The organism is Nocardia sp. NPDC004604, from assembly GCF_040609795.1.
In the GTDB taxonomy this organism is placed as follows: domain Bacteria; phylum Actinomycetota; class Actinomycetes; order Mycobacteriales; family Mycobacteriaceae; genus Nocardia.
The window spans coordinates 1-56613 of sequence record NZ_JBEXLC010000047.1 but is presented as its reverse complement, the minus strand read 5'-3'; the positions used below and the strand labels follow the sequence as shown (position 1 = coordinate 56613).

Genomic DNA, 56613 nt, shown 5'->3' with positions numbered 1-56613 from the left:
CTCGAAGAAGGTTCGCGCCGAGCAGGCCCGTCGCCCGAAGAAGAACCCGCTGATCGCGGCGGGCGTCGAGACGGTCGACTACAAGGACGTCAACCTGCTGCGCACCTTCATCTCCGACCGCGGCAAGATCCGCAGCCGCCGGGTCACCGGGCTCACCCCGCAGCAGCAGCGCCAGGTCGCCGTCGCGGTGAAGAACGCCCGCGAAATGGCACTGTTGCCGTTCACCAGCCGGTAGACAGCGACCGACGCACCAGGGCCCCCGAAGCGATGCCTCGGGGGCCTTCGTCGTTCGGTGCCGCCTACGGGATGGTCAATACCTGGCCGGGGTTGATCAGATCCGGGTTGTCGATGCCGCTGGCATCGGCGATCTCCTGGTAGCGGTTGCCGTCGCCGTAGAAGCGCTCGGCGATGGCCCACAGGGTGTCGCCCGGCTCGACCGTGTAGGTCTGCGCCGCGGGCGGCGGGGGCGGAACCTCTTCGGCGGGCGGGGCGACCTCCTCGGCGACCGCCTCGACGACCGGCTCCTCCGGAGCGGGCAGCGGGTTGTCGGTCTGGGTGCCCGACGCCCACAGCGCGCTGCCGTCCCTGCCGTAGAGCACCACATTGCGGTCGGCCTGCACCGTCAGCCGGTCCGGCTCGCTGCCATTGGTCTCGGTGGACCAAGCGGCGCCCTCGCCCTTGTAGAGCACGAAGTTGCCATCCTCCTGCAGGACGGCCCGCTCCACCCCCTGATCGTGAGTCAGGGTGGACCACACGACATTTCCGTCCGGTTCCGACAGCACGAGGTTGCCATCGGCCTGCAGGGTGAGGGTGTACGCACCACCGACCAGCGCCTGGCCGAGCCCGAGTTCTTCACCTACACGCAGCGTGTCGCCCACGTTGTTCCTTTCGAAGGTTTAGCTTGCAGAGCATCCGACTCGATCCGCGCCGCGAACCCTGATTGGCGCGCATCGGCCCCGAATGTACTGTGCGCGCGGGCCGCGCGGAGGTATTACGCGCAGGCTTAGCCAAAAGTTCACTGTGTGGGCTGCGTCGCTCTATCATCTTGTCGCACAATCCGACGCGACGGCTCTCAGGGGTTGCTGGGTGGCCGCATCCCGGCCGGTCGGCGGGTCGATTAGGGTGTTCGGCATGTATCGGATGTCGGTTGGGCCCGCCGCTGTCGCCGTCGCCCTGTTCGTCGGCCTCGCCATCACCGGATGTGGTGGCTCCGATAATGGTGGCGCACAAGAGAAGACGACAATCAGTGCGGCGAAGACCACACCGACCGAGGGCAAGCCCGCCGATGCGGGCCGGATATTCGTCGCTGATCCGACCATTATCGGCGGCCATCCGATTCCGTTCACCTCGTGGTCGCGGGTGGCCGACGATCGGATCGCCGTCAACTTCGAGACCGGATCGCCCGAGTGCTACGGCGTGGATGCGACTGTGACCGAGACGAATTCGACGGTCACCGTCGAGTTGCGCACCGGAACGCGCGCCGATGCGGTCGGGCGAATGTGCACGATGATCGCGGTCTTCGGAACTCTCGAAGTGCCGCTGAAGGCCCCTTTGGGCAGCCGACAGGTGCTCAGCGCCGTCTAGCAGGCGAGCAAGCGCCGAGATCATGGCACGGGCGGCATTCGTCACCTGGTGGACTGCCGCGATGAGATCCGGTGCGGTGCGGGCGATTCCGAAGAAAGGGAGCAGCAGCTGCGGGATGCCCGCGCGGCTCCAGAGAGCAGCCACTATTCGAGGTGCTTCGCCGCGCGGAGAGAGCGGGAGCCGGGTGGCGCCCGCCCTCTAGCGGTAACTCAGTGCGCGAAGTGGCGAGAACCCGTGAGGTACAGGGTGACTCCCGCTTCCCTGGCCAGGTCGATGGTGTCCTGGTCGCGGACCGAGCCGCCGGGCTGCACGATCGCCCGGATTCCGGCCTGGATGAGCTGCTGCGGGCCGTCGGAGAACGGGAAGAACGCATCCGAGGCGGCAACCGAACCCTTGGCGCGATCACCGGCGCGCTGCACCGCGAGACCGACCGCGTCGACCCGGTTGACCTGGCCCATGCCGACGCCGACCGAGGCGCCGTCGTGGGCAAGCAGGATCGCATTGGACTTCACGGCACGGCAGGCGCGCCAAGCGAATTCGAGGTCGGCGAGGGTTTCCGCATCGGCCGCCTCGCCCGCGACCAAGGTCCAGTTCTCCGGGTCGTCGCCGGGTGCGTCGAGGATATCGCGCACCTGCAGCAGTGCGCCGCCGCTGATCGGGCGCAGCTCGGCGCCACCGCGGCGCGGCGGCTCGGCGACCAGGATGCGCACATTCTTCTTGCGCTGCAGCACCTCGACGGCACCGTCGGCGTAGGACGGTGCGACGATCACCTCGGTGAAGATCTCGGCGACCTGTTCGGCCATCTCGACGGTGACCTCGCCATTGGCCGCGATCACGCCGCCATAGGCGCTCACCGGATCGCACGCGTGCGCCTTGCGGTGTGCCTCGGCGAGATCGGCGCCGATCGCGATGCCACACGGGTTGGCGTGCTTGATGATCGCGACCGCGGGTGCCGCGTGGTCGTAGGCGGCGCGCCAGGCGGCATCGGCATCGGTGTAGTTGTTGTACGACATTTCCTTGCCGTGCAACTGCTTTGCCTGCGCCAGCCCCGTGCTGCCGTCGTGGGTGTAGAGCGCGGCGGCCTGATGCGGGTTCTCGCCGTAGCGCAGCACCGAGGCGCGATCCCAGGTGCCACCGATCCAGCCCGGGAACTGCGGCGCGGCAGCCTCATTCGGTTCGGAGCCGGGGGCGAGCACGCTGGACATCCAGCTCGCGACCGCGACGTCATAGCTTGCGGTGTGCTGGAATGCCTTGGCCGCCAACACGGTCCGCTCGGCGAGGGTGAAGCCGCCCGACCGCACCGCGGCGAGCACGTCGTCGTAGTCGCCGCTGTCGACGACCACCGCGACCGACGGGTGGTTCTTGGCGGCGGCGCGCACCATGGACGGACCGCCGATATCGATCTGCTCGACACATTCGTCATTGCTGGCGCCGCTGGCCACGGTCTGGGTGAACGGGTACAGATTCACCACGACGAGCTGGAACGCCTCGACACCGAGTTCGACCAACTGGTCGACGTGTTCGGCCTTGCGGGTATCGGCGAGGATGCCCGCATGCACCCGCGGGTGCAGGGTCTTGACCCGGCCGTCCAGCGTCTCCGGGAATCCGGTCAGATCCTCGACCTTCGTCACCGGAATGCCCGCGTCGGCGATCTTGCCGGCGGTCGAACCGGTCGAGACCAGTTCGACACCGGCGCCGTGCAGTCCGCTCGCCAGCTCGATCAGGCCGGTCTTGTCGTAGACGCTGATCAGCGCCCTGGAAATCCCCTTGCGCTCAGCTGGATCAATTGGTCGTTCGCTGCGCTCAGCTGGATCAATTGGTCGTTCGCTGCGCTCACTCACCGAAGTACCCGCTCATCTGGAATTACTGCCTTTCGTCCGTCGGAGACAATGCCTCTGGTCGCGACGGCGGCGACAACCTCCGCCAGCAACCGTCGCTCGACAACCTTGATGCGCTCGTGCAGCGTGGCCTCGTCGTCACCATCCAGCACCGGCACCGCCTCCTGCGCGAGAATCGGGCCGGTATCGACTCCGGAATCGACCAGGTGCACGGTCGAACCGGTGACTTTCACCCCGTAGGCGAGCGCGTCGCGAACCCCGTGCGCGCCCGGGAATGCGGGCAGCAGCGCAGGATGGGTATTGATGATGCGGCCGCCGAAGCGGGCCATGAAGGCCGGGCCGAGGAGCTTCATGAATCCGGCCGAGACCACCAGATCGGGTTCGTAGGCCGCGACCGCGTCGGTCATCGCGACATCCCAGGCGGCGCGATCGGGAAAGTCCCGCAACACCATCCGGAAGTTCGGGATCCCCGCGGCGGCCGCGTGTTCGGTAGCTTGGCAGACCCGGTCGACTCCGACGGCGACGATGGTCGCCGGGTAGTCCGGAGCGGCCGCGGCCTCGATGAGGGCGCGCAGCAATGACCCGGTGCCAGACGCCAGCACGACGACGGTTGCCGGTGCCGTGGGGGGCACGCTCGGGGCATTCGGGGACGGCTGGGGGATGGCAGCCGACGAAGTCGGCGGGGCGGGCAAGCTCAGCGGTCTACTCCTGGTGTCGGTCGGAACGGCGACGGTGGTGCGACACCGCCGGGTAAAGCCTAACGACCGTCCACCTGGTCACTTTCCAGCAGGTCCGCCTCGACCACTTCGGCATCGACGATGTCGGGGACGGTATTGCTGCCCGGAGTGCGCGCGGTGACGATGGACGTCTGCTCCTCGACCAGTTCGCCGTCGAGCTCTACCTCGAAGTCGGCGCCGTCGTAGTCCTCGTATTCGTCGACGTCGTCGTCGTAATCGTCGTAGTGATCGCGCTCATGGTGATCATCATCGTAATGATCGTCATAGTGGTCATCTTCGTATTGGTCGTCGTCGAAATAGTCGTCGTCGTAATCGTCGTGGTCATCGAGGACCGGTGCGCCGATCGGAACGACGAGCCAACGCGCGAACATCAGGCCCACGTAACCGGCGACGGCCAGCCAGCCGAAGGTCACCACCGCGAAGATCGGCAGGTCCAAGCCCATATGACCGAACGTGCCGAGGTCACCGCCCGCCACCGCGCCGAGCAGCACAAGGGCCACCGTGGCCACCCCCGCCGAGGTCAGTGTCGCCCACGGTGCGGCGGCCCGGTCATGGGAGGTCCGTCCGATATCCACACCGCCCAGCACACCGACGGCCGCCGGGATCAGCAGCAGCACCGGCCACCAACCCGTGGCGGGTCCGGTCGGCACCGCCGCCATGACCGGAACGGCCGGAATCGGCCCGCCGACAACGGAGAACACTCCGATCGAGGCATCGCCGAAATGCGCACCGGAGCCGACAACCACCCCGACGGCCGCAAGCACCACATTCGGCAGATATGCCAGTGCGAGCACGCTCAGCCCGATCACGCCCGCCGCATCGCCCGCCGTCTGATAGGTGTCGCCGATGTGCGACCAGTGCGCGAAGAAGGAGACGATGACCACCACGGTGGCGCAGCCCAGCAGGCGCAGCACCGACCGGCCCGCGCCGAGGGTGCCCGCGATCGCCCAGTCGGGCAGGCGCAGCAGCGTGAAAAGCCTGCGCCGGTTCCGACTCGCGATGCCGCCCACCGCCGCGACCGAATACAGAGCGCCGACCCAGCCGAAGGCGGCGAGGGTATTCGGCGGCTGCAGCGGCACGACACCGGAGGCGTCCTCGGCGACCGCCAGACAGACGGCCGTGACCAGCAGCGGACCGGCCAGCGCCGCGCCGACGATCCATCCGAGATCGGCGCGTGAACTCTCCGGTTCGACCGCGCGGGCACAATCCCGGGCGGACAGCCAGACCAGCAGCCCCGTCGGCAGCAGCGGCAGGAGTCCGAGCGAGGTCTTGCCGATCACCAGCGGAACCTGGTGTATCGCAAACCAACCCGCGGCGATCGCACCCGAGGTGCCGGCCAGGCTGCTGCCCGAGGAGAGCAGGGTGGCCAGGGCCAGGATCGTGATGGCGAGCAGCGCGTAGGTAGTCGGGCGGGCGGCAACCAGCAGTAGTACGCGGGCGCGCTCGGGGGTCAGCGATAGAAACCCGGCCTCGTCGAGACCATCGGTGTGGGAACCGCGCGGTGCTCGTTCACTCCGCGCCGAGGGTTCCGGCGCGCCGCGGGACTCGGTGGTCCGGCGAACAAGAGAGGATCTCGGGGCGCTCATGGAAATTCAGCGTGGCAGCTCCCCCGACGCGAGCGGGTCAGGCGCGCCGACCCGGTCTGGTGCGCGCCGGGAGAGCCGGGGAATTACTTGTTGTCCTCGGAGGGACGGAATGCGTGAGTGGCGTCCGAGGACGGGTCCGAACCGGTCTCACCGCCGAAGGGCTGGCTCTGCTGACCCGGCTGGCTCTGGCCGAAACCCGGTGCGCCGTACTGCTGTTGTCCGGGCTGCGGTGCGCCGAAGTGCTGGGTGGCACTTTCATCCGGGCGCGGCTGCGCGGCGGGCGCCGCACCGTAGGGCGAACCCGGCTGTGCCGCACCGTATCCGGGCTGCTGCTGACCATAGGAGGGCTGCTGACCGTAAGACGGTTGCTGCTGGCCCTGACCATAAGACGGCTGGCCCTGACCATAGGGCTGCTGCGACGGGTACTGCGGAGCGCCCTGGCCGAATCCCGGCTGGCCGTATGACGGCTGACTCGGCTGGCCCTGGCCGTACGGGCTCGGGCTCTGGCCGAAGGCGGAGGGCTGCTGGCCCTGGCCGAACGCACTCGGCTGGCCGTAACCACCGGTGCCGAAACCGCTCGGCGGGCCCTGCGGGGTGGCGGGCTTGGGCGCGGGCGGGGTCAGGATGCCGGATTCGAACAGCACCGCGACGACCGCGACGGCGGTCTGCACGAAGGCCAGGAATAGCAGCAGGTAGGCACCCCACTTCAGCTCGACGTTCAGATCGTCGGGCGTAGTGAAGGACAGGAACAGCGTGCCGAAGAAGCCCGCCGCCGATGCCGCGGCCGCGGCGCCGATCCAATTCTGCTTGGGCAGCAACGAGAGTCCGGCCAGCAGGCCACCGAGGAGCAGGATCGCCAGCAGCCCGGCCGCGCCGAAGTATTGGAAGAGACTGAGCGTGTCACTGCCGTCGACCGTCACGCCGCCACTGAGCTTCCTCGGCTTCTGGCCGAAGAACGGCAGGAAGCCGAGCAGGAAATTGATCACACCGAGCCCGGCGACGCCGACCACCAGGAAATACGGCAGGCCCTTGGCGGTGGACGCGGTGCCGGTACCAGCCGACTGGCCGGTGCTGGAAGGTGCGGGTGGCGTCGCGGGTGCGTTGTACCCGGAGCCCCCGGTCGGGTATGACATGGTCGTCGTCTCCTAGGTCGAGTCGTACGTGTCTTGACGGCTTGGATCTCTTCTGACGCTACTGCACTCGTTGGCCCCGGTCACCCTCAACGAACCGGCCAGGCGCCCGAAAAACACCGTCTACGCTGGTTCTCCGCAAATCCGCGCCCACCGATAACAATTCTGCGCTACCACCTCCGATGGGAACGCGATTCGGCCCGGTGCGTCGGACGCTCCGGGCCGAATCCCCTCGATGCGATAACCCCCGACGGCACTAGCGGGGCACGACATACCAGGCGCCGTAGCTGCCCACGCAGTCGTAGTCCTGCCATTCGCCGTGCTGGATGCCCTGGTTGCCGCGCGCGAGGCACTGGGCCTCGTACTCGAACGGGCCGAGGTTGCCCGGCTGAGCCTGTGCCGATCCGGTGCCGAACGGACCCGCGACGGCGGGGGCGATGCCGCCGATGAAACCGGCGATGGCCGCGATGCGAGCGGGGCCGGTGCGGTTGATGCTCATTGCTCGCGCTTTCTGCTCAGGTGTGCGTTGACGATGACCAGCGTCTCGTGCACCCGTCTCAGCGCGATTTCATCTCGGAAGCGGATCGGCCGAGGTGGCCGGAGCAGGTCCGAACACCGACTGAAACGTCAACTCGGACAACCATTTCAAAACGGACACAGGTCTGATTCTGGGAAGGCCGGGGCGGGGTCGGCATGCCAAGCTGTCAGGCGATGCTCACGTATACCCAAGCCATTGTGATCGGCGCATTGCAAGGCATAACCGAACTGTTCCCGATTTCCAGCCTGGGTCATTCCGTTTTGGTGCCCGCATGGCTGGGTGGGTCCTGGAGCGAGCTGGTCACCCAGGGCGATTCCGATTCCGGTACGCCGTATCTCGCCTTCGTGGTCGGGCTGCATGTGGCGACGGCGATCGCGCTGCTGGTGTTCTATTGGCGCGACTGGGTCGATATCGGCACCGGCTTTCTCACCACACTGCGCACCCGGCGGATCGAAACCTCGACCCAGCGCCTGGCCTGGCTCGTAGTCCTGGCGACCGTGCCGGTCGGCATCCTCGGGCTGCTGCTGGAACATCCGCTGCGTACCTTGTTCGCGAAACCCCTTGCGGCGGGCCTGTTCCTGACGCTCAACGGCGTTGTACTGATCACCGGCGAGGTACTGCGCCGCCGCAGCCAGCCGACGCTCGCCGACTACGGCCGCCGCTTCGCCGAGGCCGAGGCGCGGGCCAAGGCCATCGAAGAGGGATATTTCGTGGCGACGGCGGAGGAAGAGCCGGTCGGCCTTGGCGATCTGTCGATCAAGGACGCGTTGATCATCGGTGTCTCGCAGACCGGTGCACTGTTCGCGGGCATCAGCCGCTCCGGCATGACAATGGTCGGCGGCCTGCTGCGCGGTTTGGACCATGAGGACGCGGCGAAATTCGCCTTCCTGCTTGCCACGCCTGTCATTCTGGCCGCGGGCGTGCTGAAGCTGCCGACACTGGCCGGCCCGCAGGGTGACGGCATCCTCGGCCAGGTGTTGGTCGGATCGATTGTCGCGGGCGGCGCGGCGTATCTGGCGGTCCGCTTCCTGGAGCGCTACTTCAAATCGAATTCGCTGCTGCCGTTCGCGGTGTACAGCCTCGCCTTCGGTATCGCCTCGGTGGCCCATTTCCTCTGAGCCGACAACAAAGGCCGCCTTCGGAGAACCGGAAGGCGGCCTTTGTGCGAATGCGATGGATCAGGCAGTGACGCTTGCCTTCTCCAGGATCTCGCGCGCCAGTGCGGCGGTCTCGGACGGCGTCTTGCCGACCTTGACGCCGGCGGCCTCGAGCGCGTCCTTCTTCGCCTGGGCGGTACCGGCCGAACCGGAGACGATGGCGCCGGCGTGGCCCATGGTCTTGCCCTCGGGAGCGGTGAAGCCCGCGACGTAGCCGACGACCGGCTTGGTGACATTGGCCTTGATGTAGGCCGCGGCCCGCTCCTCGGCGTCGCCGCCGATCTCGCCGATCATCACGATCAGCTTGGTCTCGGGATCCTTCTCGAACGCCTCGATGGCGTCGATGTGGGTGGTGCCGATGACCGGGTCGCCGCCGATGCCGATGGCGGTGGAGAAGCCGAAATCACGCAGCTCGTACATCATCTGGTAGGTCAGGGTGCCGGACTTCGACACCAGGCCGACCGGGCCCTTGCCGGTGATGTTGGCCGGGGTGATGCCGACCAGCGACTCGCCGGGGGTGATGATGCCGGGGCAGTTCGGGCCGATGATCCGAGTCTTGTTGCCCTTCTCCACGTTGTAGGCCCACGCGTAGGCGGTGTCCTGCACCGGGATGCCCTCGGTGATGACCACGAGCAGCGGGATCTCCGCGTCGATGGCCTCGATGATGGCGTCCTTCGAGAACTTCGGCGGCACGAACGCGATGGACACGTCGGCGCCGGTCGCCTTGATGGCCTCTTCGACGGTGCCGAAGACCGGCAGCTCGATCGGGTTGCCGTCCTTGTCGGTGTGCGCAACGGTGGTGCCCGCCTTGCGCGCGTTGACACCGCCCACGACCTGGGTGCCGGCCTTCAGCATCAGCGCGGTGTGCTTGGTGCCCTCACCGCCGGTGATGCCCTGGACGATGACCTTGGAATCCTTGTTGAGGAAGATAGACATTTCCGGTTCCTTTACTTGGCCGCTGCCAGTTCGGCGGCCTTGTCGGCGCCTTCGTCCATTGTCTGCGCGAGCGTGATCAGCGGGTGCGCGGCATCGACGAGAATCTTGCGGCCCTCGTCGACCTTGTTGCCGTCGAGACGGACGACCAGCGGCTTGTTCGCCTCGTCGCCGAGGATTTCCAGCGCCTTCACGATGCCGTTGGCGACCGCGTCACACGCGGTGATGCCGCCGAAGACGTTCACGAACACGCTCTTGACCTGCGCGTCGCCCAGGATGACGTCCAGACCGGCGGCCATGACCTCGGCCGATGCGCCACCGCCGATGTCGAGGAAGTTGGCGGGCTTGACGCCACCGTGGTTCTCGCCCGCGTACGCGACGACGTCCAGGGTGGACATGACCAGACCGGCGCCATTGCCGATGATGCCGACCTCGCCGTCGAGCTTGACGTAGTTGAGGTCGTTCTCCTTGGCCTTGAGCTCCAGGGGATCGGTCGCATCCTTGTCCGCGAAGGCCTCGTGATCCGGGTGCCGGAACTCGGCGTTCTCGTCCAGGGTCACCTTGCCGTCGAGCGCGAGGATCTCATTGTCGGGGGTGCGGACCAGCGGGTTGACCTCCACCAGGGTGGCGTCCTCGCCGACGAACACCTCCCAGAGCTTCTGGATGGTGATGGCCGCCGCGTCGAGGACATCGGCGGGCAGGTGGCCCTGCTCGGCGATCGAGCGGGCGAACGCGAGGTCGACACCCTTGACGGCGTCGACCGGCACCTTGGCCAGGCGCTCCGGCTTGGTCGCGGCGACCTCTTCGATCTCCATGCCGCCTTCCACCGAGCACATGGCCAGGTAGGTGCGGTTGGAGCGGTCGAGCAGGAAGGAGATGTAGTACTCCTCCGCGATGTCCTTGGCCTCGGCGACCAGGATCTTCTTGGTGATATGGCCCTTGATATCCAGGCCGATGATGTTCTGCGCGTGCGTGAACGCGTCGTCCGGGGTGGCGGCGAACTTGACGCCACCCGCCTTGCCGCGACCACCGGCCTTCACCTGGGCCTTGATCATCACCGGCTTGCCGATTTCCGCCGCGATAGCGCGGGCGTCCTCGGCCGTGTCCGTGACGCGGCCCTCGGACGAAGGCACTCCGTGCTTAACGAAGAGCTCCTTCGCCTGATATTCGAAGAGATCCATGTACTCACCGTCTCGTCTGCGTTGTGATGACAACGTCTTTGTTGGCGGCCCGACGTCGGAAGCGGGTCGGGTCGGACTTTAACCAGTCACATGGAGGGCCAAACGGCCACGTTCATCGTAAGTGGCGCAGGTCACGGCGTGCCGCCCAGGGCCGGAAAACGCCTGGCCAAGACTACTCACGAGTAGGTTGTTGACGGTGCGGCAGGTAGAGCCGACGATACCCATCGGGCAGCACCTTCTACTACGAGTTGTCGTCGAACAATCTCACGCACATGCCCCGAAAACAGTGAGATATTCCGGTGCGTTACCGTGATGAATCTCACATGTTTGGATTGATCGCACGCAGCGCTTGCGGACCTCGCAATCGTTTCGTTACCGTCATTGCGGTCGATGTCACAACACGGTCACGACTAGGAGGACGGCAAGCTTGACGCAGCACAGCACTCCGCTAACGGAGAGCCGTTCCATAGCGCCTCTTGACAGGCAGTTCGATACCGCGATCTCTCGCTCGATGATGTGGCACCACCGATGAACCATCGCTCGACCTTCGCTTCCGATAATCGCCCTCGCTCCGGACATCGTTATCGTTCCGATGACGATGACGCATACGGCGGACATTCCAGTGCGGCGGTAGATCCGTTCGGCACCGCTTCGCGGGGCTCCGATCACAGGTACGCCGCAACGGCCGGTTACGAGCACGATGACAACTCCTGGGGCGCGAACGATTCGTGGTCGCAGGCTGATTCGTGGTCGCAGGCCGAGCCGCAGCAGCAATCCGACTCATGGGCGCAGTCACAGTCCTGGTCGCAAGCCGATTCTTGGTCCGACGGCGGCGCGTGGGCGTCCGAGGAATCCTGGACGCCCGAGAGTGACAATTCCTGGGCCCCCGACGCCGAGGCGTCTTGGACGCCGGAGGCGGACGGATCCTGGGATGCCGACAACTCCTGGGATGGCGAGGAGTCCGAGGATCCGGAGTCTCCGGCCGGTCCCACTGTCATTCCGGCCCGTCGCGCGAACCGCGGTAGCGGCGGCGCGCATCGGATGCCCGCACCGCCCGCCTCGCTCAAGGGCCGCGCTGCGGTCGTCGCCGTCGCCGCGGGTGCGGTGGTCGCCGCCGGACAGGCCGCCTTCGCCTCGCCCGAACAACCCTCGCAGGCCGTTGATTACGAGGCCGCGGGCCAGATCCACGAGATCGCCGCGCAGTCGGTCAGCGTGGCCGACCCCAACTCTGCGCCGGATTCGCCGCAGGTGCTCAATGTCTCGGCCCCGACCAATCTCGGGCAGTTCGGCGACATGCTGCAAAAGGGCCAGAAGTTCGCCGAAGATATGGCGGCACAGGAGGCCTCGAAGCTCCGCCCGCTGTTCACCAAGTTCGCCGCGGGCAATTTCACCTCCGGCTTCGGCGCCCGCTGGGGCGTACAGCACCTCGGCGTCGATATCGCGGGCCCGATCGGCACCCCGATCTACGCCGTCGCCGACGCCACCGTGATCGAAGCGGGACCGGCTTCGGGCTTCGGCATGTGGGTCCGACTGCTGCACGATGACGGCACCGTCACCATCTACGGACATATCGACACCGCCACCGTGTCGCAGGGACAGCGAGTCCTGGCAGGCGACCAGATCGCCACCATTGGCAACCGTGGTTTCTCGACCGGCCCGCACTGCCATTTCGAGGTCTGGTTGAACGGGGTCGACAAGGTCGATCCGCTGCCCTGGCTGGCGACGCGGGGCATCAGCTTGGGGCAGCAGCGGGACTGAGTGCTTCGGCTCTCCCGAACTGTTTCGGAGCCGGATCGCTCGAGGCCGGGCAATTTGTCCTTGGGGCCAACTTCGAGGCGTAGGTTGATCGGCTGCCCGCATGGCCCAGCGCGCTGCGGCAGCCAAGTATCGCCAAGCCGAGTCGAATCGCGGTTCGCGCACAAATGGCAGGCCAGCATTCGGACTGCTGGTCGAGACCTCCGGCCGACCATTCTTGATGGTTTCGGACATCTTGGAACCAAATTCGGAGTGCGGCAATGGGATTCATCGAACAGTGGTTGCGCTGCCGCAATCGATTCGTTACCGTCGGTGGACCCGATTCCCCCTCAGTAATCGCGACCGGAGGATGACGCTCTAGATGCGCGTTGCGAACACCCTGAACGCCGCACTCACCACGCGAAGACCAGTAACTTTCGAACTTTCCTGGCGCTCAGGACATTTCGGACATCATCCCCGCATGCTTCGGTCACACTGATGAGTCGTGAAAGAACAACCGGGTCCAATAGGCAAGGCCGCCCGGTACAGCACTACATAGACAATTCCTGGCAATCTCCCAACCGCCCCGATAGCCGCGAACCCTGGCACCTGAGTGATCCCTGGTCGCAGCCACTTTCGCCGTCCGGCAGCGGTGCCCAGGGCTACGACGCGGGCCAGAACCGCCTTGCGGCTCAGGGGTACAGCGTGGGCCAGGGCTACAACGTGGATCAGACCTACGGCACAGACGAACGGTTCGACGCGAGTTCGTGGTACGGCACGGACCAGAGCTATAGCGCATACCCGAGCCACGACGCGGACCTGGACCACAGCGCATACCTGGATTACAACGCGGACCAGAGTAACTACACGAACCAACAATTCGACACGAATCCGCCGCACGGCACAGACCAGAGCTATAGCGCATACCCGAGCCACGACGCAGAACTGGACCACAGCTACAACGCAGACCAGAGCTACTACACAAACCAACAATTCGACACGAATCCGCCGCACGGCACAGACCAGAGCTATAGCGCATACCCGAACCACGACGCAGAACTGGACCACAGCTACAACGCAGACCAGAGCTACTACACAAACCAACAATTCGACACGAATCCGCCGCGCCGCACAGACCAGAGCCACAGCGCATACCCGAACCACGACGCAGAACTGGACCACAGCTACAACGCAGACCAGAGCCACAGCGCGTACCCGGGCCAGGACCACGGCGCACGCCGGAGCTACAACACAGACCAGAGCAGCGGCACGCGCCAGCGATTCGGCCCGAGTCCGGGTTACCGCGCAGACCCCGGTCACGATGCGGACCCGAACCAGGACGCGGGCCATTTCCACGACGCGGATCCGATCCACGACACCGACCAGTGGCGGACAGCTGGCCGGGCGGACAGCCGCAATGACGTGGCGGAGCGGCGGGTTGGGCGCAAGCGTGGGGGTGCGCATCGAGTGCCTGCACCGCCCAGGGCGTTGCGGGGGCGGGCGGCGGTTATTGCGGTGGCGGCCGGGGCGATTGTGGCGGCGGGGCAGAATTTCGCGGCGGGGACCGAGAAGGCGCCGCAGACGGGTGAATTGCAGGCGGTTGGCCAGCAGCGGGCGGTGGAGCCGGTGAGTGCCGAGCTTCCGGCGGCGCCGGAACTTCTCGATCTCGCGGCGCCGACCGATCTCGGGCAGTTCTCCGACGTGCTGGAGAACGGCAGCAAGTTCGCGCAGGATCTCGCGGCGGAGGCGGAGGCGGAGCTGCGGCCGCTGTTCACCAAATTCGCCTCGGGCGCCTTCACTTCCGGGTATGGGCAGCGCTGGGGTGTGCTGCATCCCGGGGTCGATGTCGCGGCGCCCATCGGTACACCGATCTTCGCCGTCGAGGATGGCACCGTCATTGATGCGGGTCCCGCCGCCGGATTCGGGATGTGGGTACGGGTGCGCGGCGACGACGGCACCATCACCGTGTACGGCCACGTCAATACCGCCCTGGTCTCGGTGGGCGAGCACGTCCTCGCGGGCGACGAAATCGCCACGGTCGGCAATCGCGGCGAATCCACCGGCCCGCACTGCCACTTCGAAGTCTGGCTCAATGGCACCGACCGCATAGACCCCATCCCCTGGCTCGCCACCCGCGGCATCAGCCTCGGCCCCGAACGCGACTGACCGCACCGACCCACGGTGATCGCGCAGGGAAACTTCACCCCTCAGTGATCTACACCCCTGAAGCCCCCGCCACGACACCGGGACCGACCTGCTACCGCACTCACGCTGAGCGATCAGATCGCGCATCGACCCCGGTAGTGGCTATGGCGCGGCGGCGATTGCCAGGCCGATCAAGGCCACTACCTTGGCCAGTTCCAAGCCGATGTACCAGTAGTGGGCGCGTGAGCGCGGTAAGTCCGCACCGGCGAGCACACGGTCCGAGCGGCGGGTCAGCAGCGGCCGGACGACGAGGAGTTGGACGGCGAGAATCACGGCGGTGACGCCGAGCCAGATCCGAACAGCACCGCTGGGGCCGACCACCAGGGTCGCCACGATCAGCAAGGCGACAAGGACGGTCTCCGCAATGTTCAGTGCCCGGAACACCAGCCGTCCGATGCCGAGGCCGAGCGGCACGGTGATCCCCGGCGCCCGGAACTTCAGCGGCGCTTCCAGGAACGAGATGGCCAGCACCATGCCGAGCCACAGCATCGGCAGGAACCACAACAGGTGCTGCGCGACGGTTTCCACATCGCGCACGCTACCGTCGCCGCCCCTTGGTGGATCAGGGCCAATGGCCCCTATTCCGAGAACCGGTCAGAGTTTGACCAAGGTGCGGCTGTATTGCGGGATGAGCCGGATTTTGCCTGCGGTGCCGAAATCGATGGTGACCGTCGCCAGGGGGCCGAAGCCCTCGGCGGCGACCACGCGGCCGAGACCGTATTTGTCATCGCTGACTCGGTCGCCAACGGCCAGTACGAGATTGGCGTTGTTGCGGGTTGCGCCACCGGGGGCGGGGCGGCGTGGGCTGCGGTCGCTGACGCCGGGGCGCTGCTGGTTCCAGCCGTCACGGGTCCAGTCGTGTTCCAGACCGTCGTCCTCGCCGCGGCGGCGGATGCCGCGCGTCAACGGGGAGCCCTTGGGCTCCAACCGCTTCCATTCGATCAGGTGGGCCGGAATCTCTTGCAGGAAGCGCGATTCTGGATTCGAGACCGGCTGACCCCAGCCGGAGCGGACCACCGCGCGGCTGACGTAGAGCCGCTGCCTGGCCCGGGTGATGCCGACGTAGGCGAGGCGACGTTCCTCGGCCAGTTCGGTCGGATCGCCGAGCGCGCGCATATGCGGGAACTGGCCATCCTCCCAACCGGTGACGAAGACAACCGGGAATTCCAGCCCCTTGGCGGTGTGCAGCGTCATCATGGTGACCACACCGGTGCCCTCATCGGGCAGCTGGTCACTATCGGCCACCAGCGAGACCCGTTCCAGGAAGGCGGCCAGCGAACCCGGGTCGGGCTCGCCCTCGGCGACCTCGGGTACCAGACCCTCCTGCCGGGCGGCCTCCGCATTGTTGTACGCCTCGGAGCTGAACTCCCGTGCGACGCTGACCAATTCGTTCAGATTGTCGAGGCGGGCGCCGTCCTGCGGATCATCGGAGCCCTCCAGCTCGGCTCGGTAACCGGTGCGGTCGAGCACTGCCTCGACCATATTGCCGAGATCCGGAAAGTCCTGATCGGCCTGCGCACCGGCCGCCCTGATCTCCTCCAGTAGGTCGAGGAATCCGGCGATGGCGCGCTGCGCACGGGTATTCAGCAGCGCCACTTTGCCATCGGCGGCATCGCGCAGCGCCTCGGCGAAACCGATCCCCCGCTGCTCGGCGTGCACCGCGACACAGGCCTCGGCCCGATCGCCGATACCCCGGCGCGGGGTATTGAGGATGCGGCGCAGGCTCACCGTATCGTCGGGGTTGTCGAGCACCCGCAGGTACGCGACGATATCGCGCACCTCCTTGCGCTCGTAGAAGCGCACACCGCCGACCACCTTGTACGGCAGTCCCATCCGAATGAAGATCTCTTCCAGCGCGCGGGAATTGTTGTTGGTGCGATAGAACACCGCGACATCGCTGTAGTTCGCATCGCCCGCGTCCACCAGCCGGTCGATCTCCCTAGCCACGAACGAGGCCTCGTCGTGCTCATTGTCGGCGACGTAGCCGGTGATCAGATCGCCCTCACCGGAATCGGTCCACAGCCGCTTGTCCCGACGGTTCTCGTTGCGCGATATCACCGCATTGGCGGCGGAGAGGATGTGCTGGGTGGAGCGGTAGTTCTGTTCCAGCAGAATGGTTTCGGCATCCGGGAAGTCGCGTTCGAATTCCTCGATATTGCGGATGGTCGCGCCGCGGAAGGCATAGATGGACTGGTCGGCATCACCGACGACACACAGTTCGCTCGGCGCGACCGCATCGTCGGAGCGGTCCTCGGTGTGATGTCCGACCAGCTCGCGGACCAGGATGTACTGGGCGTGGTTGGTGTCCTGGTACTCATCGACCAGCACATGCCGGAAGCGGCGCCGGTAGTACTCGGCGACCTGCGGATGGTGCTGCAGCAGCGCCACCGTCTCGCCGATCAGATCATCGAAATCGAGCGCATTCGCCGAACGCAACCGGCGCTGATATTCGGTGTACACGCGGGCGACGAGTGTGGGCAGTTCGGTGTCGTCGGTTTCGGCGTCGGCGGTGGCCTGTTCCGGGCCGATGAGCTCGTTCTTCAAATTCGAGATGGCGGTGGCCAGCAGGCGCGCCGAATATTTCTTGACGTCGATATCGAAGTCGCGGCTGATCATGGTGAGCAGCCGCCGGGAATCGTCGGCGTCGTAGATGGAGAAATTCGAATTCAGGCCGGGCACCAGGGCCGCCTGCATGCGCAGAATGCGGACGCAACTCGAGTGGAAGGTCGAGACCCACATGTTGTTCGCGCGCGGTCCGACCAGGCCGCCGACCCGCTCGCGCATTTCGGCGGCGGCCTTATTGGTGAAGGTGATGGCCAGGACCTGACCGGGCGTCACACCGCGAGCGGCGAGCAAATAGGCGATGCGCCTGGTCAGTACGGCGGTCTTGCCCGAACCCGCGCCCGCGACGATCAGCAGCGGCGTCCCGGTGTGCACGACCGCCGCGCGCTGCTGCGGATTGAGGCCATCGAGCAGTCGCTCGGCTTCCTCCGCGCGACGCTGCTCACGTTCGGCGCGGCGCTTTTCTTGTTCGACACGATGCTTGTCCTCGACGACACGCCGTGCCGGGTCATCGTCGGCGGGTTCCGGCGCGCCCGCCGCAGTCGGCACGGCAGCGTCGCCCAACTCCTCGGCACGAGCAGTGTCGACCTGTGGTTTCTGGGTTGGGTCCTGGTGCCGAGTCCGCCCGGCCTGCGTCTTGGGAGCCACCGTGATGTCCATCGTCCATCCACGCTACCGGCGGGCACCGACAGAGATGAAGTCCCCGTCGGCATCGGTGACGATTCGGCGGCCGTGTGGCGAACGGCCGATGAACTGCCCCCGGTCAGCATGTCCACCGCTAACCGGATGCCTCGTCAGCAGATTCACAAAACGAAGTGTTTTGCATTGCTACGACCCCGTGGCAGACTGGCGACATGATCTGCGCGACCGTGATACATCCGATTCGGCTAATGGCCGGATATCGTGATCGCGGACTTAGTGCCTGAGCGCGCCGCCTGGGGGAGGATTGCAAGGCCCACCGGGTTTGTTTTGCACGGTGAAAGAACCGGGTAACGAGCTGGACTCACCAGCCGATCCATGTTCTGACACGAGGAGATGAATGATGAGCACCCCTGCCACGACGACCGGGTCCGATTCGGCTCTGCCCCATACCGAGGCCGAGATCGACAAGCTCCGCAAGGAGATCGACCAGCTCGACGCGGAAATCCTGGCCGCCATCAAGCGCCGCACCGAGATCTCCAGAATCATCGGCCGCACGCGCATGGCCTCCGGCGGCCCCCGCCTCGTACACAGTCGTGAGATGAAGGTGCTCGAGCGCTTCAGTGAACTCGGCCAGGAAGGCCACACCCTCGCCATGCTGCTGCTCCGCCTCGGCCGCGGCCGCCTCGGCCACTAGCCGCGTCTGACGCCGCGACACGCGGCCCGACCAGACCACGCGGCGCTCGCGAGATCGTCGCCTCCCCATGGCCGCCCCGGGTGATCACCCCCGGGGCGGTCGTTTCATATATGGACTCGATGACCGGTGCAGTTATCGGTTTCCCGGCGGTAGTGTGACGCGCGCCACCGGGCTGGGCGTAGCAGCTGCAACAGATGCGGAAATCGACACCGCAATCGAAAGCCGAAACATCCTGCGGCGGAAACGGCCGTGCTGGAGCGGAGCCGAGGCCAGCGGTGGTGCGCCACCCGACGCACCACCCTGGGCAAGCGCTCAGGTGAGGGCGATGTACTTGGTGGACAGGTACTCTTCGATGCCCTCGATGCCGCCCTCGCGGCCGAAGCCCGATGCCTTAACGCCGCCGAAAGGCGCTGCAGGATCGGAGATTACGCCGCGGTTGACGCCCACCATGCCGGATTCCAGGCCCTCTGCGATGCGCAGGGCGCGGTCCAGGTCGCGGGTGTAGACGTAGCTCACCAGGCCGAATTCGGTGTTGTTGGCGGCGGCCAGACCTTCTTCCTCGGTTTCGAAGCCGACGATCGGGGCGACGGGGCCGAAGACTTCCTCGCGCAGGATCCGAGCATTCGCGGGGACCTCGCTCAGGATGGTCGCGGGGTAGAACCAGCCGGGACCGCCGGGCGCCTTGCCGCCCAGCCGGACCTGTGCGCCGACCGCTACCGCATCGTCGACCAGTTCGCTGACCGTATTGAGCTGTTCCTCGTTGATCAGCGGGCCGAGCGTGGTGTTCGGATCGGCGCCAGGGCCGATCGTCACGCTGCTCGACATCGCCTCGACGAGTTTGGTGGTGAACTCCTCCAGCACACCGTTCTGCACATGGAAGCGGTTGGCCGCGGTGCACGCCTCGCCGCCGTTGCGCAACTTGGCCAGCATTGCGCCCTGCACAGCTGCATCGATATCGGCATCGTCGAAGACCACGAACGGCGCATTGCCACCGAGCTCCATCGAGGTGCGCAGCAGCCCGTTGGCCGACTGCTGCACCAGCTTCTTGCCGACCTCGGTCGAGCCGGTGAAGGTGAGCTTGCGCAGGCGCGGATCGTCCAGCAGCGGCTTCGTCACGGCACCGGAATGGCTGGAGGTGATCACCGAGAGCACCCCGTCCGGCAGCCCCGCCTCGCTGCACAGCTTGGCCAGCGCCAACATGGTCAATGGTGTCGCCGAGGCGGGTTTGACGATCATCGTGCAGCCAGCGGCCAGTGCGGGGCCGATCTTGCGGGTGCCCATGGCCAGCGGGAAGTTCCACGGTGTGATGGCCAGACACGGCCCGACCGGCTGCTTGTGCACCATGATCCGCCCGGTGCCGGACGGCGCGTGCAGGTAGCGCCCGTGCACGCGGACCGCCTCCTCGCTGAACCAGCGGAAGAATTCGGCGCCGTAGCGCACCTCATTTCGGCTCTCCGGCAGCGCCTTACCCATTTCCAGGGTCATCAGCAGCGCGAATTCCTCGGCGCGTGCGGTCAGCTGTTCGAAGACGCGGCGCAGGATCTCCCCGCGCGCCCGCGATGACGTCGCTGCCCACTCGGCCTGCACCGCGACGGCCGCATCCAGTGCGCGCACCGCGTCTTCCGGCGTCGCGTCGGCGACCTGGGTCAGCACCTGCCCATCGGCCGGATTGTGCACCGCGAAGGTGCCGCCCCCGGTGGCGTCGACGGGACCGCCGATCCACAACTGCGTCGGTACGGATTGGAGTACTTCACGTTCGGACACCATGTACCTCAGCCTAGGCCGCACGCTCGTGGCTCACCCGGGACTCATCGATGCGAAATCGCCGACCTTTGCGAGCGGCCCACAAGCGATCGCCACGGCCCTTCTCGAACGACCCACAAGCGATCACTACCGCCTTTCTCAAGCGCCCTACAAGCGATCACTACCGCCCCTCTCGAACGACCAACAAGCGACCGCTACCGCCCCTCTCGAACGACCAACAAGCGACCGCCACCGCCCCTCTCGAACGACCAACAAGCGACCGCCACCGCCCTCCTCGAACAACCGACAAGCGACCGCCACGACCGTTTTCGAGTGCCCGCAAGCGATCCCCGTAAGCAACCAGTAGGGCGACATCACCGAAAGTATGCGGTCCTTGCCTGCGTACCTGATCGAGTGCTTGTAACCTCGCGGACGTGAGCAGCGACATCGCCGCATCGGCGGCCTGGCGGAAACTGCACGAGCATCACAGCGCCGTCGCAGGACGACACCTGCGCGAATTCTTCGCCGAAGATCCCGACCGCGGCCGCGAGCTGATCGTCCGAGTCGGCGATCTGCACATCGACTACAGCAAGCATCGCGTCACGCGGGAAACCCTGCATCTGCTGGTCGAATTGGCGCACGAGGCCGGTGTGGGCGAGCGACGCGACGCGATGTTCCGCGGCGACCACATCAATACCTCCGAGGACCGCGCGGTCGAACATATCGCGCTGCGGCTGCCCGAGGGCGAGTCGGTCACCGTGGACGGTGCCGACGCGGGCTCCGAGGTGCGCGAGGTGCTGCGGCGGATGGGTGAATTCACCGACGCGGTGCGCTCGGGCGCATGGCGCGGCGCCACTGGTGAACGCATCGAGACCGTGGTGAATATCGGCATCGGCGGCTCGGATCTCGGCCCGGATATGGTGCACCGGGCTCTGCGGCACTACGCCGATGCCGGGATCGGCGCCCGATTCGTCTCCAATGTCGACCCGGCCGATCTGGTCGCGAAGCTCGACGGACTCGATCCGGCGACAACGCTGTTCATCGTTGCCTCCAAGACCTTCTCGACGCTGGAGACGCTGACCAATGCCACCGCCGCCCGACGCTGGCTGGTCGCCGCGCTCGGCTCGGAGGCCGTCGCCAAGCATTTCGTCGCGGTCTCGACCAATGCCGAGCGCGTCGCCGAATTCGGTATCGACACCGCGAATATGTTCGGTTTCTGGGATTGGGTCGGCGGTCGCTACTCGGTGGATTCGGCCATCGGCCTGTCCGTGATGGCGACCATCGGCAAGGAGCGCTTCGCCGAATTCCTGGCCGGAATGCATGCCGTGGACCGGCATTTCGCGACCGCGCCGCTGGCCGAGAACGGACCGGTGCTGCTCGGCCTGCTCGGCATCTGGTACTCGAACTTCTTCGGCGCGGAATCGCGTGCAGTACTGCCCTATTCGAACGATCTGGCGCGCTTTCCGGCCTATCTGCAGCAGCTCACGATGGAATCGAACGGCAAGTCGGTGCGCGCCGACGGTACGCCGGTGCCCACCTCGACCGGCGAAATCTTCTGGGGTGAACCGGGAACCAACGGCCAGCACGCGTTCTACCAGCTGCTGCACCAGGGCACCCGGCTGATCCCCGCTGATTTCATCGGATTCGCCCGTCCCACCGACGATCTGCCCACCCGCGACGGGACCGGCAGCATGCACGACATCCTGATGAGCAATCTGTTCGCGCAGACCAAGGTGCTCGCCTTCGGCAAGACCGCCGAGGAGATCGCGGCCGAGGGCACCGCCCCGAAGGTGGTACCGCACAAGGTGATGCCGGGAAATCGGCCGAGCACAACCATTCTCGCGCCGCAACTGACCCCGGCCACTGTCGGTCAGCTGATCGCACTCTACGAACACCAGGTCTTCGTGGAGGGCACCATCTGGGGTATCGATAGCTTCGACCAGTGGGGCGTCGAACTGGGCAAACAGCAGGCGCTGGCGCTGGCCCCGCTGCTGACCTCGTCGGAAGCGCCACCGTCCCAGGGCGACTCGTCCACCGACGCCCTCATCGGCTGGTACCGCGACCACCGCTGATCCCCATGGTGGCCGACCGGACCGGTCGGCCACCGCCAGTTCAGCCCAGTGCCTGTGCCGTCTTGATCAGGGCGGCAACGATATCCGGGAAGTCGGCGGTGATATCCGGGCCGATTTCGGGGCCCACGGTGTCGGCGGCGTCGCCGATGATCTCGGTCCGGTAGACGACGCGGGTAAAGCCCTCGCCCGCGGGCTCGAGGCGGTGTTCGGTGACGACGGTGAAATCGCCGCCGTCCATTTCATCGGTGAACAGCTCGCCCGGCTCGATCTCCACCAGACGCAGCCGCACCGTATCGCCGTCGGGCAGCGTCATCGTGAACCCGGTGCCGACCTCGAACGGGCCGTCGATCTCGATCTCGTCGAGACCGTCGTTCCACTCCGGCCAGGCCGCCATATCCGACCAGCACCGCCACAGCGCCTCCGATGCGACCGCAGTTTCGGCGCTGTATTCGTACTCCCACATCCCGCTTGCTCCCAGATACGTCGACACGAACTATCGAGCGAGATCATGTCACTCCCAGCGGGATTCGGCGATGCGGAGTCGGTGCCGCGAGTGTTATCCCTCGGCGGCGTAGTAGCGGCCGCCACGCTGGCGCAGCACCAGGTCGGCACGGTCCCGGGTGCCCGCGATCAGGTCGGCATTGCGTAGATCGCTGTCGTGCACCTTGATTTTCGCGGCGTCCGCGCTCCGCCCACCGCGGATGTGGCGGCGCAGCAGGCGTTGTTCGATGACCTCGCGTTCCACGTCCAGGTACCAGACCTCGTCGAGCAGGTCGCGCACGCCGGACCAGGCGCCCTCGTCCAGCAGCAGGTAATTGCCCTCGGTAATGGCGATCTCGTGCCGGTCGAAGACGACACCGGCCGGGGTCGGTTCCTCGATGGCGCGGTCGAAGGTCGGCCACGGCACCGGCTCGCCGATCGGGGTATCGCGCAGGCGGCGCAGGGCGTCCAGAAAGGCGGTGACATCGAAGGTATGCGGCTCGCCCTTGCGCTCCAGGTCATTCGTCGTGCGCAGCACGGCATTCGGTAGGTGGAAGCCGTCCATCGGCGCGATCTCGGCGCACATCCGACCCGCGCGGTTGTTCAGTTCATCGCGAATCGACTTGGACAGTGTGGATTTACCCGCGCCCGGCGGGCCCGCGATGCCGAGCACATAACGTCGGGCGCAACCCGTCGCCCGGATCCGCAGATGCGCGACGAGCGAGCGCAACGGCATTTCGACGGAAGTCCGTGTCATCGAAACAACCCTACTCAGGCTGCGGCTGCCCGCCGTGAATTTGGGCGTATGGCTATGTAAGTCGGCTATCGAAGTCGCTGTCGGACTTCGGCGGCAAGGTCGGCGGCGGCATCGCGCAGGGCTTCGATGAAGATCTGTCGCGGCTCGGCGTCGCGCGCCTGGTTGTCCTGAATGCCGGGCCGAGCCTTCGAGACATGGACGACGGATGTGGTTCGTACCGCGGCGGGATGATCGATGCGGACCAGGGCAATGCCCTGCGGCAGTACCGGTGCCGCGATTCCGGGGACCACGGTAATGCCCATACCTGCCGCGACCAGCCCGAGTTTGGCGAACCAGTCGCGGGCGACGAAGGCGATCTCCGGCTCCCAGGTGGCGTCGGTCCACGCGCCGAGCAGGGTGCTGCTCGGGTCGGGGCTGCCCGCGATCCAACGCGCACCGCGCAGCTGCTCGGGCGTGACACTCACACGATTTGCCAGCTCATGTTCCGGCGAGACCGCAATGAGCAGCGGGTCGTCCAGCAGTGGCTCGATCTCGGTATCCGCGGGCAGATTCCGAGTCTCGGTCACCACCGCCAGGTCCAGCCGTCCGCGCGTGACCGCGGACAGCAGCCGCGGACTTGTCCCTTCACGCAACGGCACCCGCGCGAGCCGGGGCGCGGTGGCGGCAATGGCCCTGGGCACCAGTGCCGCCATGGCGGTCGAGAACGCGCCGACCCGAAGGGTGGCGGGCGGACGTGCGGCCAGATCGTCGAGTTCCTGACGAACGGATCCGAGTCCGCTGAGCACCGTTTCGGCATGGCGCAGCACGATCCGTCCGGCCTCGGTCACCTGGACGCCCCGCGCATGCCGCTCGAACAGTGCCCGGCCCGCGGCCTGTTCCATGAGCGCGATCTGCCGGGATACCGCCGACTGCGTATATCCCAGATGCTCCGCGGCGGTCGAGAACGATCCGCACCTCGCGGCCTCGCGCACCACGCACAACCCGACGATCGTGAACTCACCCATGCGGTTTACTCATATCAACCATGCAAGACTGTCGCTTGTCGCATGCCTCGACACTACCTAGCGTCGCAGGTATGAGCGCAACCGAGAACAAGAAACTGGTCGAGCGGATCTTCGACGAGATGTCCCGGGGCAATACCCGGGCGATGGCCGAGGCCATGGCCGACGACTTCCGCTGGATCTTCCCCGGAAACTGGTCCTGGTCGCAGATCTGGGAACCGAAGGCAGTTGTGCTGAACGAACTCCTGCGGCCGCTGATGACCCAGTTCACCGAATACCGCAGTACAGCCGAATTCATCATTGCCGAAGAAGACCGCGTGGTGACCCAGGTGCGCGGCCATGGCAGGACCACCAGCGGTGAGCCCTACGAGCAGACCTACTGTTTCATTTTCCGGGTCGCCGACGGTCGGCTCACCGAGGTGATCGAGCACTGCGACACCGCGCTCGTCGAACGGGTGCTGCAACCGCTCTCGCCTGGCACCAGTTAGATCGGGCGGATCCCGCGGTAGAAGGTGACGCGGCCCAGGCGGCGGTGGCGTTGGGACGCGACCACGGCACTGTCGAAGCCGACGGAGCGCAGCAGTTGGGGAATGCCATCGCCGAGATTGTCGGCGGCGTGCTCGTTGTGCAGCATGAGCCGGGCCACCAGGCCGTCGTCCGGCGTGACGGCACCGCCGACATCGACAATGTGCAGGCTGCCGCCGGGGCGCAGCACCCGTAGTGCCTCGGCCAGCGCGGCTGTTTTGATGTCGGTGTCCAAGTGGTGCAGCATCATCGCCGACAGCAGCCGGTCGAACTCCCCCTCCGCATAGGGCAATTCCTGAGCGTAGGCGCGCTCGAACCGAATTCCGTTCAGCCCATGGGCTTTTCGTTCGGCGCGGGCCAGTGCGAGTGGATCGGGATCGGAGCCGATCAGCTCGGCGGCGGGCTGGGCGCGTTTGGCGCGAATCGTCAGATTTCCAGTGCCGCAGCCGATTTCCAGGACACGCTGGCCGGGCGCGAGTTCGGCCTGCGCGACGAGGGTTTCGTGGAGTTTGTGCATGCCGAGCAGCCGGGTGAGCAGATCGTAGCCGGGGAGCAGTGCGTCACGGCCCGCTGCGGGCAGGTAGTCGTGCCGGTTGCCCATGGCATGGATGACGGAATGTGGATGATCTTTGGTCATGGTTCTCATGGTGCCCGCAGATACAGCGGCAGAATTGGGTGATCATCGGCAGAATTAGGACTATTTTCGGTGCTATGACCGAGGCCACCCGGGTGATCAGGCACCGCGACGGCGTTCCGGTGTACGACTATCGGACCGACCAGGTCACGCCGCCGATATCGCTGATGCGATTCGATGAACGCCACACGCCCGGTAATGGCAGTCCGCATATTCACGAATTTCCGGTGCTGGTGTATGTCCGGCCCACCGGGGTGGTGTACGTGGTCGCGGCGGGTCAGGTGATCAAGGCCGCCACCGTGGGCGAGTTCGATGGCGCCGTCGGAGTGTTCTTCGATCCCGCGATGCTCGGCGATGCCGCACGGACGCCTTGGCCGGCCTGGCGCGCGCATCCACTGCTGTTCCCCTTCTTGCACCAACATTCGGGTGGGGTACTCGAGCTGTCGGTACCGGTGCCGCGCAGGCCGCTGTGGGACAACGCGCTCGCCGCCATCGATGCCGAACTGACGCAGCGGCAGGAGGGGTACCGCGAGGCCGCGACCGCACATCTGACGCTGCTGCTCATCGACCTCGCGCGACTGGCCGCCGATGTGGTGGGTGATCTGCGGCGCAGCGGTGAACCGCTGCTCGCCGAGGTATTCGAGGTGATCGACCAGCGGCATACCGCACCACTATCGCTGCGCGATGTGGCGCACGCGGTCGGCATGACGCCCGGACACCTCACCACCGTGGTGCGCCGCCGCACCGGGCGCACCGTGCAGGCCTGGATCACCGAACGGCGGATGGCGGAAGCACGCCGACTGCTGGCCGATACCGATCTGCCGGTCGGCGAGATCGCCCGTCGCGTCGGCATGCCCGATCCGGGCTATTTCACCCGATTGTTCCGGCGCAACCATGGTCTGTCGCCCCGGCAGTGGCGCGACCGGCCCGCGCCGGTCCGAGCCGGTTAGACGGTGTTGCATGCGCCTAATGGGGAGGCCTACGTGGTTACGCATCCGCTGCCTCCTCCGGGCCTTGACCCTTAAACAAGGGCGCGGTCGATGATGGCCGCGGTGTCCACACCGGTGGGCAGGGTGCCGAACGCGATACCCCAGTTGTCGCCGAGGCGGGTGGCGCAGAAGGCATCGGCCACCGCCGGGTGGCCGTGGCGGACCAGCTGCGCACCCTGCAGCACCAGGGCCAGGAGCTCGACAACGCGGCGGGCGCGGTATTCGATTTCGTCGAGGTCGGACAGTTCCTTGCCGACCCGGGCGATGGCGTCGTCGAGCCGGGGGTCGGCTCCCGCCGCGAGCGAGACCTCGTTGAAGAATGCCTCCACGGTTTCGGGCTGGCGGCCCATCGCGCGCAGGGCGTCCAGGGCGGCCACATTGCCGGAGCCTTCCCAGATCGACATCAGCGGAGCCTCGCGATAGAGCCGCGGCATACCGGATTCCTCGGCATAGCCGTTGCCGCCGAAGCATTCCAGGGCCTCGGCCGCATGCGACGGGGCGCGCTTGCAGACCCAGTACTTGGTGACCGCCAAGGCGATTCGACGCAGCGCGGCCTCGGCCGGATCGGTGCTCGCCCGGTCGGTGGCACCGGCCAGGCGCATCATGACCGTGGTCGCGGCATCGGATTCGATAATGAGGTCGGCCAGCACATTGCGCATTGCGGGCTGATCGATCAGCTTGGCCCCGAACACTTCGCGGTGCCGGGCGTGGTGGGCGGCGTAGACGGCGCCCATGCGCATGCCGGTGGCGGAGCCGATGACGCAGTCCAGGCGGGTCATATTGACCATTTCGATAATGGTCTTGACGCCCGCGCCCTCCGCGCCGACCAGCCAGCCGGTGGCATTCTCGTATTCGATCTCCGAGGAGGCATTGGACTTGTTGCCGAGCTTGTCCTTGAGCCGTTGGATCCGAATGGGGTTGCGGGTGTCGTCCGGCAGGACGCGCGGCAGCAGGAAACAGGACAGGCCGCCGGGGGCCTGGGCCAGGGTGAGGAACATATCCGACATGGGCGCCGAGGTGAACCACTTGTGCCCGACGATGCGGTAGCTGCCATCGGGTTGCGGTGTCGCGGTGGTGGTGTTGGCCCGGACGTCGGAGCCGCCCTGCTTCTCGGTCATCGACATGCCCGCGATGAGACCGGCCTTGGTAGACGGTTCACGCAGGCCGAAATCGTAAGTGCGGGAACCGAGTAGCGGTTCGTACTTGGCGGCGAGCTCGCTATTGTGGCGCAGCGCGGGCACCACGGCGTAGGTCATCGAGATCGGGCACATATGTCCGGCGTCGGCCACGCCCCAGGTGTACAACTTGGCCGCGCGGGCGGCGTGGGCGCCCGGCCGGTCGTCGAGCCAGGGCGCGCCGTGCAGTCCGTGTGCCACCGCGACTTTCATGAGTTCGTGCCAGTACGGATGGAACTCGACCTCGTCGATGCGGTTGCCGTAGCGGTCGTGGGTATGCAGGACGGGTGGGTATTCGTTGGCCAGGCGGCCCCACTCCTGCGCTTCGAATCCGCCTGCGAGCGTGCCGAGTTCGCGCACTTCCGGCTCGGCCCAGCCCGCGCCTTCCCGGTGCAGCCCCGCCAGCAGGGCCGGGTTCTTCGAGACATCGAAGGGCACGATGTTCGGAACCTGGTTGAAGACTTCATGCGTCGGCATCGGACACTCCTGAGTGGGATTCATCGCGCGCACCGAGCGCGCGTAATGCGAACCTGATGACTTCGGGCACAACGGATTCGCTGTGCGGTGCGTCGGCCAGCGGGCCGACCAGGACCTCGCCGATGGCGCCGACCAGTGCGGCCGCACTGGTCCTGGCATCCTGTGCGGGCAGTTCGCCGCGCGAAACCCCGTCCGCCACAGCGGATTCGAAGGCCTCGGCGAAGGCGCGGCGGAAGTGCAGGCGCTCGGCGTCGACCACCGCATCGACGGGTTCGACGAGCAGGACGTAGGCAAGTTTCGGATTCTTCAGCGCCCGGCCCGCGAAGGTCTCCACCGCGGCGCTCACCCGCTCGACGGCGGTTCCAGTGGCGGCAGCGGTCGCCACCGCGGTCACCTCGTGCGCGACCACCTTCCGGAATACCGCGCTGACCAGGTCGGCCTTGCCGCTGAAGTTCTTGTAGACCGTTCCGGTGGCCAATCCGGCCTCGGCGGCGACCGCCGCCATGGACAGTCCGGCATAGCCCGCCCGGGACAGCACCTTGGTCGCGGCCTGCACGATCAGCCCCGCCTGCGCATCGAGGCGGGCCTGGACAGCGGGGGTTCTGCGGTAGGCCACACAAGAAGTGAACCACAAATTCATTTCTTGGCACAAGACCACCCCGAACGGCGTATGGTCGTGCTCGTGAGTGTGCGAATCGAACGCAACGGACCCGTGACCACCGTGATCCTGCACCGACCCGAGGCACGCAATGCGGTCGACGGCCCGACCGCCGCGGCCCTAGTCGACGCATTCCGCGAATTCGATGCCGACCCGGATGCGGCGGTCGCGGTGCTGTGGGGCGAGGGCGGCACCTTCTGCGCGGGTGCGGACCTGAAGGGGTTGGGCACCGAGCGCTCCAATCAGGTCACCGAGGACGGCGACGGCCCGATGGGACCGACCCGCATGCGGCTGTCCAAGCCGGTGATCGCCGCGGTCTCCGGATATGCGGTCGCGGGTGGGCTGGAGCTGGCGCTGTGGTGCGATATGCGAGTTGCCGAGCAGGACAGCACATTCGGCGTGTTCTGCCGCCGCTGGGGTGTGCCGCTGATCGACGGCGGCACCATCCGGTTGCCGCGCATCATCGGCACCGGTCGCGCCATGGATTTGATTCTCACCGGCCGCGCCGTCGCCGCGCCGGAGGCACTGCAGATCGGGCTGGTCAATCGGGTGGTGCCGAATGGCCAAGGACGCAGCGCCGCCGAACAACTCGCCGCCGAACTGGCCGCACTGCCACAGACCTGCCTGCGCTCGGACCGGATGTCGCTGCTGGAACAGGACGGCATGGACGAGCAGACCGCCCTGCACAACGAGTACCAGCACGGTCTGCGCGCCCTCGCCGATGGAGCCTTGGATGGTGCCCAGCGATTCGCGGCCGGTGCGGGTCGCCACGGCACGCGTAGCTGAGGGAGCGAGCCCGACGGTGACGGGGCGGCTGAGCGTCGTCGACGAGATCTTCCTGCGCACGCATCGCGGGCTCGGCACCCCGATCGCGCTACAGGGGTTGTGGCGCACCGCCGATCGCGTCGATCCGGAGTTGCTGCGCCGGGTGCACGCGGCGTTGCGCGTCGGCCCGTTGGGGCGCAGGGTGATTCGGTCGCGGATACCGGGTGCGCGTCGCAGTTGGCGACCGAACAGCCGCGCGTATCCACTCGAGTTCACCGAGGGCACGGTCGCTCGCGCGGATCTGCTCACGTGGGCCGACCAGCAGGGCGCGAACCTCGATCCCGAATACGGTCCGGGCTGGCGACTATCCGCCGCCGCGTTGGACGATGGCGGATCGATTGTGTCGCTGACCTGTTCGCATGCGCTCGCCGACGGCAGGGCGCTAGTGCTCGCGGTGGACGATGCGCTCGGCGGCACAAGCTTGACCGCATCGCCGGCGCGGAGCGGGGGTTCGTTCGCGAAATCCACTGCACCAGAACCAGATAGCTCTGACATCACGCCAACGGCTGGAAGCGCGCGGGGCAGGTCGAGTGCGAGCGACACGATGGCGATTTCCAACGCCGACGCGGCGACATCCGCTGCATCAGAACCAGATCGCTCTGACATCGCGGTTGGAAGCGCGCGGGGCAGGTCAAGTGCGAGCGACACGATGACGACTTCCAACGCCGACGCGGCGACATCCGCTGCACCGGAATCGAAGCGTTCTCACGCCACACCAACAGTCGACGGCGCGTCGGGGCGATCGAGTGCGAGCGAACCGATGGCGACATCCCCTTCTGCGGTGACGTCCACTGCACCGGAATCAGATCGGTCCGATAGCGCGCGCACACCTGCCCGCATGGATCAGGTAGCCGAGGTCCGCGCTCCGGATTCGGATTGGTCCGATGCGTGGCGGCAGTGGTCGATCGTGGTACGCGGCACTGTCCGCGCGCTGCGGCACGGGATCCCGGACCGTCCGGCTCGCGAACATGGGCCGTCGATCGATGCGCGCACGCGGGTGCAGGCCGCGCCGACGCACAGCGTCATCGCGCAATGTCCGGCGGCCGACTGGGAGCTGGCCGCCACGGCACAGGGCGGGACGGCCAATAGCCTGTTCATCGCGCTGATCGCGAAGATGCTATGGGCCAGTGGATTTCCAGGAGAGACCATCGATGCCAGTCTTCCGGTCGACACCCGCGACGAGCCACGCGTCGATAACGATCTCGCGATGACCGAGATCAGTATCGATCGCGCCGATACTCCGGCCACGATCCGCGAGAAGTCCCGAATCGCCTACGAGCGACGCATGTCCAGCCCCGGCGAGATACCGGAGGAACTGCTGCAGGTGATTCCGGACCGCTGGGCCTACGCACTATCCAAGGGCGCGGGTGAGCGAGACATCCTGTGCTCCAACATCGGAACCCTCCCCGACTCCCTGCGCGCCCTCGGCCCACACCGCTGCACCGGCGTCGCCGCCCGCGCGATCCACCCCGGCCTCACCGCAGACCACCTCCCCCGCACCCGCCTATCGGGCTACCTGTGCCGCATCGCCGACACCTACACCCTCGCCATCGTCAGCCTCGCCCCCGACCGCATCGACACCCCCAAAACCCTCCGCACCCTGGTCCACGAAACCACAACCCCCCTCTCGCTACCGATCACCATGTGGTGAAACACCGTCCCCACTCCTGCTGCTCGCCGAGCGTAGTGATAAGGCGGTCGGATGCGGCGTGGTCGACCACCATTCGACTGTGCTCGCCGGAACTCCCCGGCCCCAAGGATCGAAACGGCCGAAGCTGTTCGGAGGCCGACGCCGAACAGTGGCCGCGGCCACTTTGTGAGTTACAGGAGTCCATGTAGGACAAGGATTTTCGAGCTCTCCGGTGAGAAATGATCAAGACCTGTGGATGATGGGAAGGACGCACCGTCCCGGATGATCTATCAGTCGGAATCTTGATCATGCCGGCGCGCCAACGCCGTTCGGGATCGCAGCTGCCCGCCATCGCCTGACCCGCTCGGGCACCGGCCCCAAACGGAGACCCGGAGCTCACGGTGTCGGCTCAGTCCGTGTTGTCGGCCAGGCACTTGGCGAAGCCCCCAGCCGCGACGTTGCTGCCGCTCATATCCCTACTCCAGCCGGATAGCGCTCGCCGAGTCCGCGCGTTGGCACCGCGGCGGCAGCATCGTGTGTGGCCGGCAGGTGACGTCGTGGTCGGCGGCAGACGTAGATGAACGCCGGAGGCAGGTTTGCCCACACAGTGCGGCGCGGCAGTACCTCCTCGAAGTGGTCGGTGAGGGAGTGCCGCAAACGGCGTGCGGGCGGCATCCACTGCGTCGAGGTGTAGGCGAAGGTGGTGAACGCCCCGTCCGGGGCGAGGCCGTCGACGATCGCGTCGAGCAGGCTGTCTTGGTGGCCGGGAGCGAACGCGGCCCAGGGGAGACCGCTGACGATCACGTCCGCCTGGCGGTGGCCGTTCGCGGTCATGATCGTCTTCAGGTTTCGCGCGTCGCCGGCGGCCACTGTGACTTGCGGGAATTCCGCTGCCAGACGGTTTGCGAAGCGGTCGTTGATCTCGATGGCGAGGTGGTGGCCGCGCCCCGACAAACGTTGCTGGATCGCGGCGGTGAAGGAACCGGTGCCGGGGCCGAGCTCGAGGACCATCGGTGCACCGGCGAGCGGTATCGGCGAGGTGACGGCCGCCGCCAGAGATGCACTGCTGGGCGCGATCGCGGCGACAGTGCGTGGGGCGCGCAGGAATTCGCGTAGGAATCCGGGGCGGGGGCGATCGGTCATCGGATTTCTCCTGGGATGTGTTGCTCGGTCCAGTTGCCGCTCAGGGCTATTGGGTCACCGCTTCGCGGCATGGGAACGTCACCCCGGTGAGCTCCTCGGAGACGGTCCACAGGCGCTGCTGGACGGCCTGGTCGTGGGAGTCGGGGCTGGAGGTGACCAGCTTCGGGTAACCGCGGATCTCGCCCCGGTTGCCAGGGCCGTAGTACTGGCCGCCGGCGACCGCCGGGTCGGTGGCGGCGCGCAGGGTGGGCAGGGCGCCCATCTCGGGCGTCTGGGTGAGCAGCGGCGCGATCCAGGTGATCGGCAGGCGGAACGCGGCGGGTGAGTTGCGGGTGAGTTCAGTGTTGGACACGCCGGGATGGGCGGCGACCGCGACGGTGGTGCCGTGCGGTGCGAGCCGGCGCTGCAGTTCGTAGGTGAACATCAGGTTGGCGAGTTTGGACTGGCCGTAGGCGGCGGCGCGGCTGTATGAGCGCTCCCATTGCAGGTCGTCGAAGTGGATGGCGGCCCGGATGCGGTGGCCGGTGCTGCTGACCGTCACGACGCGGGAGCCGGGGACGGGCAGCAGCCGGTCCAGCAGCAGGCCGGTGAGGGCGAAGTGGCCGAGGTGGTTAGTGCCGAACTGCAGCTCGAAGCCGTCGGCGGTGGTCTGTCGCGGGGTGTACATCACACCCGCGTTGTTGATCAGAAGGTCGATGCGTGGGCGGGCGGCGCGCAGGTCGGCCGCCGCGGACCGGATCGAGTCCAGGGAGGTCAGGTCGAGGGGCTGGACGGTGACGTCGCCGGTGATGCGGGCGGCTGCCTGCTTACCCTTCTCGACGTCGCGGACGGCCAGGACCACCGCCGCCCCCCGTGCGGCGAGCATCCGGGCGGTCGCGAATCCCAGCCCGGTGTTGGCGCCGGTCACGATCGCCACCCGGCCGTGCTGATCGGGGATGTGTTGCTCGGTCCAGTTGCTGCACATGACATTTCTCCTAAAGTACCGCCGGTCTGTTATGATCCGATCGTAAGAGATCGGCGGTCTCTTGTCAAGGAACCGGTGGTCTTTAAGTTAGGATGAAGGCGTGACATTTCAGCGAGCGCGCAGTGAGGAGCAGAGGGAGATCCGCCGCAAGGTGATCCTGGATACGGCGGCGGAGATGCTCGACGAGATGCCCGTGGCCGAGGTGAGCCTCAACGAGCTCAGCCGCCGGGTGGGCCTGGCCAAGTCGAACGTCCTGCGGTATTTCGAGTCGCGCGAGGCGGTGCTGCTCGAACTGCTGGACGATTTTCTGGAGAGCTGGCTCGCCGAGCTGGCCGATGAGCTGGCCGCGGGCATCGAGGCGCACGCGGCGCCGGAAGTGCGGGCGGGCCAGCTGGCCGAGCTCCTCAGTCGATCGCTAGCGGGCCGGGTGGTCCTGTGCGACCTCTTCGGAGCGCAGGGCGGCGTCCTCGAGCACAACGTCTCGGTCGAGGTGGTCAAGCGACACAAGCGTTCGTCCCTCGCGCGGCTCGCGGACATGACCGAACTCGTGCGCCGCCACGTGCCCGAGCTCGGCGACCGCGCGCAGCTGTTCTGCCTGATGAGCCTGGTCTCGGCGGGTGCCCTGTCGGCATACGTCCCGCCGCCGCCCAGCCTCCTTGCCGCCTACGACGATGAGCCCGCCCTCGGCGTGCTCCACTTGGATATGCGTGAGGCTCTGCGGGACTCCTTCACCTCGACGCTCTTGGGCGTGCTGCCGCGCGCCTGAACCTTTCCGTTTGCTGTGCGCGAAAACGGCCCACGCACGTAGCCCTGCACGCGTTCGCCCGCTCGGCGGCAGGAATTCATCGAGCGGTGCGAACCGGGTCTCGGTAATGCCACCTGTAGGTCCGTGAATTCCGTCGACGGCACAACTCGATTCGCAATGTCCGACCGGAAACCTCTTGGCAGGATCTGACTGGCCGCAAGATCAACGCTGTGGACGCCGAGGGCGCTCACGACCGCGCGGTAGTGCCGAGAGCAGGTCGCTCATGACCGCTTGGTGTCGACGGCGCGGGTGGGTTGAATGGCTTCGGGCGCGTTCGTGTCTTCATAGTCGTTGGGCCAACCGTCTTCGCCGATCTCGATCACGTTGCCGTCCGATGTGTGATGTTTCGGAGCGCTGTTCGTCGGGGCCAATTCGAGCCTGCGCATGGTGTCCTCGTGGAATATCGCAAGGAGATCCCTTACCGAGGGCGCTATTTCGCCACTCCATGGCCGAAGTCCGAACATCGCGTTCACATCCCCGCTTGCGACGAGGGGAGATCCGACATGTTCAGTAGCGCGGACCAGTATTCCTCGCGGACCGCATCCCACAAGTCGCCGTGCTGGGGCAGCAGTTCGCGGGCGTCGACCAGATCGGGATCAGCGTCGAACACGATCGTTCCGGGCTGCGCTCCGGGCAGCGGCGTTCGCGACGGCAGGCTATACGCGGTGAACGCCTCGCCACTGAGCTGAACACGAAGTATGCGAGCAGCACGGTTGACCAGCTGCCACACCGCGACCTTCCCAGCTGGTATCTGCGTGGTGCGCAACGGATTCGACCTCATCGCTGCCTCACGATCGGAATCGCTGAACCCGATGTGGGACAGCGCATCTCGACGCTTAGCCGTTCGGGAGGTGCCCACGCTCGGAGGGCTTCGTGGTAGCGCTCGATCACCTCGGTTGGCACATCGCAGTAGATCCTGTGCTGTGGTCCAAGGAACGCGGCTCGCTGTGGAAGTTCTCGGCTCGGCATGTACCGACCTCCGTGAATCGATGGCTGTTGGGTGCGCCCGGCCCCTGAACAAAACTCCTGAGAGGGAAGGAGATTCGTCTCTCCGGGCGCGCTTCTAGCACACCAGCGACACCCCAGAATGGCATTGTCATTCCGACAATCCCACAGAACTCATGAGAACCCCCACGACAGATGTCATCCTGGCAGGCGATCACTGCCATTTCGAGAGTGCCGAGGAGCTGAAGTGACCGCAGATCCATCCCGAGCCTCATTGCCGCGCCGCCAGTTGGGGCGGTTCATCCGCAGGCAACGCGAGGAGAACACCTCACTCACGCAGGCGGAGGTGGCGCGTCAGATGCAGTGGAGCCACAGCAAGTACTCACGCCTCGAACGCGGCGAACCCGGCAAGGTGCTCGACCGCGATCTGACCGCCCTCGGCGAGGTCCTCGAAATCCCCGAGGGCAAGGTGGCCGCCATGATCGATCTGGCACATCAGGTCGCCGAGAAGACTTGGTACAACACCTTCGATGACCTGATCCGCGAGAACTTCGACGTGTACATGCGACTGGAAACAGATGCGCACGCCATGGGGATCTATCGCCCCGACCTTGTGCCAGGTCTGTTGCAGACGGCCGAATATGCCCGCGCACTCAATCGGATCTACTTCCCCAAGGACTCCGAGGAGGAGCAGGATCGTCGAATCGAGCTGAAGTTGCAGCGCCAGAACATCATTACGCGCAAGAAGTCCCCCGTCGGTGTCGATCTGGTGTTGCACGAGTCGGCGCTGCACTCGATGGTCGGGGACACCGCGATCATGGCAACCCAACTGCGCCACCTTGCCGACATCGGCACCAAGCCGAACATTACGATCCGCGTTCTACCGTTCAAGGCAGGTTTCCCGCTCGGGATGGCGGTAGGCCCGTTCGTCATCCTCGATTTCAAGCCGGACTCGAAGGGCGTCGCCGAACCGACTGTCATTTATGTCGAGAACTTCACCGGTGATGCGTACCTTGAAGGAGAGTCGGACGTCGACAAGTACCGTCGGGCATGCGCGACGATCCAGTATTCCGCGCTGGACGTGGTAGCCAGCAGAAGCCTGCTGCGGCAGGTAGCAAGAAGGGATTCGTGACAGTGGACAAAGACCGCCTGGTGGGGGCTAAGTGGTTCAAGAGCACCCGCAGTGCCGGGAATTCGGAGTGCGTGGAGGTCGCGTTCCTCGATGGGGGCGCGGTCGGGGTTCGGGATTCGAAGAATCCAACTGGCCCGGCACTCATCTTCACACCCGGCGAATGGGACGCCTTCACCGCAGGCGTTACCGACGGCGAGTTCAACCGTCCATAGTTCTCTGCGAGAACAGACGGTCAGGCCCGATCCGCTCGTTCGGATCGGGCCTTTTCGTATCCGCAGGACTGCGTGCCCGGCGTGATCGGAACGATCACGAGGTGGTGATCGAGGCGATGTCGAGTCGATCGAGCACATCTTGCGGCACCTCGATGCCCGGTTCCAGATCACCCGAAGAGATTGGGGCGTCCCAGATCTGACGCATGGGCAGAACGCCCGCCCACACACCGCCGGTCTCGATATCCGCGGCATCGTCCTTCGGGCCGCCGGTCCGCACCTTCACCGAGGCCTCGGTCAGATCGAGCGCGAGCACCATCGTGGCGGCCATTTCCTTCTTGTTCGGCCACCGCACCCGATCCCACGCCCCGGGCGCGGCGTGTTCGACGATCACCCGCAGCGCGTGCATGCACTCGTCGGCGTCGGTGAGTTCGACCGCACGGCCGCGCACCACCGCCGAGCGGTAGTTCGCGGAGAAGTGCATGGCCGAGCGGGCGTAGACGATGCCGTCGACCAGGGTGACCGCGATGGAGATATCGCCGGTCAGCGCCGCCCGCAGATTTCCGGCACCGGTCGAGCCGTGCAGATACAGCGTGTCGCCGTCGCGGCCGTAGACGGTCGGGAGTACCACCGGGCTGTCGCCGAGCAGCACGCCGAGGTGGCAGACGAGTCCGGCGTCGAGGACCGCGTCGAGTTCGGCCCGGTCGGTCCGGCCGCGCTCCTTGGAGCGGGTCAGGGTGGTGCGCGGGGTCGGCGAAAGTGGCGGCCGAGAGCTGATCGACTTCGTCATACTTCTAGCGTGGAGGTGAAAGTGGCATTCTGAAATAGCCAATTCATGGAAATTTGAACAGTCCAATTTCGGGAGGTGGGCGATGCTGGATGAACTTCCACTGATTCTCGACCGCGACGCTGACCAGCCATTATCGGTGCAGGTCGCGGAGGGTCTGCGGGCCGCGGCGAGCTCCGGCCTGCTGCGCGCGGCGGACCGGCTGCCCTCCTCACGCGCGCTGGCCCAGCGCCTCGGCGTGAGCCGCACGGTGGTCGCCGCGGCCTACGACCAATTGCATGCGGAGGGCTGGATCGCGAGCCGCCGCGGTTCGGGCACCTACCTGACGACCGCCCCCACCGAAGCGCCCGCCCGGCCGAGCCCGCGCGCTACTGCCGAGCACCCGCCGGAACTGCTCGACCTCGGCCCGGGCGCACCATGCATCGAAGCGATCGATCAGGCGGCATGGCGACGCGCCTGGCGCGCGGCCGCGGACGACTCCCCCATCGTGCGCAAGGACCGCGGCGGCGAGCCGGACTACCGCGCGGCGGTCGCCGAACACCTGCTGCGCCACCGCGGTCTCGGCGCGGGCAGCAAGACCGTGGTGCTCGCGACGGCCGGAACCAGTTCTGCCGTAGTCGAGTTCGCGGCCGCACTGCTGCGCCCCGGCGACACCATCGCCATGGAAGATCCCGGCTACCAGCGCGCGGCGGGCGCATTCCTCGCGGCTGGTGTCCGGGTGATCCCGGTGCCGATCGATGCCGACGGTCTGCGCGTCGACCGACTGCCGGACGGTATCAAGGCCGTGTACTGCACTCCGGCACACCAATTTCCACTCGGCACTCGCATGCAGGCGTCACGTCGCGTACAACTCGTCGAATTCGCCAGGCGCGCGGGCGTACTCATCATCGAGGACGACTACGACGGCGAATTGCGCTACGACACTGCCCCTTTGCCGCTGCTGGCCGCCATGGCCCCGGATGTCGTCGTCCATCTCGGCACCACGAGCAAGATCTTCTCGCCGATCTTGGGCGTCGGCTGGCTCGTCGCCGCCCCGGATATCACCGAAGCCGTTGTTGCGCATCGCGAACGAACCGGCACGGGCCCGAGCCCCGCCGGCCAACGAGTACTCGCCGAATTCGCCCGCCACGGCGATCTCGCGCGACACCTGCGTCGACTGCGCCGTACCGTGGCCCCGCGCCGAGCCCTGGTCGTGGACGAACTACGCCGCCGCGGACTCGAAATACTCGGCGACGATGCCGGTTCACACGTGGTGGTGCCACTGGATTCGGCCGAAGCCGAACAGCGTGCCGTGGCCGTGGGTCGAGCGCGCGGTGTGGCGCTCGACGGGTTGTCGCGCCACCACCTTGCGGCACAACAACATCCACTCGCCACGGCAGCTGGTCCGCATACCTTCGGAATCGCCCTCGGCTACACCGCACTGAGCTGGAACGAGCTGACCACCGCCATTCCGATTGCCGGAGAATGCCTGCAGTCTCAGGTTCAGCCGAACAGTCGGGCGACGAACGGCACGCTGTCCGGTAGCGAACCCGCGACGGTCGCGTTGTGATCCAGGCCGACATAGATGTGGACCTCGGGCCGGACGCCATTGGCCTGCAGGTCGGCGACCAGCTTCGCGGTCAACGGCGCGGGCACATCGGTGTCATTGGTGCCCTGGCCGATGAACAGCGGGCGATCGTATCCGGTCATCGGCACATCCATTATCGGACGTGCGGTCGTGGCGAAGTCGCCGTCCGAAAGTGGCCGGGAGAACAGCTGATCCAGGGTGACGCCCTCGGCGCGCTGGGCCAGGGGTGTGAAGCACAGCGTCTGGGCCGCGTCGACCAATTCCTTGCCGACGGGGGTGAGGTAGCTGTCCAGGTCGAAGTCCGGGCGTGCCGCCTTCAACCCGTTCATCACATATGTCGCGTAGGCGGTCAGATGCGACGACTGGATCTTCGGTGTCGACGGGCCGACCAACGTGGACGCGTCGACGATATTCGAAGCGGGTCCGGTGGCGACCGCACCGCGATAGTCGAGCTCCGGACCATATTTCGTGGCCAACGACGCGGTGAACACCGCCGCCCCGCCGCCCTGGGACTGACCGATGGCCACCCATTTCGACGAAAACGAGTCGTCGACGGCGCGGGCGGCGCGCACCATGTCGATCGCGGCATGCGCCTCGGCGCGACCATCGAGATAGGCGTGCACTCCGGGTGTGCCCAGTCCGATGTAATCGGTTGCCACGATGGCATAGCCCTGCCGCAGCCAGGTGGCCAGATAGTTCTTGTCGCGCTCGGAGCGGCCCGCCGTCGACGGGGCGCAATCATCGCCGACGCCGGCGGTTCCGTGTTCCCATGACAGCACCGGCCAGCCGCCGGGTGGGGGCGTACCCACTGGGAGGAAGATCGCGCCGGTCGATTGGGCGGGGCGGTCGTCGGAGTCGCGGGTCCAGTAGGTGAGTCGCCGCGCGGATCCGGTGCCCGCGAGCCAGAGGTCCGATGGCAGCGCCTCGTCGCGCACCACCGTTCCCGGCGCCGGTCCGGCCGGATCCGCCTGGGCGGTCGCGGCCAAGGAGCCGGTCAGGATGGCCGCCGTGGCCAGGGTGATCAGAGTGCGACGCATCGACACTTCCTATCGCTCGGAGCTGCTGTCTCAATGAGACACTTTAATCAGACTAAGCTAGAAAGTGTCACTTTGAGACAGATATATTCGGGAGGGTGCATGGAGCAGAGCGGTCTGCGTGAGAAGGAGAAGGCCCGACTGCGCCGAGAGCTGATCGAGACCGCGCTGCGCCTGTTCGAGCGGCAGGGTTTCGAGCAGACCACCGTGCAGCAGATCGCCGATGCCGTGCAGGTTTCGCGGCGCACCTTCCACCGTCACTTCCCCTCCAAGATGGCCGTGGTGTTCGCGCACGAGGAAGATCTGATGACGCAACTGCTTTCGGCACTCGAGCACCGACCGGTCACCGAATCCGCGCTCACCGCAATGCGTTCGGCGATCCAGGAGCTACTGCTCGACGAATCCGAGGCGGCGCTGCGCCGTCATCAGGCCGATACCGCCCGCCGCGCCCGTCATCTGCTGGTCACCAATCCCGAACTGCGCCAAGAGAATTTCACCGGGGCGATGAGCCGCAAACATGCCCTCGCCCAGTTCCTCGCCGAGCGTTCCGGACTGCCCGACTCCGATTTACGCCCCCAACTCGTGGCCGCCACTTGTTTCGCCGCCTTCGGCGTCGGCCTCGACAACTGGATGCTCGGCACCGACCATTCGATCGCGGCGCTGTACGAAATCCTGGACAGCATCGTGGCCGCGCTGCAGCAAGGTATCGATGTGCCGGCGGCCGATGCCGGATCGCACCGAACCTTCGGATCGCCAACGTGGTCGTAGCATGGTCCCCATGACCGAACAGGACATCCTGGCGCGTATCAAAAAGTTGGTCGACCGCGAGCACGACTTGCGGTCGCGGGCAACGGCCGGGGCCGTCGATCCGGTGACCGAGCGGCAGCAGCTCGCCGAACTCGAAGTCATGCTCGATCAGGCCTGGGATCTGCTGCGGCAGCGCAGGGCGCGGATCGAGGCGGGCGGCGCACCGGAGGACGCGCAGGAGAATCCGGCCCGTCAGGTCGAGGGTTATCTGCAGTGACCTCGGACGCCGCCGCCGACTATGACGTCATCGTGATCGGCGGTGGGCCCGCTGGCGAGAACGCCGCCGCCTACGCCATCGCGGGGACCGAGCGCACCGCCGCGATCGTGGAGCGGGAATTGGTCGGCGGTGAATGCTCATATTGGGCCTGTATGCCGAGCAAGGCGCTGCTGCGACCGGCGCATGTGCTGTCCGGTGCGAAGGCCATGGCCGGGATCGCCGCGAGCGGACTCGATGTCGACGCAGTGTTGAAACGCCGTGACGCCTTCACGCACAAGCACGATGACCGCTCGCAGGTCGACTGGGCCGCGAACACCGGTATCGATGTGGTGCGCGGAACCGGACGGCTCGCGGGCGAGCGACTGGTCGAGGTCGGCGGACGACTGCTGCGCGCCCGGCACGCGGTGGTGCTGGCCACCGGGACCAAGGCCGCGGTGCCCGATATCCCCGGACTGCGTGACGCGCTGCCGTGGATTTCCCGGGATGCCACCAATCTGCACGAGGTCCCACGCCGGGTGGTGATCATCGGCGGCGGTGTGGTCGCCTGTGAGGCGGCCACCTGGTTGGCCGCACTCGGCGCAAGCGAGATCACCATGCTGGTGCGCGGTGACGCGCTGCTGGGCAATGCCGAACCGTTCGCACGCGAACGGGTGACCGCGGCGCTGTCCGCTGCCGGTGTGCAGATCCGATTCGGCACCCAACCCACGCGCGTGGAGCGCGCCGAGGCGAAGGACACCGGCGAGGGGTGGATCCACGGCGGCGCCGTCACCGTTCGGATCGGCGAGACCGAGATCGAGGCCGATGAGATCCTGGTCGCCGCCGGGCGCGGACCGGCGACGGCGGAACTCGGCTTGGACGCGGTCGGACTCGCCGACGGCTACGTCGAGGTGGACGACCGGCTGACGGTGCTCGGCATCGACGGCGAGTGGCTGTACGCGGTCGGCGATGTGAATCATCGTGCCGCGCTGACCCATATGGGCAAATACCAGGCCAGGGTGTGTGGTGATGTCATCGCGGCACGGGCCGAGGGGCGCGCGCTGTCGGATGTGCGCTACGCCGCGACCGCCGATCACGGGCAGGTGCCGCAGGTGGTGTTCACCGCGCCGGAGGTCGCCTCGGTCGGGCTGACCGAGGCCGCGGCACGCAAAGCGGGCTACCCGGTCGAAACCGTGGAGATCGATATCGCGGTCGCCGGATCGTCCTTGGCTCGGGATGACTACTCGGGGCGCGCGAAGATCGTCATCGATACCGCCACCGATACCCTGCTCGGCGCCACCTTCGTCGGTCCGGAGGTCGGTGAGCTGCTGCACGCGGCGACCGTCGCCGTGGTCGGCAAGGTGCCGCTGGCCACGCTGTGGCACGCGGTGCCCGCCTACCCGACGGTGAGCGAGCTCTGGTTGCGCCTGTTGGAGGCCCGCCGCTCCTAGTTACCATCGGAAAGATGTCCGATATCACGACCGCCGACGGAGTTGTCCGCGGTTACCGCGGCCGCCGCGTACTGCGCTGGCGCTCACTGCCCTACGCCGCCGCACCGGTCGGTGACCTGCGATTTCGAGCGCCGCAGCCGGTGCGGCCGTGGACCGGTGTGCGCGAGGCGACCACCTTCGGATTCGCCGCGATGCAGCACCGCACCGGTGCGCGGATCGGACCGCGCCGGTACCAGCCGACCAGTGAAGACGCCCTGACACTGAATGTCGTCGCGCCGATCGAACCGTCCGCGACGCCGCGGCCGGTCATGGTGTTCATTCACGGCGGCGGCTATCTGATCGGCACCTCGGCGCTTGGCCTGTACTCCGGTGCCCGGCTCGCGGTGCGCGGCGATGTGATCGTGGTGTCGTTGAATTACCGGCTCGGTGCGTTCGGATATGTCGATTTCGGTGAGTTCGGTACGCCCGAGCGGCCTTTCGAGGCCAATCTCGGGCTGCGCGATCAGGTCGCGGCGCTCGAGTGGGTGCAGCGCAATATCGCCGCATTCGGCGGTGATCCGAACAATGTCACCATTTTCGGCGAATCGGCGGGCGCACATTCGGTGCTATCGCTGCTGGCCACGCCCGTGGCCAAGGGGCTGTTCCAGCGCGGCATCGCGCAGAGCCCACCGGCCGATTGGGGTATGTCCGGCGAGGATGCGCGCGCCTTCGCCCGCCGGTGCGTCGAAGCGCTCGGCGCCACCCCCGATACCGCGGCCGAGGCGCTGATCACGGCCGGTGCCAACGATATTCGCCGCGCGGTCGACCAGATGAGCGGGAAAGTGCTGCGGGAGCGCCCCGGGCTGTTCCCGATCGCGCCGGTCGTCGACGGCGAATATCTGACACAGTCGCCGATCGACGCCATCACCAGCGGTGCCGCACACCAGGTTCCGCTGATCATCGGCACGAATCGCGATGAGGGCACACTATTCGCGAAATTCGCCGATGAACTGCCGACCACTCCGTCCCGCATGCACGCCCTGCTGACCCGCGCGGGCGGTGCCGAACTCGAATCCCGGGTGATCGCGGCCTATCCCGGTTATCCCGATGCGAAGATCGCCGTTCGCGCCGGTGGCGACTATGTCTTCTGGCGTCCCTCGGTCACCGTCGCGGCGGGCCACAGTCGCTACGCCCCGACCTATACCTACCGCTATGACTTCGCACCGCGCGCATTGCGGCTCGCCGGTATCGGCGCGACCCACGCAACGGACCTGATCCCGGTTTTCGGCGCCGCCGACTCCCCGTTCGGCCGCGCCATTACCGCAGCGGGCGGGCGGCGTGGACTGGTATCGGTCACCCATCAGTTCCAGGACAACTGGCTCGCCTTCGCCCGCACCGGCCGACCGCTGCCATCCTGGCCCGCCTATACCGAAGACCGACGCACCACATTGATCATCGACGACATCACCCGCCTGGAGAACGATCCGGATCGCGCCAAACGCATTGCCTGGCAGGGAATCCCGGTGCCGACGCTGATCTGACGCGCTACTTGAGCAGACGCGACATGCGGCGGTCCGCCAATACCTTCCCGCCGGTCTGGCAGGTCGGGCAGTACTGGAACGAGCGCTCGGCGTAGGAGACCTCGCGAACGGTGTCGCCGCAGACCGGGCACGGCAGGCCGGTGCGGGCGTGTACCCGCATGCCGGAACGCTTTTCCCCTTTGAGGCGTGCGGCGTCCTGGCCGACCGACCGCCCGACCGCGTCGGTGAGCACCGATCGCATGGCCTCGAACAGGGTCGAGATCGTTTCCGCCGACATGGTTTTGGTGTTGGCGAACGGGGAGATCTTCGCCGTGTGCAGAATTTCATCGGAGTAGGCATTGCCGATGCCCGCGATCAGCGACTGGTCCACGATGGCGGTCTTGATGCGTTGCGATGCGCCGTGCAGGATTTCGCCGAACTGGTCCTCGGTCACCTCTAGCGCGTCCGGGCCCAGGCGCGCGATACCGGGCACCTTTTTCGGATCGTCGACGATGTACACCGCCAGGCGCTTCTTGGTGCCCGCCTCGGTCAGGTCGAATGCGGGCGTCAGGCCTTCGGGGGTGAAGAAGTGCACCCGCAGCGCGAGCGGACTCTTGCCGCCCGGTTTGGGTGGTATCTGGCTCGGCTCATCGATCCACCGCAGCCACCCGCCGCGCGACAGATGCGTGATCAACCACAGCCCGTCGCACTCCATCCCGAGGAATTTGCCCCACCGGCCCGCACTTATCACATCGCGCCCGGACAGCGCATTCACCGGCGGATCGAAGGTCTTGACCGCACTCAATGCCGCCACATCGACCCGCCCGACCACGGCGCCGACCGCGTGCTCCCGCAGGAACTGCGCCAACGCCTCCACTTCCGGTAGCTCGGGCACGGGTGCCAGGCTACCCGGCCCCACCGACATCCGCGCAGTTCACGCGCACGTGGGGATCAAGATCAGGTGGAACTGGTGGCGGGACTTTCCCGGGCGATGCCGCCATAGATTCCACCTGATCTTGGTCGCTTGGGCGGCGGGAGGCCTACGCCGCGTCCGCTTGGACGAAATGGTGACTGTGGTGTTCGACCCACTCGCGGAACGGACGGGGTGGGGTTCCGGTGATCCGCTCGACGGTGGGATGGACGACCGAGGTGAACGCCTCGAGGGCGGTGGCGCGCAGGGCCATGATCGCGTCGGCCATTGCGTCCGGTACGCCGTGATCGATGATCGACTGCCGGGCGGCGGCGGGCTCGACCTCGACGTAGCGCAGGGGGCGGCCGAGTACGCCCGCGAGGATGGCGGTCTGCTCGCCGGGTGACAGTGGTTCCGGTCCGCTCAGCGTGTAGATCTCGCCCTCATGGCCGTCCGCGGTGAGTGCCTTCGCGGCGACCGCGGCGATATCGTGCGGGTCGACCACGGCGATGCGGCCCTGGCCGAACGGTGCGTAGACCGCACCCTGGTCGCGAATGGAATCGGCCCAGTGCAGGGCATTGGCCATGAATCCCAAGGGGCGCACCATGGTCCATGCGACCCCGCTGTCGCGGACCGCCTGTTCACCGGCGCGGTGCCAGGTGGGGATCGGATCGGTCGCGGTGTCGTCGCCGGTGCGACCGGATGACAGCTTGACCAGGTGACCGACCCCGGCGCGGGCTGCCGCGCGCGCGAGATTCCCGTCGTGGGTAGGGATTTCGGGTCCGCTGGACAGCAGGAAGACGCGATCGACACCGCGCATCGCATCGGCGAGACCATCCGGATCGCCCAGATCCGCGCGCACCACCTCGATACCGTCGGGCAGTCCGGCGGTATCGGGCCGCCGTGTGGTCGCCCGCACCGGCACACCCAGCGCGAGCAACCGGCCGACCAGCTCGCGGCCTACGGTCCCGGTCGCTCCGGTCACCAGAATCATCAACTTCTCCTTCGTCGATCGGCCGGGCCCGGCGAGCCCGTGACACGGTCCACCTTCGACAGAAGTGCCGAAACAAACCATCGACCGACAAGGATCAGTGGATACTTTCCATATTCCACGTGGATGTGAAAGATATTTCCATGCTCGATGATGTCGACCGCGGCCTGATCCACGCCCTGCACATCGACGGACGCGCGCCGTTCAACAAGATCGCGGCAGCCCTGCACGTCTCGACGCAAACCGTCACCCGCCGCTACCAACGCCTGCGCGCCACCGCCGGACTCCGCGTGGTCGGCCTCGCCGATCCGGGCCATGCCGGACACACCCAGTGGCTCGTCCGCCTGACCACGACCACGGCCACCGGCCAGCACCTCGCACATGCCCTGGCCCGACGCCCGGATACCTCCTGGGTCAAAATCACCTCGGGCGGCACGGAAATCCTGCTGGTGGTGCACATTCCGCGCGATGCCGCCGCGTCCCGCTCACTCCTGCTGCAGGACCTCCCCCGCGCCGCCGGCATCACCGCCGTCTCGGCCCATTACGTCCTGCACACCTACCTCGGCGGCCCGACCGCATGGCGCGGTCACACCGCCGCATTGGCCGAACACCAACGAAATCAACTGCGGCCGAACCGATCCGATCTCGCACCCGGCCGCGCCCTCGCCGACACCGACGCCGCACTGCTGGCGGCCCTGCAACAAGACGGTCGAGCCACCCTGGCCCGGCTCGCCGCCGCGACCGGTTGGTCCCAAGCCACCGTCACCCGACGACTCGCGGAGCTACAAGCGACCCAGGCGATCTTCTTCGATGTCGAATTCGATGACGCCCACTTCGGCGCCACCACCCAGGCGCTGCTGTGGATGTCGGTGGCGCCGGCGCACCTCGACCGGGTGGCGACCGCGCTGGCCGACCATGACGAACTGGCCTTCGTCGCCGCCACCACCGGCCCGACAAACCTTGTCGCACAAGCGATGTGCCCCGATCCCGAGGCACTGCACCACTACCTCGTCCACCGCCTCGGCGCGCTCGAAGCCATCCACGCCTTGGCGACCACACCCGTCCTCGTCACGGTGAAGGCCGCTGGCCGTCTCCCGCACCCGGACGCAGCAGGTAGACGTCCATGATCCAGCCCTTGTCCGCACGCAAACGCGTCCGGCGCTCGACGATCTCCTTTTCGACCGCGCGCAGCGGCCCCTCGATCAGCGTCTCGTCGGGCATGCCCAGATACGCACCCCACCAGATGTGCACATCGTCGCCGGGCACCTCGGTGAACGAACAGTCACCGTCCAGCATCACCACTGTCGAACCGCTGAGCCCGTCCTCGCGCAGACGGCGGCCGGTCGTGATGTGCACCGGTTCGCCGATGCGATGCAACACCATCCGATGCCGTGCGGCCAGCGCCTGCACGCTGGTGACGCCCGGAATCACCTCGTAGTCGAAGCGCTGCGCACCGCGATCCAGCACCCGTTCGATCATGCGCAGGGTGCTGTCGTACAGCGAGGGATCACCCCAGACGAGAATCCCGCCGACACCGTCGACCCGGGCGAAGGCGTCCTCGAGCAAGGCCGAGCGGCGATCGTGCCAATCCTCGACGACACCCTGGTAATCGGCGGGCGCGCGGTCGCGCGGCGGATCGGCGATCTCCACGATGCGGTAGGGGTGATCGAGGTGTTCGGCGAGGATCGCCGTGCGCACATTGACCAGTTCCCGCTTCTCGGCACCCTTTCCGATGACGAAGAACACCTCGACCTGCCGCATGGCCTTGATCGCCTGCACCGTCACCTGGTCCGGATCACCCGCACCGATGCCGATCACGTAAAGCTTGCGCATGGCCCGAGCTTGCCAGGTGTGGGGGTGAGTAAGCTCGCCAGGCGTGGCCAACAATGCTGATACCCAGTACGAGGATCTGCTCCGACTGGTCCTCGAATCCGGCACCGCGAAGGCGGATCGCACGGGCACCGGCACCCGCAGTGTCTTCGGCCATCAACTGCGCTATGACCTCGCCAAGGGCTTCCCGCTGATCACCACCAAAAAGGTGCATCTGAAGTCGATCGTCTACGAGCTGCTGTGGTTCCTGCGCGGCGATTCCAACGTGGCCTGGTTGCACGAGCACGGCGTCTCCATCTGGGATGAATGGGCCGACCGCAATGGTGAACTCGGCCCGGTCTACGGCGTGCAATGGCGGTCCTGGCCCACGCCGAACGGCACCCATATCGACCAGATCGCCGAGGTGCTGCACACCCTGCGCACCAATCCGGATTCCCGGCGCATCATCGTCTCGGCCTGGAATGTCGCCGAACTCGACAAGATGGCGCTGGCGCCGTGCCACGCGTTCTTCCAGTTCTATGTGGCCGACGGCAAGTTGTCCTGCCAGCTCTACCAGCGCAGCGCGGACCTGTTCCTGGGCGTGCCGTTCAATATCGCCAGCTACGCGCTGCTCACCCATATGGTGGCGCAGCAGACCGAGCTCGAGCCCGGCGATTTCATCTGGACCGGCGGCGACTGCCATATCTACGACAACCACGTCGAGCAGGTCACCGAGCAGCTGACCCGGGAGCCGTATCCATTCCCGACACTGAACCTGCGGCCCGCGCCGACACTGTTCGATTACGCCTATGAGGACGTGGAAGTGGTCGGCTACCAGCATCACCCGGCGATCAAGGCGCCGGTAGCGGTGTGACGGATCGCGTCATCGGCCTGATCTGGGCGCAGACCCCGGATGGGGTGATCGGCTTCGAGAACACCATTCCGTGGCGCGTGCCCGAGGATATGGCGAACTTCAAGGCCGTCACCTTGGGTCATCCGGTCATTATGGGTCGGCGTACCTGGGATTCCCTGCCGCCCCGATTCCGTCCGCTCGACGGCCGCCGCAATATTGTGGTGACCCGCCAGCCCGACTGGTCGGCGGCGGGCGCCGAACGCGCCGCCGCCCTTCCCGACGCATTGGCCAGCTGCGCACCCGATGACGTCTGGATCATCGGCGGTGGCGAAATCTACCGGGCCGCCATGGATTTCGCGACGGACCTGCTGGTCACCGAGGTGGACACGCACGTCGAGGGCGATGCCTACGCACCGGCCATCGGCCCCGAATGGCACGCCGACGACACTGCCCCGTGGTGCGAGTCGAAGTCCGGCCTGCGATTCCGGATCCGTCGCTACACCCGCACCTGAGCCGAGCAGCTGGCAAAGCGCCAGCATCGCTGCTTCGGGGCGACCCGACACCGTCCGATTACCGAATGACAGCAAATGCACCGCAAACCTGTCTGGCGGTCAAATCGGACACACGTCACCCGCCGGTCGGGCATACTCCTGGATATCAGCCCGTGTCACCAGCCCTGATCCGGCTGATTGCTTCTGCGAAAGGCGGTCCATGGACAAGAAATCGCTGACTGCGGTCGCACGCCAACAGCTCAAGTTGGCCGCTACCGCCACGAGCGGGCGCAGTTCGCAAACCATCTACGGCGGTCATGCCAATGCGCTGCGGCAGACCGTGGTCGGTCTCTCGGCGGGGCAGAGTCTGGCCGAACACGATAATGCGGGTGACGCCACGCTGCTGGTGCTCAGCGGCACACTGACCTTGATCAGCGGCACCAATGAGTGGAAGGGTTCGGCCGGAGACCTGCTGGTCGTGCCGAAGGCGCGACACAGCGTCAAGGCCGTCGACGATGTCGCATTCCTGCTGACAGTCGCCAAGTAGTAGCCGACAGGCCAGTACCGCCTGGCCGGTATGGCGGTGCCGGGCTCTAGTCTGGAGCCCATGGGTGCGCCGCAGTCGATCTTGGAACCGCTCACACCGGCCGCGGTCTTCCTCGTCGCCACGATCGACGAGGGCGGCGAAGCGGCGGTGCGAGACCTGCTCGCCGATCTCCCCGGATTGCGTCGATCGATCGGTTTTCGGGTGCCCGGCGCCGGACTGACCTGCGTCGCATCGATCGGCTCGGCCGCATGGGATCGTCTCTTCGGCGGGCCGCGGCCCGCCGAATTGCATGAACTCCCCGAATTCGTCGGCGCGGTGCACAGCGCCCCGACCACCCCGGGCGATCTGCTCTTTCACATCAAGGCCGAAACCCAGGACGCCTGTTTCGAATTGGCGATGACGATCGGTGACCGGCTCGACGGTGCGATCACCATCGTCGACCAGACCGTTGGGTTCCGCTATTTCGAGCAGCGCGATCTGCTCGGCTTCGTGGACGGCACCGAGAATCCGGAGGGTTCGGCGGCGGTCAGCGCGGCCGTCGTCGGCGACGAGGATCCGGACTTCGCGGGCGGCAGTTACGTCATCGTGCAGAAGTACCTGCACACCATGGCGCAGTGGCGGGCACTGTCGGTCGAGGAGCAGGAGCGGGTGATCGGGCGCACCAAGCTCGACGATTTCGAACTCTCCGATGCGGATAAGCCCGCGAATTCCCATGTCGCGGTGAACACCATCACCGATGCCGATGGCACCGAGCGGCAGATCGTGCGCGCCAATATGCCCTTCGGCAGCGTCAAGGACGGCGAATTCGGCACCTACTACATCGCCTACTCGGCGACGCCGAGCGTCACCGAAACCATGCTGTCGCGGATGTTCGTCGGCACGGAGGCGGCGGCCTACGACCGGATCCTCGACTTCTCCACAGCGGTGACCGGCACATTGTTCTTCGCGCCACCCGCGGACTTCTTCGACGACCTCCCCGCAGCGCCCGGAGCCAGCGCGGAAACGCGCGAGGAATCTTTGCCGCCCAACGGCGTTGGCACTATCGGTTCGCTAGGTATCGGCACCTTGAAAAGGAGCAGTCAGTCATGAACAACCTCCAGCGGGATCTCGCGCCGATCACCTCCGAGGCATGGCAGGCGATCGAACAGGAGGCGACGCGCACCTTCAAACGTCATATCGCCGGTCGCCGGGTGGTGGACCTGTCCGGACCGCACGGCACCGACTACTCGGCGGTGGGACTCGGCCGCACCACTGCGATCACCGCACCCGATGAGGGTGTGCAGGCCCGCCAGCGCGTGGTCGCGCCGCTGGTCGAACTGCGGGTGCCGTTCACGCTCTCGCGCGAGGAACTCGACGATGTCGAGCGCGGCGCCAAGGACACCGATCTGGACGCGGTGAAGGAGGCGGCACGGCGGATCGCCTTCGCCGAGGACCGGGCCATTTTCGAGGGCTATCAGGCGGCGAATATCACCGGTATCCGGGCGAGTTCGTCCAATGCCCCGATCAAACTGCCCAGCGATCCGCGGCTGGCGCCGGAGGCCGTCGCCCAGGCGCTGAGCGCGCTGCGGCTGGCGGGCGTCGATGGCCCGTACTCGGTGCTGTTGAGCGCGGATCTGTACACGGCGGTCAGTGAGACCTCCGATCACGGCCATCCGATTCGCACCCATATCGAACGCCTCATTCCGGAGGGCGAGATCATCTGGGCACCGGCCATCGACGGCGCCTTCGTGCTGACCACCCGCGGCGGCGACTTCGACCTGCAACTGGGCCAGGACCTGTCGATCGGCTACCTCGCCCATGACGGGCAATCGGTACAGCTCTACTTCCAGGAGAGCATGCAGTTCCTGGTCTACACCGGGGAAGCCGCAGTGGCGCTGGAGGCCTGAGTACGCCGACCCGCCCGCATCGGGAAGCCGCCGGTCATCCGTACCGGCTAGGTTGAGTGCGGGTAAAGCAGGAGGTCGAGATGACGATGGTGCGCGCGGGCGTGGTGCCGACCCGGCGGGCAATGCTGTACGGGATACTCGGGATCGCGGCCACCATGCTGGTCTGCAGTACGATCGTCGCCGGTTTCGGGCCGAACCGGGTCTTCACCGGATTGCTGGCCGGTGCGGTGGCCGGCATCGCGCTGCTGGTCGCTTTGTTCGGCAGGGACGTCGTCGTGCTCACCGAGGGGGCGATCTACCGCCGCACCCCATGGCGGGAATCCAGTATCGACTGGGAGCGGGTGGTGGCCGGGCGGTTCACCCTCGACGAGCGGGCCCGCTGGTCGCTGGCGCTGGATCTGACCGGCGGCGACGAGCGCCACGGCGAACTCGTACTGCTGTCCATCCCGCCGGTGCGGCGGCCCGTCGCCGGCGCGTACGACATGCGCAAGCGCGAGCAGGTCACCGAGATTCGGACGATGCTGCGGCACAAGCGCGTGCCAGTGATGGTGCTCCCGGAAATCGCCGGTGCGCTGCAACAACATTGGCAGATCGCACCGCCGACGCACTGACCGAAGGCGGTCGCGCACACCGAGACAGGGCGCGCCGGGGTCGTATACCTTGGCAGATGTGTCGATGATGAAGGGCGCCAATGTCGTGGTGCCGATGTCTTCAGTCCGCGTCGAGCTGGGGTGGCAGTCAGGTCAAGGGGTTCCGGATGCGGATGCCTCGGCCCTACTGCTCGTTTCCGGGAAGGTGCGCTCGGACAACGACTTCGTCTTCTACAACCAGCCGAATCATCCGTCCGGCGCGGTACGGCACGAGGGTAAGCGGCAGGGGCCGACCGTAACCGATACGCTGGCGGTGAATCTGGCGCAGGTCGAACCGCAGATCGACACGATCGTGATCGCGGCTTCCGCGGATGGCGGCACCTTCGGGCAGTTCCATGGGCTGTATGTGCGGGTGTTCGATGCGGTGAGCGGTGCGGAGGCCGCGCGGTTCGACAGTCCGGGTGCCAGTTCCGAGACCGCATTCGTGCTCGGGGAGTTGTATCGGCGGCAGGGTGCGTGGAAGTTCCGGGCGGTCGGGCAGGGGTATGCGACCGGGTTGGCCGGGCTGGCTACCGATTTCGGGATTTCGGTTGATGACGCGGGCGCCGGGCAGCAGTCGAGTGCGCCGTCGTATGCCCCGCCGCAGCAGCCGAGCACGCCACCACCAGCACCGCAGCACACGCCGACGCCGCAACCGTCAGTCACGCCACCGCCTGCGCCGCAACAGCCATACACGCCACCACCCGGGCCGCAACAGCCATACACGCCACCACCAGCACCGCAACAGCCATACACGCCACCACCCGGGCCGCAACAGCCATACACGCCACCACCAGCACCGCAACAGCAGTACGTGCCACCGCCAGCACCGCAGCAGTCGTATGTGCCACCGGCTACTCCGCATGCCACGCCTGTGCAGCAGCAGTACGCGGCACCGCCGCCTTATCCGCCTGCGGCTCCGCCCGGATTCCCGCCGAATCCGGTATCCCAGCCGTACCCGGCAAACCCGACACCACAGCCTTATCCGCCGACGTCGCAGCCATACGCACCCAACCCGGCGTCGCAGCCATCCGTGCCGCCGACGACGCCCGACCAATTCACCCCGCCGCCTGCGGGTTCCGCTTCGACGGGCGCGCCGGTCAACCTCGGCAAGGTGTCGCTGACGAAGGAATCGCCGACGGTTTCGCTGACCGAACACGGCGCGACCGCGGGCACCATGCGGGTCAACCTGAATTGGACCATCGCGCACACCGGCGGCGGCGGTCTGTTCGGCCGCAAGCGCGCCAGCAGCCTCGATCTCGATCTCTGCTGCTTTTTCGAATTGGCCGACGGCAGAATCGGATCGGTCCGCGCACTCGACCGTTCCTTCGGCGCACTGGATCGCCCGCCGTTCATCCGACTCGACCAGGACGACCGGACCGGCGGCAGCGCGACCGGTGAGAACCTGGACATCAATCTCGACTACACCGCACAGTTCCGCCGGATTCTGGTCTTCGCCTCGATCTATGAGGGCGCGAACAACTTCCAAGGCGTGCAGTCGACCGCCACGCTGTACCCGCGCAATTCGCCGCCGATCGAGCTGATCATCAGCGGCTGCAACGACGATTCCCGCGATGTGATCCTCGCGCATATCGAGAATGTCAATGGTGAATTGATCGTTCGCCGCGACGGCACCTTCATCCGGCCGCCCGCGGGTCGTCCCGGCGGCGGCGTCCGCGAGATCGCCCGAATCTACAACTGGGGCTTCGAGTTCAAGGCAACCCGAGGCAAAGACTAGTGCCGCGTCCAGATAGCCCCGGCCCTATCCAGCCCTGGGTCCAGGTCTGTCGAACGTAGTCGCATGGTGGTCACCAAGGCGTATTCGACCGCAGTATGACTACGCTCGGCGAGCAGTCGGAGTGGGTGGGCGTGGATGGCAAGTCCTGGCCCGCGGGAGGTTCAGGCCGCCAAGTGCTGGAGGAGTTCGTGCGCGTCGGCGCGAAGTCGGTCCAGATCGCCGGACCAGCCGAGCATTCGCATGACCGCATCGGGAATGGCGCGCTCCGCCTGCCCGGGCGCGCTGCCTGCGTCCGAGCGGATATTGATCACCGTCTCGACGAGCCGGAACGGCAGGCCCTCGGCCCCGGGCACACCCGCTTCGGCACTGACCGCCGCCGCCAAAGTCTCGTAGTGCCCGCGTAATTCGTCACGGCGCAGCCGGAAGGCCGCGAAACGTTCGGTGCGCAACTCCGGTAGCAGATATAGCGCACCAAGGTTCCAGTGCGCCGCGCATAGCTGGCTCACATCGAACCAGGCGAGCGCGTACAGCCTGGTGTGCGCGGGTTCGTCCACCTCGCGTAGGCGTTCGGCGAGTTCCAGTGGACCCGCGATGGTTTCGGCGAGCAGTGTGTCGAGGATGTCGTCCTTGGCGGCGAAGTGGTGGTAGAGCGAGGCCTGCCGGATTCCGACCGCATCCGCGACCGCGCGGGTGGAGGTATTGGCATAGCCCTTGGTGGTGAAGAGCTCTCCGGCGGCGTCGAGGATCTCGTCGCGCGGTGTCCGACCGCGACGGGGCCGCTGGTCGAGACGGGGACGGCCGGGACCGAGATTGGGCACGACCCATTCTGGCATCGCGTCCGGTACGGCCATTCGCCGCCATAGCGTTCAGACCGGTCTGGTCGTTCCAAGCCGATCGCCGAGGTGTGAGGTTTCTGTCATTCGATAGAAATCCGCGCAACGCAGAAGTTACCGGCGTTCCCGGAAGCGATACACGGGGGACACCGAAAGCGCGATCGCGAACGCAAAACTGTCATTCGATAGGTATTGGCCGCTCGTGAAGGAACCCCCATGGCCACCACAGTCGATTCAGTCGCCCCCGTCCTCCCAACCCCCGACATCAGCCGGGACAATGCCGACCTCGCAGGCTTCGGCTATCAACCGGTACTGCACCGCAAACTCGGCCGTTACGCATCGTTCGCGGCCGGATTCTCCTTCGTCTCCATCCTCACCACCATCTTCCAGTTCTTCGGCTTCGGCTATTCGTTCGGTGGTGCGGCCTTCTTCTGGACCTGGCCGATCGTATTCGCCGGACAATTCCTCGTCGCACTGAACTTCGCCGAACTGGCAGCGCGCTATCCGATCTCGGGCTGTATCTACCAGTGGTCGCGGCGGCTCGGCGGGGAGGTCGTCGGCTGGTTCGCCGGGTGGATGATGGTCATCGCGCAGATCGTCACGGCCGCGGCGGCGGCGATCGCACTGCAGGTGGTGCTGCCCTCGATCTGGAGCGGATTCCAGATCGTCGGCGACGATTCCGCGCTCACCTCGACCTCCGGCGCGACCAATGCGGTGCTGCTCGGCAGCATCCTGCTGGTGATCACCACGCTGATCAATGTGATCGGCATCGACCTGATGGCCCGGATCAATTCGATCGGGGTCACCGTGGAGATCGTCGGTGTACTGGCGATCATCGCGCTGTTCTTCACCCACACCGAACGCGGGGCGAGTGTGGTGCTGCACACCGATCAGGCCGCGCCGGGGCCGTATTGGGCGGCCTTTCTCGTTTCGGGTCTGATGGCCGCCTATGTGATGGTCGGATTCGATTCCGCCGGTGAACTTTCCGAGGAGACCAAGAATCCGCGCCGGGTCGCCCCGCGCACCATCCTGACCGCGCTCTCGGTTTCCGCGCTCGGTGGCGGACTGCTGCTGCTCGGGGCACTGATGGCCGCGCCGAGCCTGGACGACGGTGCGCTGTCCACCGAGGGGCTGGCCTATGTGCTGACCGCGAAGCTCGACAGCACCCCCGGCAACGTCCTGCTCGGCTGCGTCGCGGTGGCGATCACGGTGTGCACCTTGGCAATTCAGACGGCGGGCTCGCGCCTGATGTTCTCGATGGCGCGCGATGGCAAGTTGCCGTTCGCCCGTCACCTGGCCGCCGTGCACCCACGTTTCGGTACTCCGGTGCTGCCCTCGGTGATCATCGGCGTGCTCGGCATCGGCCTGCTCGTGCTCAATCTCGGCAATGCCGCCATCTTCGCCACCCTGGCCAGCGTGTGCATCGTGACGCTCTATCTGGCGTATCTGCTGGTCACGGTGCCGCTGCTGGTGCGGCGGAGTCGGGGCTGGGACAGCGATTCCGCACTGTTCAGCCTGGGCCGCTTCGGCATTCCGATCAATGCACTCGCGGTGGTGTGGGGCATCGCGATGGCGGTGAACCTGGCCTGGCCGCGCGCCGAGGTCTACACGCCCAATGGCGGCGGATGGTGGATGCTCTGGGCCGCACCACTTTTCGTGCTGGTGGTGATCGCCGTCGGTGTTGTCGTGCACCGCGTTGTCAATGCCGGGCCGAAGACCGAGAGCCTCGAGCCAGCCGCTCAACCTGCCTGACCGATCGGTGCGCGGTGGTGGGCCGAATACCTACCGCCGCGCACCATCCCGACCGAGTAACGCACCTCGCGCACCATCCCCAACCGAGTGACACACCCCCCGCACCATCCCCAACCGAGTGACACACCCCCCGCACCATCCCCAACCGAGT

At 66.6% G+C, this 56613-nt stretch carries 54 protein-coding genes and 1 pseudogene (1 of these 55 only partly in view); 28 read left to right on the top strand and 27 right to left on the bottom strand.

Annotated features, from left to right (window positions below):
- Nucleotides 1–235, top strand: the 3' portion of a protein-coding gene (gene rpsR, locus ABZW16_RS18855) for a 30S ribosomal protein S18 (RefSeq protein ID WP_040695439.1). It extends 20 nt beyond the left edge of the window; 235 of the gene's 255 nt are visible here — the last part of the coding sequence; the start codon falls outside the window, past its left edge; the stop codon is at nt 233–235.
- A 64-nt stretch (nt 236–299) separates the two neighbouring features.
- Here rpsR and ABZW16_RS18850 read toward each other — a convergent pair whose 3' ends face one another.
- Nucleotides 300–878 carry a LysM peptidoglycan-binding domain-containing protein gene (locus ABZW16_RS18850; protein WP_354957191.1) on the bottom strand — a complete coding sequence of 193 codons (579 nt, stop codon included), beginning with the start codon at nt 876–878 and terminating at the stop codon, nt 300–302.
- Nucleotides 879–1140: 262 nt separating this feature from the next.
- Between ABZW16_RS18850 and ABZW16_RS18845 the strand changes: the two genes are divergently transcribed.
- Nucleotides 1141–1584: a hypothetical protein gene (locus tag ABZW16_RS18845; RefSeq protein ID WP_354957200.1), complete on the top strand. Its 444-nt coding sequence runs from the start codon at nt 1141–1143 to the stop codon at nt 1582–1584.
- 209 nt (nt 1585–1793) lie between these two features.
- Here ABZW16_RS18845 and purH read toward each other — a convergent pair whose 3' ends face one another.
- The 5 genes from purH to ABZW16_RS18820 all read right to left on the bottom strand — a co-directional run bounded on the left by purH (nt 1794) and on the right by ABZW16_RS18820 (nt 7374).
- Entirely contained in the window at nt 1794–3371 is a 1578-nt protein-coding gene (purH, locus tag ABZW16_RS18840; RefSeq protein WP_354957199.1) for a bifunctional phosphoribosylaminoimidazolecarboxamide formyltransferase/IMP cyclohydrolase, read from the bottom strand.
- 50 nt (nt 3372–3421) lie between these two features.
- Nucleotides 3422–4054: a phosphoribosylglycinamide formyltransferase gene (gene purN, locus ABZW16_RS18835; protein ID WP_354957190.1), complete on the bottom strand. Its 633-nt coding sequence runs from the start codon at nt 4052–4054 to the stop codon at nt 3422–3424.
- Nucleotides 4055–4179: 125 nt separating this feature from the next.
- The gene (locus tag ABZW16_RS18830) at nt 4180–5745 is read right to left on the bottom strand and encodes a DUF6350 family protein (protein WP_354957189.1); all 1566 of its coding nucleotides are present in this window, start codon (nt 5743–5745) and stop codon (nt 4180–4182) included.
- A gap of 83 nt (nt 5746–5828) precedes the next feature.
- On the bottom strand, nt 5829–6878 hold the full coding sequence (locus ABZW16_RS18825) for a DUF5336 domain-containing protein (protein WP_354957188.1): 1050 nt from the start codon (nt 6876–6878) through the stop codon (nt 5829–5831).
- 253 nt (nt 6879–7131) lie between these two features.
- On the bottom strand, nt 7132–7374 hold the full coding sequence (locus ABZW16_RS18820) for a hypothetical protein (protein WP_354957187.1): 243 nt from the start codon (nt 7372–7374) through the stop codon (nt 7132–7134).
- Nucleotides 7375–7568: 194 nt separating this feature from the next.
- Here ABZW16_RS18820 and ABZW16_RS18815 point away from each other — a divergent pair, with 194 nt between their 5' ends.
- Entirely contained in the window at nt 7569–8531 is a 963-nt protein-coding gene (locus ABZW16_RS18815) for an undecaprenyl-diphosphate phosphatase (RefSeq protein WP_354957185.1), read from the top strand.
- 60 nt (nt 8532–8591) lie between these two features.
- Here ABZW16_RS18815 and sucD read toward each other — a convergent pair whose 3' ends face one another.
- Together sucD and sucC are read right to left on the bottom strand one after the other, a co-directional pair.
- A complete protein-coding gene (sucD, locus tag ABZW16_RS18810; RefSeq protein WP_354957184.1) occupies nt 8592–9506 on the bottom strand; it encodes a succinate--CoA ligase subunit alpha in 915 nt (304 codons plus the stop codon).
- A gap of 11 nt (nt 9507–9517) precedes the next feature.
- Nucleotides 9518–10684, bottom strand: a complete 1167-nt coding sequence (gene sucC / locus ABZW16_RS18805; protein ID WP_354957183.1) for an ADP-forming succinate--CoA ligase subunit beta — start codon at nt 10682–10684, stop codon at nt 9518–9520.
- A 528-nt stretch (nt 10685–11212) separates the two neighbouring features.
- On the opposite strand from sucC, the gene ABZW16_RS18800 reads away from it, so the two are divergent.
- Together ABZW16_RS18800 and ABZW16_RS18795 are read left to right on the top strand one after the other, a co-directional pair.
- Nucleotides 11213–12442, top strand: a complete 1230-nt coding sequence (locus ABZW16_RS18800) for a peptidoglycan DD-metalloendopeptidase family protein (RefSeq protein ID WP_354957182.1) — start codon at nt 11213–11215, stop codon at nt 12440–12442.
- Nucleotides 12443–13867: 1425 nt separating this feature from the next.
- Nucleotides 13868–14584, top strand: a pseudogene (locus ABZW16_RS18795) (M23 family metallopeptidase); the annotation flags it as partial.
- A gap of 141 nt (nt 14585–14725) precedes the next feature.
- Here ABZW16_RS18795 and ABZW16_RS18790 read toward each other — a convergent pair.
- On the bottom strand, nt 14726–15112 hold the full coding sequence (locus ABZW16_RS18790; RefSeq protein WP_354957198.1) for a hypothetical protein: 387 nt from the start codon (nt 15110–15112) through the stop codon (nt 14726–14728).
- Nucleotides 15113–15217: 105 nt separating this feature from the next.
- On the bottom strand, nt 15218–17845 hold the full coding sequence (gene pcrA, locus ABZW16_RS18785; protein WP_354957181.1) for a DNA helicase PcrA: 2628 nt from the start codon (nt 17843–17845) through the stop codon (nt 15218–15220).
- Nucleotides 17846–18227: 382 nt separating this feature from the next.
- On the opposite strand from pcrA, the gene ABZW16_RS18780 reads away from it, so the two are divergent.
- The gene (locus tag ABZW16_RS18780; RefSeq protein ID WP_327093861.1) at nt 18228–18521 is read left to right on the top strand and encodes a chorismate mutase; all 294 of its coding nucleotides are present in this window, start codon (nt 18228–18230) and stop codon (nt 18519–18521) included.
- 312 nt (nt 18522–18833) lie between these two features.
- Here ABZW16_RS18780 and ABZW16_RS18775 read toward each other — a convergent pair whose 3' ends face one another.
- Nucleotides 18834–20288 carry an NAD-dependent succinate-semialdehyde dehydrogenase gene (locus tag ABZW16_RS18775; protein WP_354957180.1) on the bottom strand — a complete coding sequence of 485 codons (1455 nt, stop codon included), beginning with the start codon at nt 20286–20288 and terminating at the stop codon, nt 18834–18836.
- 410 nt (nt 20289–20698) lie between these two features.
- Between ABZW16_RS18775 and pgi the strand changes: the two genes are divergently transcribed.
- On the top strand, nt 20699–22336 hold the full coding sequence (pgi, locus tag ABZW16_RS18770; RefSeq protein WP_354957179.1) for a glucose-6-phosphate isomerase: 1638 nt from the start codon (nt 20699–20701) through the stop codon (nt 22334–22336).
- Nucleotides 22337–22376: 40 nt separating this feature from the next.
- Here pgi and ABZW16_RS18765 read toward each other — a convergent pair whose 3' ends face one another.
- From ABZW16_RS18765 to ABZW16_RS18755, 3 genes are all read right to left on the bottom strand, one after another.
- A complete protein-coding gene (locus ABZW16_RS18765) occupies nt 22377–22799 on the bottom strand; it encodes an SRPBCC family protein (RefSeq protein ID WP_354957178.1) in 423 nt (140 codons plus the stop codon).
- 93 nt (nt 22800–22892) lie between these two features.
- Entirely contained in the window at nt 22893–23573 is a 681-nt protein-coding gene (locus ABZW16_RS18760; RefSeq protein ID WP_354957177.1) for a nucleoside/nucleotide kinase family protein, read from the bottom strand.
- A gap of 65 nt (nt 23574–23638) precedes the next feature.
- Entirely contained in the window at nt 23639–24577 is a 939-nt protein-coding gene (locus ABZW16_RS18755; RefSeq protein WP_354957176.1) for a LysR family transcriptional regulator, read from the bottom strand.
- Between the two features lie 71 nt (nt 24578–24648).
- Between ABZW16_RS18755 and ABZW16_RS18750 the strand changes: the two genes are divergently transcribed.
- Nucleotides 24649–25062, top strand: coding sequence for a nuclear transport factor 2 family protein (locus tag ABZW16_RS18750; protein WP_354957175.1), 414 nt, complete (start codon nt 24649–24651; stop codon nt 25060–25062).
- On the opposite strand, the gene ABZW16_RS18745 is transcribed toward ABZW16_RS18750, so the two are convergent.
- Nucleotides 25059–25736, bottom strand: a complete 678-nt coding sequence (locus ABZW16_RS18745) for a class I SAM-dependent methyltransferase (protein ID WP_354957174.1) — start codon at nt 25734–25736, stop codon at nt 25059–25061. The genes ABZW16_RS18750 and ABZW16_RS18745 overlap by 4 nt on opposite strands.
- Nucleotides 25737–25810: 74 nt before the next feature.
- Between ABZW16_RS18745 and ABZW16_RS18740 the strand changes: the two genes are divergently transcribed.
- Nucleotides 25811–26683 (top strand): helix-turn-helix transcriptional regulator, encoded by an 873-nt coding sequence (locus ABZW16_RS18740; protein WP_354957173.1) that lies wholly within the window; start codon nt 25811–25813, stop codon nt 26681–26683.
- Nucleotides 26684–26754: 71 nt separating this feature from the next.
- Here ABZW16_RS18740 and ABZW16_RS18735 read toward each other — a convergent pair whose 3' ends face one another.
- A complete protein-coding gene (locus ABZW16_RS18735; protein ID WP_354957172.1) occupies nt 26755–28374 on the bottom strand; it encodes an acyl-CoA dehydrogenase family protein in 1620 nt (539 codons plus the stop codon).
- Nucleotides 28361–28990: a TetR/AcrR family transcriptional regulator gene (locus ABZW16_RS18730; RefSeq protein ID WP_354957171.1), complete on the bottom strand. Its 630-nt coding sequence runs from the start codon at nt 28988–28990 to the stop codon at nt 28361–28363. The genes ABZW16_RS18735 and ABZW16_RS18730 overlap by 14 nt, the downstream gene beginning before the upstream one ends.
- Nucleotides 28991–29044: 54 nt before the next feature.
- Here ABZW16_RS18730 and ABZW16_RS18725 point away from each other — a divergent pair, with 54 nt between their 5' ends.
- Both ABZW16_RS18725 and ABZW16_RS18720 read left to right on the top strand, forming a co-directional pair.
- Nucleotides 29045–29818 carry a crotonase/enoyl-CoA hydratase family protein gene (locus ABZW16_RS18725; RefSeq protein WP_354957197.1) on the top strand — a complete coding sequence of 258 codons (774 nt, stop codon included), beginning with the start codon at nt 29045–29047 and terminating at the stop codon, nt 29816–29818.
- 877 nt (nt 29819–30695) lie between these two features.
- Nucleotides 30696–31508 (top strand): hypothetical protein, encoded by an 813-nt coding sequence (locus tag ABZW16_RS18720; RefSeq protein WP_354957170.1) that lies wholly within the window; start codon nt 30696–30698, stop codon nt 31506–31508.
- Between the two features lie 447 nt (nt 31509–31955).
- On the opposite strand, the gene ABZW16_RS18715 is transcribed toward ABZW16_RS18720, so the two are convergent.
- Nucleotides 31956–32630, bottom strand: coding sequence for a methyltransferase domain-containing protein (locus tag ABZW16_RS18715; RefSeq protein ID WP_354957169.1), 675 nt, complete (start codon nt 32628–32630; stop codon nt 31956–31958).
- Between the two features lie 46 nt (nt 32631–32676).
- Nucleotides 32677–33594, bottom strand: a complete 918-nt coding sequence (locus ABZW16_RS18710) for an SDR family NAD(P)-dependent oxidoreductase (RefSeq protein ID WP_354957168.1) — start codon at nt 33592–33594, stop codon at nt 32677–32679.
- A 100-nt stretch (nt 33595–33694) separates the two neighbouring features.
- Here ABZW16_RS18710 and ABZW16_RS18705 point away from each other — a divergent pair, with 100 nt between their 5' ends.
- Entirely contained in the window at nt 33695–34360 is a 666-nt protein-coding gene (locus tag ABZW16_RS18705; protein ID WP_354957167.1) for a TetR family transcriptional regulator, read from the top strand.
- A 260-nt stretch (nt 34361–34620) separates the two neighbouring features.
- Here ABZW16_RS18705 and ABZW16_RS18700 read toward each other — a convergent pair whose 3' ends face one another.
- Both ABZW16_RS18700 and ABZW16_RS18695 read right to left on the bottom strand, forming a co-directional pair.
- On the bottom strand, nt 34621–34785 hold the full coding sequence (locus ABZW16_RS18700) for a hypothetical protein (protein ID WP_354957166.1): 165 nt from the start codon (nt 34783–34785) through the stop codon (nt 34621–34623).
- A gap of 83 nt (nt 34786–34868) precedes the next feature.
- Nucleotides 34869–35180: a hypothetical protein gene (locus tag ABZW16_RS18695; protein ID WP_354957165.1), complete on the bottom strand. Its 312-nt coding sequence runs from the start codon at nt 35178–35180 to the stop codon at nt 34869–34871.
- A 411-nt stretch (nt 35181–35591) separates the two neighbouring features.
- Here ABZW16_RS18695 and ABZW16_RS18690 point away from each other — a divergent pair, with 411 nt between their 5' ends.
- Complete coding sequence (locus ABZW16_RS18690; protein ID WP_354957164.1) at nt 35592–36476, top strand: helix-turn-helix transcriptional regulator; 885 nt, start codon at nt 35592–35594, stop codon at nt 36474–36476.
- Nucleotides 36473–36688, top strand: coding sequence for a DUF397 domain-containing protein (locus ABZW16_RS18685; protein ID WP_354957163.1), 216 nt, complete (start codon nt 36473–36475; stop codon nt 36686–36688). Before ABZW16_RS18690 ends, ABZW16_RS18685 begins: the two co-directional genes overlap by 4 nt.
- Before the next feature lie 94 nt (nt 36689–36782).
- On the opposite strand, the gene ABZW16_RS18680 is transcribed toward ABZW16_RS18685, so the two are convergent.
- Nucleotides 36783–37475, bottom strand: a complete 693-nt coding sequence (locus ABZW16_RS18680) for a pyridoxamine 5'-phosphate oxidase family protein (RefSeq protein ID WP_354957162.1) — start codon at nt 37473–37475, stop codon at nt 36783–36785.
- 82 nt (nt 37476–37557) lie between these two features.
- Between ABZW16_RS18680 and ABZW16_RS18675 the strand changes: the two genes are divergently transcribed.
- On the top strand, nt 37558–39021 hold the full coding sequence (locus ABZW16_RS18675) for a PLP-dependent aminotransferase family protein (RefSeq protein ID WP_354957161.1): 1464 nt from the start codon (nt 37558–37560) through the stop codon (nt 39019–39021).
- On the opposite strand, the gene ABZW16_RS18670 is transcribed toward ABZW16_RS18675, so the two are convergent.
- The gene (locus ABZW16_RS18670) at nt 38955–40076 is read right to left on the bottom strand and encodes a lipase family protein (protein WP_354957160.1); all 1122 of its coding nucleotides are present in this window, start codon (nt 40074–40076) and stop codon (nt 38955–38957) included. The genes ABZW16_RS18675 and ABZW16_RS18670 overlap by 67 nt on opposite strands.
- 99 nt (nt 40077–40175) lie before the next feature.
- Here ABZW16_RS18670 and ABZW16_RS18665 point away from each other — a divergent pair, with 99 nt between their 5' ends.
- Genes ABZW16_RS18665 through ABZW16_RS18650 form a run of 4 tightly spaced genes read left to right on the top strand, consistent with a single transcriptional unit; the run spans nt 40176 to nt 44044 of the window.
- Nucleotides 40176–40841, top strand: coding sequence for a TetR family transcriptional regulator (locus tag ABZW16_RS18665; protein ID WP_354957159.1), 666 nt, complete (start codon nt 40176–40178; stop codon nt 40839–40841).
- 10 nt (nt 40842–40851) lie between these two features.
- Nucleotides 40852–41097: a DUF2630 family protein gene (locus ABZW16_RS18660; protein WP_354957158.1), complete on the top strand. Its 246-nt coding sequence runs from the start codon at nt 40852–40854 to the stop codon at nt 41095–41097.
- A complete protein-coding gene (locus ABZW16_RS18655; RefSeq protein ID WP_354957157.1) occupies nt 41094–42524 on the top strand; it encodes an NAD(P)/FAD-dependent oxidoreductase in 1431 nt (476 codons plus the stop codon). Before ABZW16_RS18660 ends, ABZW16_RS18655 begins: the two co-directional genes overlap by 4 nt.
- Nucleotides 42525–42538: 14 nt before the next feature.
- Nucleotides 42539–44044, top strand: a complete 1506-nt coding sequence (locus ABZW16_RS18650; protein ID WP_354957156.1) for a carboxylesterase/lipase family protein — start codon at nt 42539–42541, stop codon at nt 44042–44044.
- A 4-nt stretch (nt 44045–44048) separates the two neighbouring features.
- Here the strand turns inward: ABZW16_RS18650 and ABZW16_RS18645 are convergent, their stop codons facing one another.
- Both ABZW16_RS18645 and ABZW16_RS18640 read right to left on the bottom strand, forming a co-directional pair.
- The gene (locus tag ABZW16_RS18645; protein ID WP_354957155.1) at nt 44049–44918 is read right to left on the bottom strand and encodes a DNA-formamidopyrimidine glycosylase family protein; all 870 of its coding nucleotides are present in this window, start codon (nt 44916–44918) and stop codon (nt 44049–44051) included.
- A gap of 145 nt (nt 44919–45063) precedes the next feature.
- Entirely contained in the window at nt 45064–45927 is an 864-nt protein-coding gene (locus ABZW16_RS18640) for an NAD(P)H-binding protein (RefSeq protein ID WP_354957154.1), read from the bottom strand.
- Nucleotides 45928–46046: 119 nt separating this feature from the next.
- Between ABZW16_RS18640 and ABZW16_RS18635 the strand changes: the two genes are divergently transcribed.
- The gene (locus tag ABZW16_RS18635) at nt 46047–47051 is read left to right on the top strand and encodes an Lrp/AsnC family transcriptional regulator (RefSeq protein WP_354957153.1); all 1005 of its coding nucleotides are present in this window, start codon (nt 46047–46049) and stop codon (nt 47049–47051) included.
- Here the strand turns inward: ABZW16_RS18635 and cobF are convergent.
- A complete protein-coding gene (gene cobF, locus ABZW16_RS18630) occupies nt 46993–47757 on the bottom strand; it encodes a precorrin-6A synthase (deacetylating) (protein ID WP_354957152.1) in 765 nt (254 codons plus the stop codon). The genes ABZW16_RS18635 and cobF overlap by 59 nt on opposite strands.
- Nucleotides 47758–47800: 43 nt before the next feature.
- On the opposite strand from cobF, the gene ABZW16_RS18625 reads away from it, so the two are divergent.
- The 7 genes from ABZW16_RS18625 (at nt 47801) to ABZW16_RS18595 (ending at nt 53877) form a co-directional block, all read left to right on the top strand.
- Nucleotides 47801–48607, top strand: coding sequence for a thymidylate synthase (locus tag ABZW16_RS18625; RefSeq protein ID WP_354957151.1), 807 nt, complete (start codon nt 47801–47803; stop codon nt 48605–48607).
- Nucleotides 48604–49098: a dihydrofolate reductase gene (locus ABZW16_RS18620; protein ID WP_354957150.1), complete on the top strand. Its 495-nt coding sequence runs from the start codon at nt 48604–48606 to the stop codon at nt 49096–49098. Before ABZW16_RS18625 ends, ABZW16_RS18620 begins: the two co-directional genes overlap by 4 nt.
- Nucleotides 49099–49297: 199 nt before the next feature.
- The gene (locus ABZW16_RS18615) at nt 49298–49624 is read left to right on the top strand and encodes a cupin domain-containing protein (protein ID WP_354957149.1); all 327 of its coding nucleotides are present in this window, start codon (nt 49298–49300) and stop codon (nt 49622–49624) included.
- A 60-nt stretch (nt 49625–49684) separates the two neighbouring features.
- Nucleotides 49685–50713: a Dyp-type peroxidase gene (locus ABZW16_RS18610; RefSeq protein ID WP_354957148.1), complete on the top strand. Its 1029-nt coding sequence runs from the start codon at nt 49685–49687 to the stop codon at nt 50711–50713.
- Complete coding sequence (locus tag ABZW16_RS18605) at nt 50710–51510, top strand: family 1 encapsulin nanocompartment shell protein (RefSeq protein ID WP_354957147.1); 801 nt, start codon at nt 50710–50712, stop codon at nt 51508–51510. The genes ABZW16_RS18610 and ABZW16_RS18605 overlap by 4 nt, the downstream gene beginning before the upstream one ends.
- Nucleotides 51511–51590: 80 nt before the next feature.
- A complete protein-coding gene (locus ABZW16_RS18600) occupies nt 51591–52121 on the top strand; it encodes a hypothetical protein (RefSeq protein ID WP_354957146.1) in 531 nt (176 codons plus the stop codon).
- 64 nt (nt 52122–52185) lie between these two features.
- The gene (locus tag ABZW16_RS18595; RefSeq protein ID WP_354957196.1) at nt 52186–53877 is read left to right on the top strand and encodes a TerD family protein; all 1692 of its coding nucleotides are present in this window, start codon (nt 52186–52188) and stop codon (nt 53875–53877) included.
- 161 nt (nt 53878–54038) lie between these two features.
- Here ABZW16_RS18595 and ABZW16_RS18590 read toward each other — a convergent pair whose 3' ends face one another.
- Nucleotides 54039–54728 carry a TetR/AcrR family transcriptional regulator gene (locus ABZW16_RS18590; RefSeq protein WP_354957145.1) on the bottom strand — a complete coding sequence of 230 codons (690 nt, stop codon included), beginning with the start codon at nt 54726–54728 and terminating at the stop codon, nt 54039–54041.
- Between the two features lie 198 nt (nt 54729–54926).
- On the opposite strand from ABZW16_RS18590, the gene ABZW16_RS18585 reads away from it, so the two are divergent.
- The gene (locus tag ABZW16_RS18585) at nt 54927–56462 is read left to right on the top strand and encodes an amino acid permease (protein ID WP_354957144.1); all 1536 of its coding nucleotides are present in this window, start codon (nt 54927–54929) and stop codon (nt 56460–56462) included.
- The last annotated feature ends 151 nt before the right edge of the window (nt 56463–56613 follow it).

Coding starts and splice junctions, on each gene's coding strand:
- ABZW16_RS18845 (WP_354957200.1), top strand. CDS start 1,141: ATGTCGGTTGGGCCCGCCGCTGTCGCCGTCGCCCTGTTCGTCGGCCTC.
- ABZW16_RS18830 (WP_354957189.1), bottom strand. CDS start 5,745: ATGAGCGCCCCGAGATCCTCTCTTGTTCGCCGGACCACCGAGTCCCGC.
- ABZW16_RS18825 (WP_354957188.1), bottom strand. CDS start 6,878: ATGTCATACCCGACCGGGGGCTCCGGGTACAACGCACCCGCGACGCCA.
- ABZW16_RS18820 (WP_354957187.1), bottom strand. CDS start 7,374: ATGAGCATCAACCGCACCGGCCCCGCTCGCATCGCGGCCATCGCCGGT.
- ABZW16_RS18815 (WP_354957185.1), top strand. CDS start 7,569: ATGCCAAGCTGTCAGGCGATGCTCACGTATACCCAAGCCATTGTGATC.
- sucD (WP_354957184.1), bottom strand. CDS start 9,506: ATGTCTATCTTCCTCAACAAGGATTCCAAGGTCATCGTCCAGGGCATC.
- sucC (WP_354957183.1), bottom strand. CDS start 10,684: ATGGATCTCTTCGAATATCAGGCGAAGGAGCTCTTCGTTAAGCACGGA.
- ABZW16_RS18800 (WP_354957182.1), top strand. CDS start 11,213: ATGAACCATCGCTCGACCTTCGCTTCCGATAATCGCCCTCGCTCCGGA.
- ABZW16_RS18790 (WP_354957198.1), bottom strand. CDS start 15,112: ATGCTGTGGCTCGGCATGGTGCTGGCCATCTCGTTCCTGGAAGCGCCG.
- pcrA (WP_354957181.1), bottom strand. CDS start 17,845: ATGGACATCACGGTGGCTCCCAAGACGCAGGCCGGGCGGACTCGGCAC.
- ABZW16_RS18780 (WP_327093861.1), top strand. CDS start 18,228: ATGAGCACCCCTGCCACGACGACCGGGTCCGATTCGGCTCTGCCCCAT.
- ABZW16_RS18775 (WP_354957180.1), bottom strand. CDS start 20,288: ATGGTGTCCGAACGTGAAGTACTCCAATCCGTACCGACGCAGTTGTGG.
- ABZW16_RS18765 (WP_354957178.1), bottom strand. CDS start 22,799: ATGTGGGAGTACGAATACAGCGCCGAAACTGCGGTCGCATCGGAGGCG.
- ABZW16_RS18760 (WP_354957177.1), bottom strand. CDS start 23,573: ATGACACGGACTTCCGTCGAAATGCCGTTGCGCTCGCTCGTCGCGCAT.
- ABZW16_RS18755 (WP_354957176.1), bottom strand. CDS start 24,577: ATGGGTGAGTTCACGATCGTCGGGTTGTGCGTGGTGCGCGAGGCCGCG.
- ABZW16_RS18750 (WP_354957175.1), top strand. CDS start 24,649: ATGAGCGCAACCGAGAACAAGAAACTGGTCGAGCGGATCTTCGACGAG.
- ABZW16_RS18745 (WP_354957174.1), bottom strand. CDS start 25,736: ATGACCAAAGATCATCCACATTCCGTCATCCATGCCATGGGCAACCGG.
- ABZW16_RS18740 (WP_354957173.1), top strand. CDS start 25,811: ATGACCGAGGCCACCCGGGTGATCAGGCACCGCGACGGCGTTCCGGTG.
- ABZW16_RS18735 (WP_354957172.1), bottom strand. CDS start 28,374: ATGCCGACGCATGAAGTCTTCAACCAGGTTCCGAACATCGTGCCCTTC.
- ABZW16_RS18725 (WP_354957197.1), top strand. CDS start 29,045: ATGGTCGTGCTCGTGAGTGTGCGAATCGAACGCAACGGACCCGTGACC.
- ABZW16_RS18720 (WP_354957170.1), top strand. CDS start 30,696: ATGGATCAGGTAGCCGAGGTCCGCGCTCCGGATTCGGATTGGTCCGAT.
- ABZW16_RS18715 (WP_354957169.1), bottom strand. CDS start 32,630: ATGACCGATCGCCCCCGCCCCGGATTCCTACGCGAATTCCTGCGCGCC.
- ABZW16_RS18710 (WP_354957168.1), bottom strand. CDS start 33,594: ATGTGCAGCAACTGGACCGAGCAACACATCCCCGATCAGCACGGCCGG.
- ABZW16_RS18700 (WP_354957166.1), bottom strand. CDS start 34,785: ATGCGCAGGCTCGAATTGGCCCCGACGAACAGCGCTCCGAAACATCAC.
- ABZW16_RS18695 (WP_354957165.1), bottom strand. CDS start 35,180: ATGAGGTCGAATCCGTTGCGCACCACGCAGATACCAGCTGGGAAGGTC.
- ABZW16_RS18680 (WP_354957162.1), bottom strand. CDS start 37,475: ATGACGAAGTCGATCAGCTCTCGGCCGCCACTTTCGCCGACCCCGCGC.
- ABZW16_RS18675 (WP_354957161.1), top strand. CDS start 37,558: ATGCTGGATGAACTTCCACTGATTCTCGACCGCGACGCTGACCAGCCA.
- ABZW16_RS18670 (WP_354957160.1), bottom strand. CDS start 40,076: ATGCGTCGCACTCTGATCACCCTGGCCACGGCGGCCATCCTGACCGGC.
- ABZW16_RS18665 (WP_354957159.1), top strand. CDS start 40,176: ATGGAGCAGAGCGGTCTGCGTGAGAAGGAGAAGGCCCGACTGCGCCGA.
- ABZW16_RS18660 (WP_354957158.1), top strand. CDS start 40,852: ATGACCGAACAGGACATCCTGGCGCGTATCAAAAAGTTGGTCGACCGC.
- ABZW16_RS18650 (WP_354957156.1), top strand. CDS start 42,539: ATGTCCGATATCACGACCGCCGACGGAGTTGTCCGCGGTTACCGCGGC.
- ABZW16_RS18640 (WP_354957154.1), bottom strand. CDS start 45,927: ATGATTCTGGTGACCGGAGCGACCGGGACCGTAGGCCGCGAGCTGGTC.
- cobF (WP_354957152.1), bottom strand. CDS start 47,757: ATGCGCAAGCTTTACGTGATCGGCATCGGTGCGGGTGATCCGGACCAG.
- ABZW16_RS18615 (WP_354957149.1), top strand. CDS start 49,298: ATGGACAAGAAATCGCTGACTGCGGTCGCACGCCAACAGCTCAAGTTG.
- ABZW16_RS18610 (WP_354957148.1), top strand. CDS start 49,685: ATGGGTGCGCCGCAGTCGATCTTGGAACCGCTCACACCGGCCGCGGTC.
- ABZW16_RS18605 (WP_354957147.1), top strand. CDS start 50,710: ATGAACAACCTCCAGCGGGATCTCGCGCCGATCACCTCCGAGGCATGG.
- ABZW16_RS18600 (WP_354957146.1), top strand. CDS start 51,591: ATGACGATGGTGCGCGCGGGCGTGGTGCCGACCCGGCGGGCAATGCTG.
- ABZW16_RS18595 (WP_354957196.1), top strand. CDS start 52,186: ATGATGAAGGGCGCCAATGTCGTGGTGCCGATGTCTTCAGTCCGCGTC.
- ABZW16_RS18590 (WP_354957145.1), bottom strand. CDS start 54,728: ATGGCCGTACCGGACGCGATGCCAGAATGGGTCGTGCCCAATCTCGGT.
- ABZW16_RS18585 (WP_354957144.1), top strand. CDS start 54,927: ATGGCCACCACAGTCGATTCAGTCGCCCCCGTCCTCCCAACCCCCGAC.